General features: G+C 35.9%; 70 protein-coding genes (1 of these 70 running past the window's edge). 61 read left to right on the forward strand and 9 right to left on the reverse strand.

From position 1 onward, the window contains the following. From AC1RNS_RS16325 to AC1RNS_RS16505, 37 genes are all read left to right on the forward strand, one after another. On the forward strand, positions 1 to 246 hold a 246-nt coding region (locus AC1RNS_RS16325; RefSeq protein ID WP_492994162.1), incomplete at its 5' end, for a LuxR C-terminal-related transcriptional regulator. A 659-nt stretch (positions 247 to 905) separates the two neighbouring features. Beyond that, on the forward strand, positions 906 to 1787 hold the full coding sequence (locus tag AC1RNS_RS16330) for a terminase small subunit (protein WP_492994164.1): 882 nt from the start codon (positions 906 to 908) through the stop codon (positions 1785 to 1787). After that, positions 1780 to 3048: a PBSX family phage terminase large subunit gene (locus AC1RNS_RS16335; protein ID WP_492994166.1), complete on the forward strand. Its 1269-nt coding sequence runs from the start codon at positions 1780 to 1782 to the stop codon at positions 3046 to 3048. The genes AC1RNS_RS16330 and AC1RNS_RS16335 overlap by 8 nt, the downstream gene beginning before the upstream one ends. A 14-nt stretch (positions 3049 to 3062) precedes the next feature. Beyond that, positions 3063 to 4556, forward strand: a complete 1494-nt coding sequence (locus AC1RNS_RS16340; protein WP_492994167.1) for a phage portal protein — start codon at positions 3063 to 3065, stop codon at positions 4554 to 4556. A gap of 26 nt (positions 4557 to 4582) precedes the next feature. Then, positions 4583 to 4780, forward strand: coding sequence for a hypothetical protein (locus AC1RNS_RS16345; RefSeq protein WP_492994169.1), 198 nt, complete (start codon positions 4583 to 4585; stop codon positions 4778 to 4780). A gap of 430 nt (positions 4781 to 5210) precedes the next feature. After that, positions 5211 to 6242: a minor capsid protein gene (locus AC1RNS_RS16350; protein ID WP_492994171.1), complete on the forward strand. Its 1032-nt coding sequence runs from the start codon at positions 5211 to 5213 to the stop codon at positions 6240 to 6242. Between the two features lie 43 nt (positions 6243 to 6285). Then, entirely contained in the window at positions 6286 to 6417 is a 132-nt protein-coding gene (locus AC1RNS_RS16355) for a hypothetical protein (RefSeq protein ID WP_492994173.1), read from the forward strand. Between the two features lie 663 nt (positions 6418 to 7080). Next, a complete protein-coding gene (locus AC1RNS_RS16360; protein WP_492994174.1) occupies positions 7081 to 7431 on the forward strand; it encodes a hypothetical protein in 351 nt (116 codons plus the stop codon). Positions 7432 to 7533: 102 nt separating this feature from the next. Then, positions 7534 to 8124 carry a phage scaffolding protein gene (locus AC1RNS_RS16365; protein ID WP_492994176.1) on the forward strand — a complete coding sequence of 197 codons (591 nt, stop codon included), beginning with the start codon at positions 7534 to 7536 and terminating at the stop codon, positions 8122 to 8124. An 18-nt stretch (positions 8125 to 8142) separates the two neighbouring features. Next, positions 8143 to 8457: a hypothetical protein gene (locus AC1RNS_RS16370; protein ID WP_492994178.1), complete on the forward strand. Its 315-nt coding sequence runs from the start codon at positions 8143 to 8145 to the stop codon at positions 8455 to 8457. Between the two features lie 16 nt (positions 8458 to 8473). After that, a complete protein-coding gene (locus AC1RNS_RS16375; RefSeq protein ID WP_492994180.1) occupies positions 8474 to 9523 on the forward strand; it encodes a major capsid protein in 1050 nt (349 codons plus the stop codon). 14 nt (positions 9524 to 9537) lie between these two features. Then, the gene (locus tag AC1RNS_RS16380) at positions 9538 to 9714 is read left to right on the forward strand and encodes a hypothetical protein (protein WP_339260967.1); all 177 of its coding nucleotides are present in this window, start codon (positions 9538 to 9540) and stop codon (positions 9712 to 9714) included. A 5-nt stretch (positions 9715 to 9719) separates the two neighbouring features. Then, entirely contained in the window at positions 9720 to 10115 is a 396-nt protein-coding gene (locus AC1RNS_RS16385) for a hypothetical protein (RefSeq protein WP_492994182.1), read from the forward strand. Between the two features lie 47 nt (positions 10116 to 10162). Beyond that, positions 10163 to 10471: a hypothetical protein gene (locus AC1RNS_RS16390; protein ID WP_492994184.1), complete on the forward strand. Its 309-nt coding sequence runs from the start codon at positions 10163 to 10165 to the stop codon at positions 10469 to 10471. Continuing rightward, positions 10471 to 10878: an HK97 gp10 family phage protein gene (locus AC1RNS_RS16395; protein ID WP_492994186.1), complete on the forward strand. Its 408-nt coding sequence runs from the start codon at positions 10471 to 10473 to the stop codon at positions 10876 to 10878. Before AC1RNS_RS16390 ends, AC1RNS_RS16395 begins: the two co-directional genes overlap by 1 nt. Next, complete coding sequence (locus AC1RNS_RS16400; RefSeq protein ID WP_492994188.1) at positions 10868 to 11311, forward strand: phage tail terminator family protein; 444 nt, start codon at positions 10868 to 10870, stop codon at positions 11309 to 11311. The genes AC1RNS_RS16395 and AC1RNS_RS16400 overlap by 11 nt, the downstream gene beginning before the upstream one ends. Next, positions 11298 to 11522: a hypothetical protein gene (locus AC1RNS_RS16405; protein ID WP_492994190.1), complete on the forward strand. Its 225-nt coding sequence runs from the start codon at positions 11298 to 11300 to the stop codon at positions 11520 to 11522. Before AC1RNS_RS16400 ends, AC1RNS_RS16405 begins: the two co-directional genes overlap by 14 nt. A 1-nt stretch (position 11523) precedes the next feature. Next, complete coding sequence (locus AC1RNS_RS16410) at positions 11524 to 12846, forward strand: phage tail sheath family protein (RefSeq protein WP_492994192.1); 1323 nt, start codon at positions 11524 to 11526, stop codon at positions 12844 to 12846. Positions 12847 to 12859: 13 nt separating this feature from the next. Further along, a complete protein-coding gene (locus AC1RNS_RS16415; protein ID WP_492994194.1) occupies positions 12860 to 13375 on the forward strand; it encodes a phage tail tube protein in 516 nt (171 codons plus the stop codon). Between the two features lie 65 nt (positions 13376 to 13440). Beyond that, on the forward strand, positions 13441 to 13875 hold the full coding sequence (locus AC1RNS_RS16420) for a phage tail assembly chaperone (protein ID WP_492994196.1): 435 nt from the start codon (positions 13441 to 13443) through the stop codon (positions 13873 to 13875). A gap of 29 nt (positions 13876 to 13904) precedes the next feature. Further along, positions 13905 to 14075 carry a hypothetical protein gene (locus tag AC1RNS_RS16425; protein ID WP_492994198.1) on the forward strand — a complete coding sequence of 57 codons (171 nt, stop codon included), beginning with the start codon at positions 13905 to 13907 and terminating at the stop codon, positions 14073 to 14075. Between the two features lie 84 nt (positions 14076 to 14159). Then, the gene (locus tag AC1RNS_RS16430) at positions 14160 to 15155 is read left to right on the forward strand and encodes a hypothetical protein (RefSeq protein WP_492994200.1); all 996 of its coding nucleotides are present in this window, start codon (positions 14160 to 14162) and stop codon (positions 15153 to 15155) included. Between the two features lie 79 nt (positions 15156 to 15234). Beyond that, positions 15235 to 17502, forward strand: coding sequence for a tape measure protein (locus AC1RNS_RS16435; protein ID WP_492994202.1), 2268 nt, complete (start codon positions 15235 to 15237; stop codon positions 17500 to 17502). Further along, the gene (locus tag AC1RNS_RS16440; protein WP_492994204.1) at positions 17495 to 18184 is read left to right on the forward strand and encodes a LysM peptidoglycan-binding domain-containing protein; all 690 of its coding nucleotides are present in this window, start codon (positions 17495 to 17497) and stop codon (positions 18182 to 18184) included. Before AC1RNS_RS16435 ends, AC1RNS_RS16440 begins: the two co-directional genes overlap by 8 nt. Beyond that, entirely contained in the window at positions 18177 to 19139 is a 963-nt protein-coding gene (locus tag AC1RNS_RS16445) for an XkdQ/YqbQ family protein (RefSeq protein ID WP_492994206.1), read from the forward strand. Before AC1RNS_RS16440 ends, AC1RNS_RS16445 begins: the two co-directional genes overlap by 8 nt. Before the next feature lies 1 nt (position 19140). Then, a complete protein-coding gene (locus AC1RNS_RS16450; protein WP_492994315.1) occupies positions 19141 to 19518 on the forward strand; it encodes a DUF2577 domain-containing protein in 378 nt (125 codons plus the stop codon). Then, positions 19518 to 19934, forward strand: coding sequence for a DUF2634 domain-containing protein (locus AC1RNS_RS16455; protein WP_492994208.1), 417 nt, complete (start codon positions 19518 to 19520; stop codon positions 19932 to 19934). The genes AC1RNS_RS16450 and AC1RNS_RS16455 overlap by 1 nt, the downstream gene beginning before the upstream one ends. Further along, positions 19931 to 21028 (forward strand): baseplate J/gp47 family protein, encoded by a 1098-nt coding sequence (locus AC1RNS_RS16460; protein ID WP_492994210.1) that lies wholly within the window; start codon positions 19931 to 19933, stop codon positions 21026 to 21028. The genes AC1RNS_RS16455 and AC1RNS_RS16460 overlap by 4 nt, the downstream gene beginning before the upstream one ends. Beyond that, positions 21021 to 21659, forward strand: coding sequence for a putative phage tail protein (locus AC1RNS_RS16465; RefSeq protein WP_492994212.1), 639 nt, complete (start codon positions 21021 to 21023; stop codon positions 21657 to 21659). The genes AC1RNS_RS16460 and AC1RNS_RS16465 overlap by 8 nt, the downstream gene beginning before the upstream one ends. After that, the gene (locus AC1RNS_RS16470) at positions 21659 to 22159 is read left to right on the forward strand and encodes a hypothetical protein (RefSeq protein ID WP_492994214.1); all 501 of its coding nucleotides are present in this window, start codon (positions 21659 to 21661) and stop codon (positions 22157 to 22159) included. Before AC1RNS_RS16465 ends, AC1RNS_RS16470 begins: the two co-directional genes overlap by 1 nt. 2 nt (positions 22160 to 22161) lie before the next feature. Then, the gene (locus AC1RNS_RS16475; RefSeq protein WP_492994215.1) at positions 22162 to 22413 is read left to right on the forward strand and encodes a hypothetical protein; all 252 of its coding nucleotides are present in this window, start codon (positions 22162 to 22164) and stop codon (positions 22411 to 22413) included. Further along, positions 22406 to 22540, forward strand: coding sequence for a hypothetical protein (locus AC1RNS_RS16480; protein ID WP_492994217.1), 135 nt, complete (start codon positions 22406 to 22408; stop codon positions 22538 to 22540). Before AC1RNS_RS16475 ends, AC1RNS_RS16480 begins: the two co-directional genes overlap by 8 nt. A gap of 62 nt (positions 22541 to 22602) precedes the next feature. Continuing rightward, positions 22603 to 23673, forward strand: a complete 1071-nt coding sequence (locus tag AC1RNS_RS16485) for an acyltransferase (protein ID WP_492994219.1) — start codon at positions 22603 to 22605, stop codon at positions 23671 to 23673. 65 nt (positions 23674 to 23738) lie between these two features. Beyond that, positions 23739 to 24521, forward strand: coding sequence for a hypothetical protein (locus tag AC1RNS_RS16490; RefSeq protein ID WP_492994221.1), 783 nt, complete (start codon positions 23739 to 23741; stop codon positions 24519 to 24521). Between the two features lie 155 nt (positions 24522 to 24676). Beyond that, on the forward strand, positions 24677 to 25072 hold the full coding sequence (locus AC1RNS_RS16495; RefSeq protein ID WP_492994222.1) for a hypothetical protein: 396 nt from the start codon (positions 24677 to 24679) through the stop codon (positions 25070 to 25072). 17 nt (positions 25073 to 25089) lie between these two features. Then, positions 25090 to 25356: a holin gene (locus AC1RNS_RS16500; protein ID WP_492993044.1), complete on the forward strand. Its 267-nt coding sequence runs from the start codon at positions 25090 to 25092 to the stop codon at positions 25354 to 25356. After that, the gene (locus AC1RNS_RS16505; protein WP_492994223.1) at positions 25356 to 26039 is read left to right on the forward strand and encodes a peptidoglycan recognition protein family protein; all 684 of its coding nucleotides are present in this window, start codon (positions 25356 to 25358) and stop codon (positions 26037 to 26039) included. The genes AC1RNS_RS16500 and AC1RNS_RS16505 overlap by 1 nt, the downstream gene beginning before the upstream one ends. A gap of 42 nt (positions 26040 to 26081) precedes the next feature. On the opposite strand, the gene AC1RNS_RS16510 is transcribed toward AC1RNS_RS16505, so the two are convergent. The 3 genes from AC1RNS_RS16510 to AC1RNS_RS16520 are packed head-to-tail and all read right to left on the reverse strand — an operon-like array spanning position 26082 to position 27460. After that, the gene (locus AC1RNS_RS16510; RefSeq protein WP_492994224.1) at positions 26082 to 26582 is read right to left on the reverse strand and encodes an AP2 domain-containing protein; all 501 of its coding nucleotides are present in this window, start codon (positions 26580 to 26582) and stop codon (positions 26082 to 26084) included. Positions 26583 to 26628: 46 nt separating this feature from the next. Next, positions 26629 to 27045 carry a helix-turn-helix domain-containing protein gene (locus AC1RNS_RS16515; protein ID WP_492994226.1) on the reverse strand — a complete coding sequence of 139 codons (417 nt, stop codon included), beginning with the start codon at positions 27043 to 27045 and terminating at the stop codon, positions 26629 to 26631. 10 nt (positions 27046 to 27055) lie between these two features. Further along, a complete protein-coding gene (locus tag AC1RNS_RS16520) occupies positions 27056 to 27460 on the reverse strand; it encodes a hypothetical protein (protein WP_492994228.1) in 405 nt (134 codons plus the stop codon). 223 nt (positions 27461 to 27683) lie between these two features. On the opposite strand from AC1RNS_RS16520, the gene AC1RNS_RS16525 reads away from it, so the two are divergent. The 4 genes from AC1RNS_RS16525 to AC1RNS_RS16540 all read left to right on the forward strand — a co-directional run bounded on the left by AC1RNS_RS16525 (position 27684) and on the right by AC1RNS_RS16540 (position 29609). Beyond that, positions 27684 to 27956, forward strand: a complete 273-nt coding sequence (locus tag AC1RNS_RS16525; RefSeq protein ID WP_492994230.1) for a YolD-like family protein — start codon at positions 27684 to 27686, stop codon at positions 27954 to 27956. Positions 27957 to 27971: 15 nt separating this feature from the next. Beyond that, the gene (locus AC1RNS_RS16530; RefSeq protein ID WP_492994232.1) at positions 27972 to 28310 is read left to right on the forward strand and encodes a YolD-like family protein; all 339 of its coding nucleotides are present in this window, start codon (positions 27972 to 27974) and stop codon (positions 28308 to 28310) included. Further along, complete coding sequence (locus tag AC1RNS_RS16535; RefSeq protein WP_492994234.1) at positions 28303 to 28644, forward strand: YhjD family protein; 342 nt, start codon at positions 28303 to 28305, stop codon at positions 28642 to 28644. Before AC1RNS_RS16530 ends, AC1RNS_RS16535 begins: the two co-directional genes overlap by 8 nt. A gap of 641 nt (positions 28645 to 29285) precedes the next feature. Next, positions 29286 to 29609 (forward strand): hypothetical protein, encoded by a 324-nt coding sequence (locus AC1RNS_RS16540; protein WP_492994235.1) that lies wholly within the window; start codon positions 29286 to 29288, stop codon positions 29607 to 29609. 665 nt (positions 29610 to 30274) lie between these two features. Here the strand turns inward: AC1RNS_RS16540 and AC1RNS_RS16545 are convergent. Next, entirely contained in the window at positions 30275 to 32014 is a 1740-nt protein-coding gene (locus AC1RNS_RS16545) for a B12-binding domain-containing radical SAM protein (protein ID WP_492994237.1), read from the reverse strand. Positions 32015 to 32324: 310 nt separating this feature from the next. Between AC1RNS_RS16545 and AC1RNS_RS16550 the strand changes: the two genes are divergently transcribed. Further along, positions 32325 to 33689 carry an ATP-binding protein gene (locus tag AC1RNS_RS16550; protein ID WP_492994239.1) on the forward strand — a complete coding sequence of 455 codons (1365 nt, stop codon included), beginning with the start codon at positions 32325 to 32327 and terminating at the stop codon, positions 33687 to 33689. A 120-nt stretch (positions 33690 to 33809) separates the two neighbouring features. Continuing rightward, on the forward strand, positions 33810 to 34256 hold the full coding sequence (locus tag AC1RNS_RS16555; protein WP_492994241.1) for a MarR family winged helix-turn-helix transcriptional regulator: 447 nt from the start codon (positions 33810 to 33812) through the stop codon (positions 34254 to 34256). 123 nt (positions 34257 to 34379) lie between these two features. Here the strand turns inward: AC1RNS_RS16555 and AC1RNS_RS16560 are convergent, their stop codons facing one another. The 3 genes from AC1RNS_RS16560 to AC1RNS_RS16570 all read right to left on the reverse strand — a co-directional run bounded on the left by AC1RNS_RS16560 (position 34380) and on the right by AC1RNS_RS16570 (position 36002). After that, positions 34380 to 35054, reverse strand: a complete 675-nt coding sequence (locus AC1RNS_RS16560) for a DUF8580 domain-containing lipoprotein (RefSeq protein ID WP_492994242.1) — start codon at positions 35052 to 35054, stop codon at positions 34380 to 34382. A 61-nt stretch (positions 35055 to 35115) separates the two neighbouring features. Beyond that, positions 35116 to 35733 (reverse strand): CPBP family intramembrane glutamic endopeptidase, encoded by a 618-nt coding sequence (locus tag AC1RNS_RS16565; RefSeq protein ID WP_492994244.1) that lies wholly within the window; start codon positions 35731 to 35733, stop codon positions 35116 to 35118. An 80-nt stretch (positions 35734 to 35813) separates the two neighbouring features. Beyond that, positions 35814 to 36002 (reverse strand): YkvS family protein, encoded by a 189-nt coding sequence (locus tag AC1RNS_RS16570; protein WP_427544989.1) that lies wholly within the window; start codon positions 36000 to 36002, stop codon positions 35814 to 35816. Between the two features lie 125 nt (positions 36003 to 36127). On the opposite strand from AC1RNS_RS16570, the gene ykzS reads away from it, so the two are divergent. From ykzS to AC1RNS_RS16585, 3 genes are all read left to right on the forward strand, one after another. Then, positions 36128 to 36316 carry a protein YkzS gene (ykzS, locus tag AC1RNS_RS16575; protein ID WP_427544987.1) on the forward strand — a complete coding sequence of 63 codons (189 nt, stop codon included), beginning with the start codon at positions 36128 to 36130 and terminating at the stop codon, positions 36314 to 36316. A gap of 92 nt (positions 36317 to 36408) precedes the next feature. Beyond that, a complete protein-coding gene (locus tag AC1RNS_RS16580; protein ID WP_427544985.1) occupies positions 36409 to 36585 on the forward strand; it encodes an aspartyl-phosphate phosphatase Spo0E family protein in 177 nt (58 codons plus the stop codon). Positions 36586 to 37001: 416 nt separating this feature from the next. Beyond that, the gene (locus AC1RNS_RS16585) at positions 37002 to 37868 is read left to right on the forward strand and encodes an NAD(P)-dependent oxidoreductase (RefSeq protein ID WP_492994246.1); all 867 of its coding nucleotides are present in this window, start codon (positions 37002 to 37004) and stop codon (positions 37866 to 37868) included. 105 nt (positions 37869 to 37973) lie between these two features. Here the strand turns inward: AC1RNS_RS16585 and AC1RNS_RS16590 are convergent, their stop codons facing one another. Then, a complete protein-coding gene (locus tag AC1RNS_RS16590) occupies positions 37974 to 38366 on the reverse strand; it encodes a DoxX family protein (RefSeq protein ID WP_492447321.1) in 393 nt (130 codons plus the stop codon). A gap of 151 nt (positions 38367 to 38517) precedes the next feature. Between AC1RNS_RS16590 and AC1RNS_RS16595 the strand changes: the two genes are divergently transcribed. The 7 genes from AC1RNS_RS16595 (at position 38518) to AC1RNS_RS16625 (ending at position 48013) form a co-directional block, all read left to right on the forward strand. Further along, the gene (locus AC1RNS_RS16595; protein ID WP_427544979.1) at positions 38518 to 38835 is read left to right on the forward strand and encodes a winged helix-turn-helix transcriptional regulator; all 318 of its coding nucleotides are present in this window, start codon (positions 38518 to 38520) and stop codon (positions 38833 to 38835) included. A 681-nt stretch (positions 38836 to 39516) separates the two neighbouring features. Beyond that, positions 39517 to 40839: an MFS transporter gene (locus AC1RNS_RS16600; protein ID WP_492994248.1), complete on the forward strand. Its 1323-nt coding sequence runs from the start codon at positions 39517 to 39519 to the stop codon at positions 40837 to 40839. 68 nt (positions 40840 to 40907) lie between these two features. Next, positions 40908 to 41810 (forward strand): chemotaxis protein, encoded by a 903-nt coding sequence (locus AC1RNS_RS16605; RefSeq protein ID WP_492994249.1) that lies wholly within the window; start codon positions 40908 to 40910, stop codon positions 41808 to 41810. Between the two features lie 191 nt (positions 41811 to 42001). Then, positions 42002 to 43555 (forward strand): Ppx/GppA phosphatase family protein, encoded by a 1554-nt coding sequence (locus AC1RNS_RS16610; protein WP_492994251.1) that lies wholly within the window; start codon positions 42002 to 42004, stop codon positions 43553 to 43555. After that, entirely contained in the window at positions 43545 to 45698 is a 2154-nt protein-coding gene (locus AC1RNS_RS16615; protein WP_492994316.1) for an RNA degradosome polyphosphate kinase, read from the forward strand. Before AC1RNS_RS16610 ends, AC1RNS_RS16615 begins: the two co-directional genes overlap by 11 nt. 29 nt (positions 45699 to 45727) lie before the next feature. After that, entirely contained in the window at positions 45728 to 47734 is a 2007-nt protein-coding gene (locus AC1RNS_RS16620) for a putative bifunctional diguanylate cyclase/phosphodiesterase (protein WP_492994253.1), read from the forward strand. Between the two features lie 147 nt (positions 47735 to 47881). Then, positions 47882 to 48013: a hypothetical protein gene (locus tag AC1RNS_RS16625; protein ID WP_492994254.1), complete on the forward strand. Its 132-nt coding sequence runs from the start codon at positions 47882 to 47884 to the stop codon at positions 48011 to 48013. A gap of 164 nt (positions 48014 to 48177) precedes the next feature. On the opposite strand, the gene AC1RNS_RS16630 is transcribed toward AC1RNS_RS16625, so the two are convergent. After that, a complete protein-coding gene (locus AC1RNS_RS16630) occupies positions 48178 to 48792 on the reverse strand; it encodes a TetR/AcrR family transcriptional regulator (protein ID WP_492994255.1) in 615 nt (204 codons plus the stop codon). A 438-nt stretch (positions 48793 to 49230) separates the two neighbouring features. Between AC1RNS_RS16630 and AC1RNS_RS16635 the strand changes: the two genes are divergently transcribed. From AC1RNS_RS16635 to AC1RNS_RS16670, 8 genes are all read left to right on the forward strand, one after another. Continuing rightward, on the forward strand, positions 49231 to 50751 hold the full coding sequence (locus AC1RNS_RS16635) for a CoA-acylating methylmalonate-semialdehyde dehydrogenase (protein ID WP_492994257.1): 1521 nt from the start codon (positions 49231 to 49233) through the stop codon (positions 50749 to 50751). A gap of 23 nt (positions 50752 to 50774) precedes the next feature. Next, positions 50775 to 51536, forward strand: a complete 762-nt coding sequence (locus AC1RNS_RS16640) for a 3-hydroxybutyrate dehydrogenase (RefSeq protein WP_492994259.1) — start codon at positions 50775 to 50777, stop codon at positions 51534 to 51536. 16 nt (positions 51537 to 51552) lie between these two features. Beyond that, positions 51553 to 52737, forward strand: a complete 1185-nt coding sequence (locus tag AC1RNS_RS16645) for an iron-containing alcohol dehydrogenase (RefSeq protein ID WP_492994261.1) — start codon at positions 51553 to 51555, stop codon at positions 52735 to 52737. Positions 52738 to 52951: 214 nt separating this feature from the next. Next, entirely contained in the window at positions 52952 to 53719 is a 768-nt protein-coding gene (fadH, locus tag AC1RNS_RS16650) for a 2,4-dienoyl-CoA reductase (RefSeq protein ID WP_492994262.1), read from the forward strand. A gap of 67 nt (positions 53720 to 53786) precedes the next feature. Then, complete coding sequence (locus tag AC1RNS_RS16655) at positions 53787 to 54026, forward strand: short-chain dehydrogenase (protein ID WP_492447330.1); 240 nt, start codon at positions 53787 to 53789, stop codon at positions 54024 to 54026. Positions 54027 to 54244: 218 nt separating this feature from the next. Next, positions 54245 to 54685 (forward strand): cyclic-di-AMP-binding protein CbpB, encoded by a 441-nt coding sequence (gene cbpB, locus AC1RNS_RS16660; RefSeq protein ID WP_492994263.1) that lies wholly within the window; start codon positions 54245 to 54247, stop codon positions 54683 to 54685. Positions 54686 to 54754: 69 nt separating this feature from the next. Further along, entirely contained in the window at positions 54755 to 55642 is an 888-nt protein-coding gene (gene ccpC, locus AC1RNS_RS16665) for a transcriptional regulator CcpC (protein WP_492994317.1), read from the forward strand. Positions 55643 to 55812: 170 nt separating this feature from the next. Beyond that, a protein-coding gene (locus AC1RNS_RS16670) for a DUF8725 domain-containing protein (RefSeq protein ID WP_492994264.1) crosses the window boundary here: on the forward strand, positions 55813 to 56813 show its beginning. Its footprint extends 1387 nt past the window's final position; 1001 of the gene's 2388 nt are visible here — the first part of the coding sequence; its start codon is at positions 55813 to 55815; the stop codon falls past the right edge of the window.

The following is a 56813-nucleotide window of genomic DNA, read 5'->3' on the forward strand; positions in this document are numbered from 1 at the left end:
TATGAAGCAACAAGACGTTCGCAATTTTATGTGAAAAGAGTTTTGCGTTATGAATGGAAGGTTAGGGAAATCCAAAAAAGAGCAAGCAACGTAACAGGAGAGCGTGAGATATTCGTGCTCAATTGTATCTTAGATGGATTTTCATTGCGTAAAATAGGGAAAACGATGGGGCTATCAGAAACAACAATTAGACGACTGAAAGAAAATGTATTAGAAATGATGTCGGAAGTGGAATGTCGCATATGACGCAAAAAACGCATATGACGAATTGTTGAAAGACTATTATTTCATAAATTAAACTTGGAGGTAGGACGGTGCGGTAAAGGTTTCCTCTCTTGGTATTTTCCAAAACCTAAATATTAGGGAAAGACAGACCGACGACCGACCAGCGCCTCATAAACTTGTTCGGAGCGTGACATACATGGCCGGCCCATATTTTTTAAGGGAATAGGTATCTTAATTAATATAAAAGGCTAAAAATCAGGAAAAAGGAGTGGTTTTTATGTGAACTTCGTCCACTTTCCATAATTCAGTCTAACTAACTAACTACAGTAACAAAGTGCACGGAAATGCACTATAAATCTAAAACACTTTTCTGCCTACACAATAAACACGTCCAGCTCAACGTGTGTGAGAAATGAGCTAACTCGACAATTAAATATTTTACCGCAGTAGACGAGCCTTATCCCTAGCACGGTAAGGCTTTTTATTATGTCTAGTATATGATGTACCAGACTGTAAACGATAGTTCAATGTGAACCATTGACATTTTATTTTGAAAAGTGAGTATCGAACAGAGTTTCCTCCTCCCTGACTATTCGGTACTTGCTTTTGAGAGTGAAATACATAAATAGGTCAGGTTCATCGTGAACCAGACATGATTCTGGAGGTGGTGTTTATGAGATATGGCTAATTGGGATGAAATTAAAAATGAGTGGGAAACCACAAAGATTACACTTGCTGATCTTGCTGAAAAGCATGGGATAAAGCTTGGTACATTAAAGAGCCGAAAGAGCCGTGAGAAATGGTCGAGGGATGCAACTGAAAAGGATGCAACCAAAATAGCGAAGGTTGCAACCATGAAAGAGGATGCACCCAAGGATGAAAATCCAGATGATATTATTTATTTCGATGCAGAGGGTGAGGACGGTTTAACCGATAGGCAAAGGCTTTTCTGCATGTATTACATCAAGACATATAATCAGACAATGGCAGCTATTAAAGCTGGATATGCGAGAGACAGTGCTCATGTAGAGGGAAGTCGTTTGCTAAGGAATGCTAAGGTCGTGACAGAAGTTAAGCGCCTAAAAGGTGAGCTTCGAAAAGGACTATTTATAGATGCAACGGACGTACTAGAAAAGTATGTACAGATTGCATTTGCTGATGTTACTGATTATGTTGAATTCGGTAGAGAGCGCGTACAACTCATTGGTGCGTTTGGTCCTGTTACTGATAAAGATGATAAACCGGTTATGGTTGATCAAGATTTTGTCAGATTCAAAGAACATGACGAAGTGGATGGCACTATTGTTACTGAAATTAAAATGGGTAAAGATGGCGCCTCAATTAAATTAGCAGACAAAATGAGAGCTTTGGATTTCCTAGCAAAACATTTCGACTTACTGAATGAGCGTGAACGCAAACAGCTTGAAATAGAAAAAGCCAAGGCATCACTAGAACTATCAAAAATAGCTATTCGTAAAGAAAATGGTGATGACGATGATGAATATGAGGACGATGGCTTCTTAGAGGCGATAGAAGGTAAGGAAGTGAATTGGAATGAGTAAACGAAAGAAACCAGCTCTATTCACGTTTAAACCTTTTAGTCAGAAACAACTCAAGGTACTCAAGTGGTGGCAATCAAATTCCCCTCATAAGGACAAGGACGGTCTTATTTGCGATGGTTCTGTTCGTGCTGGTAAAACTGTTGTTATGTCTCTATCGTTCGTTATGTGGGCAACGGAGACGTTTGAGGACGAGAACCTGGGAATGGCTGGTAAAACTATCGGCTCATTCCGCCGTAACGTATTCAAACCATTAAAACGAATGCTTATGTCCAGAGGCTACAAAGTAAAAGAATATCGTTCCGAAAACATGTTCACTGTCACTCGAAATGGCAAGGTGAACTATTTTTATATATTCGGTGGAAAAGACGAAGCTTCACAAGACCTTATCCAAGGTATTACACTCGCTGGTATGTTCTTCGATGAAGTGGCACTTATGCCTCAATCATTCGTTAACCAAGCAACGGCTCGATGTTCTGTAGATGGTGCCAAGTTTTGGTTTAACTGTAACCCTGCTGGTCCTTATCATTGGTTCAAACTCGAGTATTTAGATCAACTAGAAGATAAGAACATGCTGCATCTACACTTTACGATGGATGACAATTTATCACTGTCAGAGCGTATCAAAGAACGTTATAAACGCATGTATAAAGGCGTGTTCTATCAACGCTTTATCCTTGGTTTATGGGTACTGGCAGAAGGTATTATCTACGATATGTTTGATAAGAAATTACATTCAGTTGAGACGATACCACGCAACTACACAAAGTACTATGTCAGTGTCGATTACGGCACTCAGAACCCTACGACATTCGGTCTGTGGGGTTTTTGTGATGGTGTTTGGTACAAGGTTAAGGAATACCATTATGATGGTCGCAAAGCCAGTAAACAGAAAACAGATGAAGAATATTGCCAAGACATGAAGGAGTTTGTTGGTGACTTAAATATCTCAAAGATAATCGTTGACCCTTCGGCAGCTTCTTTCATTACAGCGCTTGAAAGATATAAGTTTCCTGTTAAAGAAGCCAATAATGCAGTGCTTGATGGCATCAGGAATGTAGCGAATGCATTAGTAAATGGCTTAATTAAATACAACGATTGCTGTGTAGAAACATTCCGTGAATATAGTTCATACATTTGGGATGAAAAAGCAGCTAATCGTGGTGAAGATGTTCCAATTAAGCAAAACGACCATCAGCTTGATGCTGATCGTTATTTTGTAAATACAGTAATTATGCAACAACCGTTATTCAGTTTTGAATAGGAAGAGGTGAGAATATGGAGTTTTTCCCGTTCCAAGGTGCCATTACAGATACCGATATCATCAATGAAAATATAACAGCTGGCGCAAAGGATGTTATAACGGACATCAAATGGCTTGAAAATGAGGTTAATAAATTTAAAAAGTCCGAGAAGCGAAAGTGGATGCTTATAGGCGAGGCTTATTATAAAGGTGAGCAAGATATCTTAAAGCGAAAACGTTGGGTTATTGGTAAAGGTGGGAATTTAGAGGTAAATGATAACCTTCCAAACAACAAAATACTCGATAACCAGTATGCGAAGCTTGTTGACCAAAAAGTAAACTATCAACTTGGTAAGCCAATAACAATTGAAACTGAAAGTGAAGAGTACTCAAAGAAATTACAAGATATTTTCAACAAACGATTCCATCGGACAATACGAAGTGTTGGTCAAGACGCCTTGAATGGTGGAATTGGTTGGTTGTATCCGTATTATGATGAAAATGGTCAATTTTCTATCAAACGCTTTCCACCACATGAAATTATTCCGTTTTGGAAGGATTCAGACCAAACTATTCTTGATTTTGCAATTCGTATATATTTTGTAAAGGAATATGAAGGTGATAGAGATGTTGTAGTTGAAAAGGTAGAGGTTTATAGCGCTAATGGAGTGGAACATTATGAGTGGTTCTCAGGACATCTTGTACAAGGCGTAACAAAGGAACCAACATCCTATATCACTATAAATGATTATGAAAATGAATTAAATTTGAATTGGCAAAGAACTCCTTTAATACCATTTAAATTCAATAATAAAGAAGTGCCACTTATTAAACGCGTGAAGTCACTACAAGATGGAATCAATATCATGTTAAGTGATTTTGAAAACAACATGCAGGAAGATGCTCGGAATACTATTTTAGTGTTAAAAAATTACGATGGTACTGATCCAGGGGAATTCAGGCGTAACTTATCGATTTACGGAGTTGTAAAAACGCGTTCTGAACAGGGTGTTGAAGGTGGCGTTGAAACATTAACCATTGAAGTAAATGCTGACAACTACAAGTCTATCTTATCGCTGTTTAAAAAGGCGCTGATTGAAAATGGGCGTGGCTATGATGCAAAAGACGAACGCATGGCTAATAATCCAAACCAATTAAATATTAGAGCTATGTACAGCGAGATTGATCTTGATGCAGATGGTATCGAAACGGAGTTCCAAGCTTCATTTGAGGAATTGTTGTGGTTTATCAATGTTCATATAGCTAATACAGGACAAGGCGATTATGAAGGGGAATATGTAAATATCATTTTTAATCGTGACATCCTTATCAATGAGATGGAAGTAGTTGAGGTATTAAATAAATCACCTTACTTGTCTGAAGAAACGAAGATAGCACAGCATCCTTATGTAAAAGATGTATCGTTAGAGCTAGAACGAAACAAGAAAGAACGTCAGGAACGTATGAATGAGTTTGATAATTACGATGAAACATTTAAACAGAAGCAAACTGATAATGGTACAATTTAGGTAACAATATTAGGGGGTGCGCAAGATTGAAAGTTTATATTATGGCTACAAAAGAAATAGAATATGATGAAATAAGCGATGCAGTAGTACTAGCAGAAAGCGAAGCTCAAGCACTTGAAATAATGAAAAAAACGCGTGAAGTAGTTTGGGAGGTAATTGAGGTTAAGGATTTGAAAGAACCTAAGTTATTGTTCTCTATGATCCATAGTTATTGTTCTTTTTAATAAATTAAGTTTATTAAGTCACTTAGATGAGTGGCTTTTTATTATGCCTTAAAGTAGGTGATCAAATGAAATCTAAAATTAATAAACTTTATCGAACGTGGACAGGCGATCAAATGGTTGTATTCACTATTAATGATTTAATAAACGAACAAGTAAAGTTACCCAGTTGTTCCAGTAAAGAAATGAGAGCTATTGCAATATCTATCGATGGTGAGCTGATTTTTGAAAAGGATATTGTAGAGGGAACTGTAATGAATGTTTTGGGTAACAGATTTAAAGTACGCGGTGTAATAGTTTATTGTCATAATAATGGTGGTTATGGTGTGTTGCCTTTGAATTTAAGTGACCCTAATAAAAGTTACCCTTTGTTATCACATCAATTAAAAGTCGTTAGTAATATTTATGAGTTTAAGAATTCAGGTGATATGTTATGGCAAACAAACAAAGAGACTACTGGCGTAAACGATTCGAAATGCTTGAGCAAGCACAGCATGAGAAGAATGCGAGTTATTATAAGGGTCTTGAGAAGGCATATATCCAGACTATGCAAGAAATCGAAAAAGATATTGCTAGATGGTATCAGCGCTTTGCTAAAAACAATGAAATCACATTAGATGAAGCGAAGCAGCTCCTTAAAAGTGATGAATTACGAGAGTTCCGTTGGACTGTTGATGAATACATTGAATACGGGAAAAAGAATGCTATCAATCAAAAATGGATGAAACAACTCGAAAATGCCTCCTCTCGTGTCCATATAAGCCGTTTGGAGAGTTTGCAGTTACAATTACAGCAACATGTAGAAAAGCTGTATGGCGGGCAAATTGATGGCTTTGAGCGATTGATGAAAGAGGCATATCAAACTCAGTACTATCACACAGCATTCGAGGTACAAAAAGCTTTTGAAATAGGGTTTACATTACAAGCATTAGATGAAACGAAGTTAACAAAGGTGATTAGTAAGCCTTGGACTGCCGATAATCAAACATTCTCGTCAAAGATATGGCGTGACCGAAACTTATTGCTAGATACACTGCATACTGAACTAATTCAATCAATGGCTCGTGGTGAGGCACCTGACAGAACGATTACTGTTGTTGCTAAAAAAATGAAAACTTCACGAGATAATGCTGCTCGTTTAGTCATGACGGAATCTGCATTCTTTTCGGCTGCTGCTCAAAAAGATGCTTTTAATGAGTTAGATGTTGAGCGATACGAGATCATTGCAACGCTTGATGGTAAGACGAGTGATATTTGTAAATCGATGGATGGGAAAATATTTAAAATGACTGACTTTGAACCAGGTGTTACCGCTAATCCATTTCATCCATGGTGCAGGTCCACGACGGCACCGTACTTCGAAGATGATTACAGCCAACGTATTGCTCGTGGTAAGGACGGTAAAGTGTATTACATTGATTCGAAAATCAAATATCCAGAGTGGGAAGCGAGGTTTGTGGCCTAAAAGTGATATAATTTAGTTATATAAAATACACGGAGGTCCTAGAATGAAAATTTATGTACTAGAAGTAAATTATGAACGTTTTTTCGAGGTTGATGAAGTAAACGATGTAGTAGTACTTGCAGAAAATTTAGATGAAGCTATTCGTATAGCTAAGGGCGTACGTGATGTAGAATAGGAACTTGAAGAAGAACATGATATCAAGGAAAGTAAACTTATTAAATCAATAATTCATCATGGATGAAAAACAAACAAAAGTCACTCAATGAGTGGCTTTTTATTATGAAAATAGGTTTGTGACGTGAAAATAATTGGTGTTATCAGCATATTATTACTTTTTTTATTGCTATATCTAGTGGTTGCTAAAAAAGAAAAATTAAGTGAATTTACTATTGTCTGTCTCTTGATCACGCTTATAAATTATACTTTTTGGTTTTTGCGTTACTGGTGAATAGCTATTCGTAGAAATAAAGAAGAAAAAAGAGGAGGTTTGTTGGGTAATGAATTTTGATGAATTTAAAGAACAATACCGAAAAATAGCTAACATTAATGGAATTGCTGTAACTGATGATGAATTATCTAAATTATTCATTGCTTAATTTGTTGTAGCTAATTATCAACAAAAGGCAATGGAAAAGAAGAAAACACGGAGGTCTGTAAAATGAAGAATTTGAAAGTAAAACTCGTTTTATTATTCCTAGCTATATGGTCCGTAAATCTTTTAACTCAATGGATATTAGGTACTATCAACGATTGGATTTATGTAGATTTAATTCTTTGTGTGTTAACAGCAAATTATTTGTTTTGGTTTTATAAATGCATTTCTTCGGAGGTGAATTGATTGATTTCGAAATATCGAAAAAAGCCTGTAGTGATTGAAGCAACGCAAGTAGTATTTGGAAAAACAGAAGTTCAAGAGATTATTGATTTTGTAGGTGTAAATAATTTAAAGGATGCTCAGACAAATGAACCAAAAATAATTACGCTAGAAGGTGATATGGCTATTTCTGATGGTGACTATATCATTAAAGGTGTTCAAGGTGAATTTTACCCATGCAAGCCAGAGATTTTCGAAGCAACTTACGAAAAAGCAGAAGGGCTTTCAACAACTGTAGTCACATTAAATGTAGATGAAGTAGTAAAAAGATTATCTGAAAAGTTAGAAGAGGGTGTAAAGGAATTATCTCAATAATATTCAGGTATCCCCGTCTTTTTAGCACTTTATGACGTTAATCAAAAAGGGGCATATCCTAACAGGTCGTTACCTGTCAAAACGAATTAGGAGGAAATACAAATGAAAAAAGAAGATTTAATTGCAATGGGATTAAGTGAGGAACAAGCTGATGCTGTTGTTGGTAAATATGGAACAATGATTCCAAAAGAACGCTTTGACGAGGTCAACAAGGCAAAGAAAACGCTTGAAGAACAAGTAAAAAATCACGAAACTCAGTTGAAGGATTTACAAGACAAGGCCAAAGGTAATGAGGAGCTACAAAAGACGATAACTGATTTGCAGCAGGCTAATGAAACGGCCAAAACGGAGTATGAGCAGCAATTGAAAGATGAACGTATGAATGCAGCACTTAAATTATCATTACACAAAAAAGTACACGATATTGATTTAGTAACAGGCCTCATTGACAAATCTACAATTGAATTAAGTGAGGATGGTAAAGTCACTAAAGGACTTGATGAGCAACTTAAATCGTTGCAAGAATCAAAGTCCTTTTTATTTGTGCCAGAAAAGCAACAACCCACATTTAGAGGGTGGAATCCTGCTGGAGGTGCAGACAATGGTGCAGGCACAAGTGATGTAGGTACTAACTTCGCAAAAATAGCGAATGAAAAAGGCTCAAGTGGTTCAGATAACACCCCTTGGGGCTAATTAAAAGGAGGGCTATACATGCCATATGTAAAACCAATTGAAAAATTCCGACAAGTAAATTTTTTAGCATCATCAAAAGTACAGGCATTTACGTATTTAGTGAGTGATGTAGGTGTAACAGCCGATGCTAATGGAAAGAAAATCGTAAAAGCAGGTACTATCTTACCTAAAAATGACGCTACCGCAGAAGGTATCTTATATACCGATGTCGATGTAACAAACGGGCCACAACCAGGTTCTTTGATTGTAGAGGCTTATATCTTAGAAGATCGTCTACCTGTAGCACCAGATGCAGCTGCAAAAACAGCGTTAAAAGAAATTAAATTCCGATAATTGGAGGGAAATCAATATGCCAGACATTTTAGAGTTATTTAGTCAAAAAACAGTATTAGATTACATGAAAGAGCGAAAGTACCAAACATATGGTATTGGTGAAGCTCTTTTCCCAGAAGTTAAACATGATACGCTTGAATTTGAGTATCTTGTAGGTGCGAATGAATTACCTGTTATTGCAAAGGTACACTCTTTCGATACAGAAGCAGAAATTGGTTCGGTTGAGGCTGCTAAACAAGCACTTGAAGCTGCATATGTAAAAAAGAGATATCAAATTAAAGAAAAGGATTTAATCGCTCTTAAATTCCCTCGTACAGCACAAGAACAACAATATTTAACGCAACGTGTATTTAATTTAATCGACAAGGCTGTTAATGATGTGCGTGCAACATTTGAATTAATGCGTATGCAAGTGTTATCTACAGGGAAGTTGTCTTTAGATTTAAACGAAGCAAAGAGCACGCCATCAAAGTTAACGCTTGATTATCATGTGCCAAATGATCACAAAGAAGCATTATCAGGTACAGACATTTGGGGCACAGGAACAGAGAATATTTTGGGTGATATTGAACGTTGGTCTGATGCATTAGATATTACGCCAACTCGTGTGTTAACATCTAAAAAGATTGCTGCTCTTATCCTACGTAATCCAAAGATTATCGGTTATTTATATGGGGCAAATTCGGCACGTGTAGCAAATTTAGCTGATTTAAATGCATTCTTCACACAACAAGGATTACCGACGATTGCTGTTTACGAATCAACAGCTAATACGAAATACCGTGAACAAAGTGCTGATGGTACTTATACAACTAAAACATACTTCCCGGATAACAAATTTATTATGTTTGGTGATGGTCCATTAGGTGAAACACTATACGGCCCAACACCAGAAGAAAGTCGTATGGTTTTAGGTAATGAGGATGTTACAAGTGTGGGTAATATCATTGCTATGATCTATGAAGAAGGTTTAGATCCTATTTCAACATGGGCAAAAGCAGCAGCAACAGCAATTCCTTCGTTCCCTGAAGCTCAAAACGTATTCCAAGCACAACCGATTGCCTAAGGAGGTTGAGGGTAGTGGCAAACATTAAAGTAAAAGTTAAAGACGGCGCTTTCCCTATACGTTATAAGGGTGAGCGCTTTTTAGTTGGTGACGAATTGACGATTGATGAAAAACATCTCAATGAATCCATAATGGAACGTTTAGAGGAACCAAAAAAGGCTCCTAGGTCAAAAACGTCTGAAAGCGAGTGATTCGCATGTATCAAGATGTAATAATGCGATTATCTGCACTTGGAGTAACTTTATCTAATGCTCCAAGTAGTTCAGATGATATGTTGCTAAAATATGCTATTGATAAAGTGACCAATCATATTAACAATCAAACGAATTTAACAGCTATTCCGACAGGATTAAAAGAAATTGCTATTGATATGGTAGTAGGAGAATTTTTGCTTAATAAAAAGGCTATGGGATTGTTAGATGTAGAAAGCCTTAACTTCGAAGTTGTTGCTAAACAGGTGCAGGATGGAGACACCAATGTAGTATTTGCTATTGAAGCGAATAGGACTCCAGAAGCTCAATTTGATGCATTTATCTTGTATCTACAACATGGCAATGCAGACTTTATAAAGTATAGGGTACTCACATGGTAAGCGCGCGCAGAAAGGCGTTAGAAATGCTTTGGAGAGGTAATTGTACAGTGAAGGCATGGCAAGAAGTAGAAGACCCTATTACGCATGTTTCAACCCCAAAGGAAATGACGCTATACCAGAGTTTAAAATGTAAATTATCTCATGAAAAGTTAACAAGCGCTTCTTCAACTGGTGGTCCAACTAAAATCGCTGAACAAATCAAATTATCTTTAGGTAATGAATACCAAATACCTGCTGGATGTAAAATTATCGTCACTCAAGATAATGTAACTGAAGAATACACTCGATCAGGCAAACCTGGTATCTTTATGGATCACCAAGAAATTGTCTTAGAGTTATTTAAGGAGTATGCATAATGGGAGTTAATTTTCAGCAATTGAAAGCATTCGAACGAAAGTTAGCTAAATTAGCAAATGCTGATTTTGATAAGTTTTGTGAAGCAGCAGCCAAGGAGTTAGCAGCTAGAATGTTAGGTAAGGTAATTAGACGCACTCCAGTAGCGAAAGTAAACGGAGGAACTTTACGACGTGGGTGGACTATTGGGCAAGTAAAAAAGAGTGGTGCTACCTATGAAGTAGAGGTTATCAATAGTGTAGATTATGCCCAGTACGTTGAATTCGGGCATCGTACTTCCAATCATCAAGGATGGGTAAATGGTCGATTCATGATGACTATAAGTGCTGATCAAGTGGAACAACAGGCGCCAGCAATACTGGAGAGAAAACTATACACACTTTTAAGGGAGGCTTTCGATGGAGATTAATGATATTCAAAATGCTATATCCGTTAAGCTTCATCAGGCTTTCGGAGACGACTACAAAAAGTATATTGATGAAGTACCGCAGGGGTTTAAAACTCCTGCTTTTTTAATTCAATTTTTGAACCTAGAACACATTCGACAAATCGGTAAACGTTGGAAGGTAACTACATTTTTTGATGTACAGTATTTCCCTAAATACGGCTTGTCTGAGGCGTCTAATATGACTTTGAAGGTACAACAAGCACTGAAAGAAATAACGCTGTTAAACGGCTCGCTGATGCTTGTAACAGGAGCGAATAGTGAGGTAGTAGATGGCATAGGTCATAATTTCATTCATTTTAATTTCTTCTTACAAGAGATTGAAGAGAAAGTTTTTATGGGGTCTTTAGAACAATACATCAATAAGCAAAGGGTGATTCCTAATGACAGCAACTAAAATACAGGAAAAAGTTGATCCAGTGAAAAGTGGAGATGTAAAAAAGGCTGTAGAAGCTTCTTTGCAAACATTCACAAAAGATCAATTAATCAAAAGTAAAAAGTATGTTCATCGTCGCGATGCTTTAAATGCATTGTTAGAGGACAACAAAACATACTCATTCGCTAATGTGGATGGGATTCTAAAGAAATTCGATAAAGGAGGTAAATAACGTGGCATTAGGTGGAGGACCGTTTTTAACACAAAATAAGACGTTACCGGGTACGTATCATAACTTTATCAGCAAACTTCGTGCATTTGTAAATCTAAGTGATCGTGGTTATGTTGGTCTACCAATTGCACTTGATTGGGGTGTAGATGGCGATGTATTTGCTGTCACACAAGAGGATTTACAAAAAGATTCTCGTAAAATCTTTGGCTATGAATATACGGACCCTAAATTAAAAGGCATCCGGGATGTATTCAAAAATGCAATCACGGTTTATTTTTACAAACTTGCTGTAGATGCAGTGGCAGCAACAAATGACTATGCTACAGCCAAATACAAAGGTGTCCGAGGTAATGACATCACGATTGTGATTCAAACAAATGTGGATGAACCAACAAAATTTGATGTTCAAACACTTTTGAAGAATGTATTAGTTGATGAACAAATAGCTGTTGCTACTGCTGCAGATTTAGTAGCAAATGATTATGTGGTATTTAAAACAAATGCAACATTATCCGTTACCGCTGGTACACCATTAGCTGGAGGCTCGAATGGTTCGGCTATCACAGGAGGGGCTCATCAAGAAGCATTGGATGCTTTGGAGGCATACGGTTTTAATACATTAGGATGCTTATCATCTGAAAGCTCAATTAAATCGCTATATGTAGAGTATACGAAGCGCATTCGAGATCAAGTAGGTGGTAAGTTCCAATTGGTTGGGCACAAGCTTGGAGCTGCTGACCACGAGGGTGTTATTGATGTTCAAAACGATGCAAATGGAATTGATGAAGAAGTATTTGGGGCAATTTATTGGGCAACAGGTGCACAAGCTGGTGTAGCAGTAAATAAATCGAATACCAATAAAAAATATGATGGTGAATTTACATTAGATATGTCTGAAACAAAGACACAAACGCAATTATCAACGCTTTTAAAAAATGGCAAATATGTATTCCATCGTGTTGGTGATGATATACGTGTTCTTGAAGATGTGAATACATTTACATCCTTCACAGGTGAAAAGAATGATGATTTCAGTTTGAATCAAGTTATACGTGTTCTAGATCAAATTGCAATCGATACAGCACAATTGTTTAACACTCGTTATCTTGGACAAGTACCAAATGACCAAGATGGCCGTATCTCGTTGTGGAATGATATTGGTACTCACCGAACAGAAATGCAACGTATTCGAGCAATACAAAATTACAATAAAGATGAACTAACAGTTGCACAAGGTGAAACAAAGAAAGCTGTTGTGGTAAATGAAGTCGTGACTCCTACGGTAGCTATGTCACAACTTTATATCACAACGACAGTAGCGTAGGGAGGAAATCAATTTGAAACCAAACAAATTATTAATGCCATTGGATCTTCAATATTTTGGTGAAACTACTATGCATGCTCGAGATGCTATTCATGGGGCACAGGGTGTAGCATGGGTGACAATTGAAGGTGAACGACTAAAATTCGCTCAACTAATAAACCTTGAAGCTCGTATGGATAAAACCAAAACACAGGTACCTATTATGGGCAGAACAGGTAAAGGTAATAAAGCAACTGGTTGGGAAGGTACTGGATCGGCAACATTCCACTATAATACCTCAGTTTTCCGAAAGCTTTTGAAGCGATACAAAGATACTGGTGAAGATATATACTTTGAGATTCAAATTACAAATGAAGATGGTTCTGCTAAAGTCGGCCGTCAAACAACAATCCTACAAGACTGTAACTTAGATGGGGGCATCATTGCATCATTAGACGCAGACGCAGATTACTTAGAGGATTCTGTAGACTTTACTTTCGAAGATTGGGATATGCCAGAAGAGTTCACTGTATTACCAGAAATGCAATAAGAGTTTGCTATGGCAGACTCTTTTTTATATCAATTACAACTACAAAAAGGATAAGGTGAAAATAAATGTCAAACTTAACTGCATTTTTTGCACACAACAAAAAGCAAAACGAAAATATTAAACGTCCTATTTCAAAAAGTTTCGTAGATGAACAGGGTAATCCTATTGAATGGGAGTTTGCGTCAGTGTCACCAGAGCGTGATACTGAATTAAAGTCTGAATGTACAAAGCGATCTATGATTACACAAGGAAAGCGTAAAGGACAATTTAACACAGATTTTGATCACTTTAAATATCAACGATTATTAACGGTTGAATCAATTGTATTTCCTAACTTAAATAATAAAGAACTACAGGATTCATACAAAGCATTAGGCGCAGATTCATTACTTGGCAAGATGCTAACAATTGGTGAAATTGCAGATGCTTCAGCAGCAGCACAAGAAGTTAACGGTTATGAAGCCGAGCTTGAGGATATGGTTGAAGAAGTAAAAAACTAATTGAGGACGGTGATGGTGACGCTAATATAATGCATTGGTGGGTGCAAAAGCAGCGTCGCCTACCGTCTGAGTATATGACATTATCTCTTTTTGATAAAGCGTGTATCATCGCATCTATCCAAGTCAAGATTGATGAAGATAAAAAAGCAGATCGTGAGGCAAAACGAGGAGCAAAAGGCAGAAGTAAAGGGAAGCGATGATGGTTATGTAAAGGTATGAAAATAGTATTAGAATTCCCTCTATTATCCATGTATAGTGTTATTAGTACATAAGGAGGGGATAAGGTGGCTAAAAATAAAGTTATTGCAGGCGATTATTTAAATTGTTCAGTATTAAAAATTTCAGAATTAATTAGTATTAATTCAGGGTTTAAAAAGATTTTAGAATTAAATCAAACTACAGTGGAAAATTATGAGTTGATTACGGAGGAACATAGGAAGAGTGCTATATCAGGAGTTTCTCGTGGATTAGTAGGTGGAGTGTTGTTGGGTCCTGTTGGTTTACTTGCTGGACTGAGTGCTAAAAACAAAGGCACACACTTTGTCGCTATTGAATTTAAAGATGGTAAAAAAAGCTTACTAGAAATCGATGACAAGATATATAAAACATTAATTCAAAAAATGTTTAAAACATCGAATAATACTACTACAGAGCAAGGAATTAGTAGTCCGACAGATATCAATACAAGCAAGAATAATAATGATTATAATAATTACAATGCCCAACCTAAAAAGAAAGGGTGTTTACCTATTGGTTGTTTGACAGTTATTATACTTTCTATCATTGTTACTATAATAATAGGTACTAATCAAAATTCAGAAAAAAAAGACGCGAAAAGTTCAGTTGAAGTGATCACGGATGCTACAAAATTCAGTAAAATTAGTAGTACACAATTGATCGAAATTATGGGTGAACCAGAAAGTGTTGAAGATTTTGAGTGGTCAATGCCAAAAAACAATCAAAGCATTGTAGGTAAATTATATATATATGAAAAGAACAAATATGAATTTATATTATTTGATGATGTAGTAGTAAGATTAAACGTCTATTCTGGTCAATATATGGGATATGACAATTCTACAATGAATTTTGATAAAGAGGAAGATATCTTCCCTATGTTCGGAATTGTACCACAGTCAACAATGCAGGAGGAAGCTGATACTAACTATGCTTTAAGATATGAAAAAGTATCTGATAAAGTGGAGGGTGTATGGATTTTAGAAATTAAAAATAATACATTTGGAATAGCAAGATTCACGTATGATTCGAAATATTTTTAATATGTGTAAATAAGTTATTCAGTAAAGTCACTAATTTTTTTGTAGTGGCTTTTTATTATGCTTAAAAAGAGGTGAGGTCATGGCAACTATTCGAACAGCAATTCAAATCCAAGATCGTTTAACTCAACCAATGAAAGCTATGCATAATGCTGTTTCAATGATGGTTAACCAAATGGAAGCGATGAATGCTGCATCTGGTCATATGATGGATACATCAAGCATCGAAATCGCTAGACGAGAGTTAGCAAGAGCTGCTGATCAATTTAATCGAATTGAAAATGAAGTTCGTGATGCTGACAATGCCCAACAAGGATTCACAAATCATATAAGGGATGGTACAAATGCTGCTGACAAGCTGTTAGGCAAAATTATGGGCATTGTCGCGGCATACTTAACTCTACAATCGATAAGTGATGTAGTTAAATTATCGGATGAAATGACTAATATTGACGCCCGATTAAATCTAGCTGTCGAAAGTATGCCGAAAGTAGACCCTATTTCCACAAACCTAGAATTTGATGCAAGTGGTTTAACTGAAGTGCAACAATTACAACAACAAATTTTTGATGCTGCACAACGTTCATTTGCTCCATATACTCAAACCGCAGATTTAGTTGGTAAGTTGAGTATGAATGCTAAAGATGCCTTTGGTAATACCACAGAGGTAGTTGCGTTTGCCGAATTACTTAACAAACAATTTGGTATTGCTGGAACAAATGCAGAAGGGGTAGCATCTGCTACATTACAATTAACCCAAGCACTAGGTTCTGGAGTGCTACGTGGTGAAGAGTTAAATTCTGTATTTGAATCAGCACCAACCATTATTCAAAACATTGCTGACCATTTAGGTGTTTCCATTGGTGCAATTCGTAAAATGGCGGCAGATGGGGAATTGACAGCTAGTGTTGTTAAAAATGCGATGTTTGCAGCAGCAGATGACATCAATCAAAAATTTAATTCAATGCCTCTTACTTTTGAGCAAATATGGACTGCATTCAAAAATGAAGCGCTATGGGCGTTTAAAGATGTGTTACAAAGTATTAACAATATATTTAACAGTGATCGATTTGCAGCATTTAGAGAAAGTGCAGGTCAATCATTGCAATTAGTTGCTACACTCGCTAGTTATGCGCTTAATACTATCGCATCTGTAGGTGCCTTTGTTTATGATAATTGGTCATTTATTGCTCCAGTCGTTGGAGGGGTTACAGCAGCACTTATTATTAATGCAGCAGCATGGGCATGGACTAACAGGCAAATTGCGATTAATGCATTCATGACTGCAACTGCATCATTACGCAATTTGTGGTATGTTGCAACAACTGTTTTGTCAACTTGGGCAACGTATGGTTTTACTGCTGCAATGGCCGCCTTGAGCATCGCAATAGCTGCAAACCCTATTGGTTGGTTAATTGGTGCAATAGTGGTTTTGATCAGTTTGTTTTATCTTGGCGTGGCTGCATTAAATCACTTTGCAGGTACTTCTATTAGTGCCACTGGAATTATTGCTGGTGCATTTATGGTGTTGGGTTCAGCGATTTACAATGTAGTGGCATATTTATGGAATATGTGGGCTTCTTATGTCGAATTTTTTGTAAATGTGTGGAAACACCCGATGTATTCAGTAAAAAGATTGTTTTATAACTTAGCTACCAACGTGATAGATGTAATTATTTCGATGACAAGTGGATGGGATAGTTTTGCTACAAACTTTGTTAATGCCATTGTTGATGCGGTAAACTTGGCTATCCAAGCTTGGAATTGGTTTATAAATTTATTGCCAGAAAGCGTTGCTTCTAATATAGGTTTAAAAGTAGGTACAGAATTCGGTCATAGTAAGTCTATTACCAGTGATCTAAAAGGTCTCAAAGGTACATTAGGTGATTGGGTAGGTGAGGCTCCTACTGACTACTGGGAAGCTCCTAAAATGGAAATGAAATCTTTAGGTGCTGCTTGGGATACAGGCTACAATTGGGGTGCTAACCTATTCAAAAAGGATGAAAATAAAAATAATACTGATGATCTAATAAATAAAGCTATTGATGATGCCCTAGCAATAGGTGACAAACTTGATAAGGGTAACGATGCTGGAAAGAAAACTGCCGATAATACAAAAAAAGCAGCAGACGGTATAAAAATGTTAAATGAGGACTTAAAATATCTTCGAGATATTGCTGATCGTGAAGCCATTAATCGTTATACTACAGCAGAAATCAATATAGATGCTCGAAGTAAAAATACAATTAATAACGAAATGGACATTGATGGTGTTATTGATCGTTTCACTGAGAAAGCAGAAGAAGCCGCAGAAATGTTAGCAGAAGGAGGGCCAACGGAAGATGTATAACTTTTTTATGGATGGTGTACAGTTTCCTGTTGCGCCTCCTGAGTTAAGTACACGAATCAACGGAAGAAATGAAACTATCATCTTAATGAACGATGGAGAAGTAAATGTAATTAAAAAGCCAGGGCTAACGGATATTGAGTTTGAGGTATTACTTCCAAACGTCAAATATCCGTTTGCTGTTTATACGAACGGTTTTCAGCCAGCTACTTTTTATCTTGAAAAGCTTGAGAAATTAAAGGTTGATGACAAGCCTTTTCAATTCATTGTAAATCGTATGATGCCGAACGGTAATCTACTTTTTGACACCAATATGACAGTAGCAATAGAAGATTACGAGATAATGGAATCAGCTGAGAATGGTTTTGATGTAACGGTTAGAATTTCATTGAAACAGTATAAGGCTTATGGTAACAAACGAATTGTAACAAAGCCTGCTACAGCATCTAGCAATACGTCAAACACGTCCAATGCAACAACTACCCAAAAGGCTGTCGTAGAACAAAAACGCCCAACAACAGGCAAGGAGACACCTAAAACACATACAGTAGTGTCAGGTGATACTCTTTGGGCTATCGCTAAAAAATATTTAGGGGATGGTTCCAAATACACCGAACTAGCAAAATTAAATAAAATCAGTAATCCAAATGTTATAAAGGTTGGGCAGGTGATTAAACTTGGCTAAATCACAACTTTTTATCATAAGTAAGGGGCGTATTTTTGAGTGCGCTGTTGAGGAAGGAATAGAGTGGGAAACCCATCGTAAGGGTACACCAGGAAAACTTACATTCAATATCATAAAAGACGAGTTGCTTGGCTTTCACGAAGGGGATGCAGTTCGCTTTGATTATGATGGTCATAAAATATTTTTTGGTTTTGTCTTTACCAAAAAACGTACAAATAACCGCATGATTACTGTTACTTGTTACGATCAACTACGCTACTTTAAAAATAAAGACACTTATGTTTATGCCAACAAAACGGCTGCTCAAGTGCTTCAGATGATTGCTAAGGACTTTAAACTAAATACAGGTGTAGTAGCCAATACAAAACATGTCATAGCCTCTAGGGTTGAGGATAATCAAGAGTTATTTACCATTATGGACAATGCCTTATCAGATACAACTCTCAACACAGGAAATTTATATGTGTTATACGATGATTACGGCTCATTGAATCTACGTGACATTAAGATGCTTAAATCAGACTTGTTAATAGACGAAGAATCAGGAGAATCGTTTGAATATACGACATCCATCGATGAAAATACGTATAACAAAATAAAATTAGTTCGCGAGAATAAGGAGACAGGAAAACGCGAAATTTTTATAGCTCAAGATAGTTCTAAGATGAATGACTGGGGCGTCTTACAAATGACAGATAAGCTCAACGAGAAAGAAAATGGTAAGGCAAAAGCTGATGGAATGCTAAAGCTTTATAATCGTAAATCGAGAAAGCTTCACATCAATAAAGTCTTTGGTGATCCAAAGATTCGTGGGGGTAGCCAAGTTGGTGTCCAAATGTATTTAGGAGACTTAACAGTTGCGAATTTTATGATGGTGGAAACGGTCAAACATACATTTTATGATTCAGACCATCGAATGGATTTAAAGTTGATTGGTGGTGATTTCATTGCGTAGTATGGGTGATTTTTTAACTGAGATACAACGCATTGTCCTAGGAGTACTCAATGCTCAGAAGCTTTCTACAGTCGTTTATGGTACCGTGACAAGTATAAGCCCTTTAAAAGTACAAGTTGACCAAAAACTTTTGTTAGAACAAGAACAATTGAAATTGACTCGAGCTGTCATGGATTATGAGGTTGAAATGACAGTGGATCATAAAACTGAAAATCGAGCTGGTGGTTCTGGTGATGCTGAATTTGCTTCACACAATCACGATTATAAAGGGCGTAAGAAATTCTTAGTCCATAATGGTCTTGTTGTAGGTGATAAAGTCACGATGATTCGTGCTCATGGTGGCCAACAATATTTAATTATAGATAAAGAGGTGACGTGATGTTACCACAAGTAGTAGATATAGAGAATGATGGTCTAGTTCCTGATTTTGAAGAGGTAGTTGAACCATCTAAAGCTCATAAATTATATATTGATAAAAATCGCTGCGTTGGCTTTGTAGATGAACTAGAAGCCATGAAACAAGCGATTTTTTTAATGCTCTCAATTGAGCGTTATGACCATATTATTTACAGCTGGAATAATTTCGTTGAGTTAAAAGACTTATTCGGGATGCCTACATCATATGTAGCTAGTGAAGTTCCTCGACGTATCCGTGAATGTTTATTACAAGATGACCGAATTAATGAAGTGGATTCATTTGTTGTGACAACTCACAAAAATAAAGTACATGTCCAGTACACAGCTCACACAATCTTTGGTGATATTACTGGTGAGAAAGAGGTGATATATATATGACAACACCATTTAGCTTAAATGCTACATTCGAGGATTTACAAGCAATGAAACGTGCAAACGTGGCATCCTTGGACCCGAATTTAGATATGCGAGAGACATCACCACTCTTTAACGCTACTGTTGTAAATTCGTTAGAAACTGTTCAAATGCTAATGACTATGAAATATCTCATTGATTTAGTGTATGCTGACACGGCCCCGCGAGAATATTTAATCCGTCGTGCTGCAGAGCGTGGTTTGAAACCTTATTTAGCGACTAAAGCAAAGCTAAAGGGCGAATTTAACATTGATGTACCAATCGGCAGTAGATTTAGTTTGGATGAATTGAATTATGTTGTAATTGAAAAAATTACAATTGGTCAATTTATTTTGGAGTGTGAAACTCCTGGTGCTTTAGGAAATATGTTTCTGGGACCAATTGTGCCTATCGAATATATTAATAATTTACAATGGGCTAGATTAACAGCTGTGCTTATTCCAGGGGAAGATGAGGAAGGAACAGAGGCGTTCCGCCAACGTTATTTCAACTCCTTTGAATCACAAGAGTTTGGTGGTAACAGGGCTGACTACAAAGAAAAAGTAGGGAAGATGGAAGGTGTAGGCGGTGTACGAGTTTATCGCGCTAAATATGGTCCTGGTACTGTCGGGCTAACTATCATCGATGCACAATATCGAAAGCCTACTCAATTATTGATTGATAAAGTTCAAGAGTTAGTGGATCCATTGGACTTACAAGGCGAAGGGGTTGGTACTGCTCCGATTGATCATGTTGTCACTGTGTCTGGAGTAAATGAAACAACTATTAACGTCACCTTGAATATCACCTATCAAAGTGGCTATTCATGGCCTGATATCGAAACAGATGTATTAATGATCATAGATACCTATTTTAAAGAACTGGCTGAACAATGGGCGAAGTCAGTGACATATGAAGAAGATCATAGTGGTGTTATTGTACGTATTTCTCAAATTGAAACGCGATTACTTGCATTGCCAGGCATCGTAGATATTGTCGATACACAACTAAATGGTGATACATCGAATATTGAATTGAATATGGAAGCTATTCCGAAACGTGGTGTTGTGAGTGGTTAAACAAGTTGATGTCATGAGTTATTTGCCACCTATACTGCAGGATTATAAAGAATTAAAAGAAATAGCAGCTATGGAAAATCCAATATTAAGCTACTTGTGGCAAATCATTGAGGATGAAACAAACAATCAATTCATTGCTACGATCAATCGAAATGGCGCTGATAGATATGAACGTATGTTGAAAATCGCAAGTTCATCCTTGGACACTATTGAAACGCGCCGTTTTAGAATTTTAGCGAAATATAATGACCAAGCACCATATACACGCATCACTCTTAAACGCATTCTGGATAGCGTGTTAGGTGAAGATGAATACGAACTTACTGTTAGTCCATCTGAAAAGTATATAAAAATCCGTATTGCATTAACGCTTTCGAGTATGGTCAAGGCAGTAACAGACTTGCTAGAACGTATCACGCCGCAAAACATGGTACTAGATATATCTCCTATGTATTATCTGTACAAGGATATAGAGCATGTACCATACAAAGCGTTGAAAAAGTATCGATATCACGAATTATTAACAATACCAGTTACATTCACAGGAACAAAATACAGTGATTTAACAACGCATACACATCAACAACTAAGTGCCTATAAACATATCACAATAGACGAGGAGGGAGTTTAATGGCAGAGCAAACACCTAACTACAATTTAACTAAGCCGGATTTAGAAGAATTTTATGATGTAGAAGTGCAAAACAATAACATGGATATTATTGATACTGCACTTAAAGATTCGGAACAAAAACTTACTGAACATTTGGGTCAAAAAACATCTTTTCTAGTGTCTGTTTCTCGTGATTTGTCAATATCAGGTGAACAAATAATAGAACTATTACCCGAAAGGACACCTAAATTTATTGTAATAAACGCAGGTGTTTATGGGACACCTGCAATGTCATTTGGAATGTGTGACAGCGCAAAAATGTTTGCTATGGCTCAACAACATACAGGATTTACTACTTATACAAGTAGAATTGTTTATTTAGTAGTAGCAAATTCAACAATATCAGAAGCAACTATAGTGTTTGAAAAAGGGCGAATAATATTGAATTGGGCAATTACAGGAAATCCAACAGGAATATGCAATTTGCATATTAAAGCTGATTATCATGGGGAGGTTTAAAAATGAGATACTGTGTAGTAAAAGGAACAACGATAGTTATCGATGGTTCTTTGAATGATGATAAGAATATGCTACAAAATGTTAAAAATGCTGGATATACAGAATTAGAAGTTGAAATATTAACAGAGGCAGAATTTGAATCACGAAAAACATTAGAACCTCAACCACCTGTCCTACCATCACAAGAAGAACGGTTAAAATCACTTGAAGATGCATTATTAGAATTAACATTAGGAGGAAAATTTAATGTGTAATTTTATTTTAAATATGTGGATTATGAATCGTTTAACTAAAGAGCAAGTGCAAGAGTATGTACTTAAAGGGTATATTAATCAAAAAGATGCAAACGCAATTCTTACAACCCAACAAATGACACTCTAATAAAAAAATAATACTAGAACTCTTTTATTAGGTATAATACCTAGAAAGAGGGGTGTGTTTTTGTGATAAGAAATGAGAACATTGATGTAGCTAAGTTTTTTGCAATATTCTTGGTTGTATACATTCATTCACAACCATTGAATATTGTTTATAACAATATAGACTTTACTAACATAAATTTTATTATATTAACTATTGCTAGATTTGCAGTGCCACTTTTCTTTATAATATCTGGATATTTATTAGCAGAAAAAATAAAAGCTACTCAATTAACTACACGAACATTTAAAAAACAAATCATTAAAAATATAAAATTATATATTAGTTGGTTTTTGTTCTATCTATTATATGACACAATAATTACTATTCTTAATGTGTATATCTATGGTGGAAATGTGTTGGAAGCTCTTGAAAATCGACTAAACTTCTACACAATATTTAGGTTTATTTACTATGGAACAGAAACTACGGCCTATCATTTATGGTTTCTGCAAGCGTTAATATGGTCAATGATTATATTATTTATTTTTCATAAATTTAATAAAATAGGTATGTTATTGGTAATTAGTTTATTGCTAAATATTATTGGACAATTTGGACAAGCATATTATGAGATATTTCCTTTATTAGGAGAATTTAGAACAAGAGATGCTATATTTTTTGGGTTATTTTATACAACTGTTGGATTTTATATATCTTCAAATTGTAACCTAGTAGAAACTAAAATTAGTGTATTTAGGAAATATTTTTCTGTGTTTTTTGTTTTCTTTTTAATTGTACAATTAATAGAAAGTTCATTATTAACGTATTTCGTTGGTAGTGGAAATGCAAATTACTATATTTCAACAATACCATTAACTATTAGTTTATTTTTATTTATTCTAAGTTTAAATAACAAAGGTCGTAACAAAGTATTAGTTAATGTTGGATCACATGCTGTAGGAATATACGTTGCACATACATTTATTATGAGCTTTATTAATTGGGTTTTTAATGTCTATGATATCCAATATATAAATGAAAATTTATATTGGAGAATATTATATGTGCCTATGATATTTGTAATATCTTATGAATTTTATAAATTTATTCAGTTATTAAAATCAAAACTAAAATCACCGAAAATACATTAGTTCCATATTGTTCGTAACGTCACTCGAAAATGAGTGGCGTATTTTTATTAAAAGGAAGTGAAAATATGCCAACACCAAATTTAAATTTACCACTGATTGACCGCAACATGTTTGCGGATGTACCAAGAGACATGAATGCACTGGCTAATGCAATAGATAACGCGGTAGGACCAGATGGAACTATTGCTTTAAGACAAGATGTACAATCATTACAACAAGTTTTAAATAACCATATTAATGATAATGCAAAGCATCCAACACCAGTAGAACGTGCTGGTTGGAATAAAGCTGTGGTAGACATCGGCAACAAAGATGTACTACTAACCCAAAATAAATTAAATTTAGTATTAGCGATAAATGAGGTTTTTCAATCTGGCAGTGATTTTAAAACGAAAATTGCGTCGGCAATCACTGACCAAAACGTACCAACAAGTCCGACAGCTACTGGTGACCAAATGGCTGCAAACATAAGAGCTATTGAAACAGGGGTGCCATATTGGTCAGGAACAGCAACCCCATCAACAACAGGAATACCTTTTACTTTTGTTAATGGGACAATTGAGAATAGTATATATATACAATTTACTTTGCCGTTCGATCCTAAAGTAGTTACTGCTATGGGTAATATAGGTAATAACTATTCTACTAATAGCATATACGACACAACGTTTGACGGAAGCTACACTGGAACTATTAAAATGTCCTCTTTTAATACTGGTAAAAAAATTGAGGATATAGAAACTCGTAATGTCAGAGGTCGTATTGATAATAACGGTAATGGAACATACACAATGTACATGCCAGTGTTGAATTCCGGGATTGTTTATACTATTCGAGCATTTGGTTAAATAATGTATTGAAAAATACAATTCGTAAACGCAGTCAAAGACTAGCGTTATTTTTTATGCAATTTTAGCGCTATGAGAGCAACCGAGATGGGCAATGGTACATGTTACTGAACCTCGATGCTTCTCATAGCTTTTTATTTTAGGGCAAAGGATTGGTGATGTTATTGGAACACGTAGCAACTGTAGAGCACCGCCTAGCGGACCACGAAAAAAGACTCCAGCACTTGGAGAAGCAAGACATCAAGAAAGACAAACGACTAGAAAACATTGAACAAAGCTTTACGAAATTAGAAAATACAATACTTAAAGAAAATCAAGAAACACGAAATCTATTTAAAGAAATAACAGATCGCCAATGGCAGTTAATAGAAGGTCGTGAGAAGGCAGAAGAAGCGAAAGAAATACGTGAATATGAATTAAATGCTTCTGAAAGAAAGGATGCCATTGAATTTAAGAAACAAAGATTTAACGCTACAGTCGAGTTATTTATTAAATTACTAACTGCTGGTGGATTAATTTACTTACTTATTGAGTCATTATTTAAAAACTAAAATTGGAGGGGTTTTATATGGATTTAACAAACATTTTTATGATTGCAATGGTGATGGTAGCGATTGTCTTAGCAGTTGCGGAGGTACTTAAAAAGACTTTTAATCTTAATACGCAATACATGCCAATTACATCTGTTGTGATTGGTATTTTTATTGGTTTGGTATTGTGGCCGTTATCTGAGTATCCAGTGTATGTCATGTTGATGGCTGGATTTATTGCAGGACTAACAGCTTCTGGAACGTTTGATTTGCTAAAAGCAGCTAAAAAAGAGGGTGAGCAGTAATGGCTTACACATTCAAACAAACCTTGTTACCAGCAAGTAAGTATCCAATCAAGGCGCCGTACATAATGGTGCCTCAATACATCACAGTACACAACACAACCAACGATGCATCTGCAGCCAATGAAATTAAATATATGACAACTAACGATAATCAAGTATCATATCACATTGCTGTAGACGATATAGAGGTTATCCAAGCCATTCCTTTTAACCGTAACGCATGGCATTGTGGTGATGGAAAAGGTAACGGCAATATGAAATCAATTGGTGTAGAAATTTGTTATAGCAAGAATGGTGGAGCTCGTTATGCTGCAGCTGAAGAGAATGCAGTACAGTACATTGCTAAGTTATTAAAAGAGTATGGTTGGGGCATTGATCGAGTGAAAAAACATCAGGATTGGAACGGAAAATACTGTCCACATCGAATTTTGAGTGAAGGGCGATGGAACAGCTTCCTAAAACGAATTGAACAGGCTATGAAACCAATAGCAACTATTAAACAGAAGGAGGAACCACAAGTGACAAACACACTAACATCAACAGCTAAACAGGATTTAAAGGATTTGTTAAAAGAAACGAAGAAACGCGGAATTTTGAAGGTTGACCATAGTGATCGAGTGGATTGTATGTCGGACGGTGAAGCATTAGGATTACTTATTTCTGTTGTGAAACGAACGTTATAAAACATTTAATGACCAGGTAATCACAAAAAAATGTGAGCCTGGTCATTTTTTATTACGATTTTTTAATTCCTCAATGTAAGGTTGGTGGTATTTATCTTCTAATTCTTTACGTTTTTTTATAGCTTTTTCTAAATTCGTAAATCTACCACCATAGTAACTTTTACCTTTAACCCGTATTCTAACAACATAAACTTCCTCGCCTTTTCTGTTATAATCGACAGTTATTCCTTTTGCTCCGGATTTTCCAATCTTAGATTTTCTCGTTAACAAAGGTACTTTTACGCCATCAATAGACAATTCATCTTTTAGAGTTTTACGCATATTCGCACTAAATTTTTCATAATCGGCATTACAACCACAAGATGTTGTATTTCCTTTTTTTAAATTATCCCCAAGAACTTCTGTTTCTCTACCACAGTCGCATACACACAAATAAACTAAACCTTGATGATGACCAGTAGAGCTTCTTTTTGCTCCTCTTTTTTCTTTTACAACTAATTTTTCAAAACGATCATCAATTTCTATCTTCGTCCTTTTTTGCATATATTCACCTACTTTCGTATAAGGAAAGGGTAAAGATTATCTACACCTAATCCTCTATATAATTGATTTCATTTCCGTTTTTATCACACTCAACTAAATCATTATAAAAGTGCCCACGCTGTTCAGCCCGCTTTAAATATTCTTGAACATTTTTAAAATCCTCTTGAAGTGACTCATCCTCATTATATATCTCTGTAAATTCACTAACTACAATTTCTGTCCATTCAGCCATTGTTTTAACTGCACCAGTGTCTACATGTTTTAAATACATCTTTTTATCCTCCAGTCCTTCTAAGCGATATTTTTTCGGATTTGGTTGAGTAGCATCAATTGCCCAGCTGTTGCCTATTTTTTTAGCTATTACTTCACCAGACTTACACATGCGTTTGATGTGATCTTGTGAAAGGTCCCATAACTCAGATGCCTCTTTTGTATCTATTATATTGTCTAAAATGTTCATCACAATTATCCTCCTATACTACATATTTAGTGATGATTTCATTTCTGTGTGCTTCAACAATTTTTGCTACTTTATCGCCAAGACCTTGAAAAGTAGCGTTGCGTCCTTGTGAACCAACCTTGCCGTCCTTTAGAGAGATGAATATAGTATTTAGAGAACGCCCTTTATTCGTTTCAATATTGATATATAAACGATGTAAGTTAGTATTACGTTTCCATTCCTTAAATGTGATTTGTAAAAGGTCTACTTCATACCCGAATGCATAAACATCTTTCATTTGCTCAACGTATGTTTTAGTGGCTTCTTTCGTTTCAGCCCAAGCTATTTTTAAAGAAGTCGAGAAGTAAGATTTTACTGATCCACCGAATTTAGCTGCACCTTCTTTAGCAATTTTCCAAGCTCTTTTCATAACATTCATCATACTTCCTCCTCTTTAAATGTCCGTTGTCGGTTATTTGTTAATATAAATATATCACACCTTAAAAAGTCCGTCAACGGATAATATGGAAGTTATCAAAAAAAGAAATGACCAGATAATCGTAAAAACTTATGAGCGTTATCATTTTTTTATTGCTAATTACAGAACATTTGTTCTATAATATAAACAAACAAATGTTCTGTTTAAAGGAGGAGTGATGAAAATGGCCAAAAAGGAATCTAAGGCAAAAAGAAAAGAACCAAAGCATCTAGACAGGGATGAATTGGACCTTGAAGAAATCGCTTATGCTTTAACTGAAGCATTAGAGGAATCTATGTACAAAGCTTTTACAATCTATAAAAAGGACGCGCCACTTCTAGGTATAGTCAGCAAAATGGATGCAAACACTAGATTAATTCACATTAAAGATAAGTACAGAATTGTCCATAAAGTACATTTCTTAGATATATTAAGTGTTTCTAATGTTGAGGATTAATGGAGAGTGATTGTGATGTTAAGAGATCGTGGAAATATTAAATGGTCTGGAATGCTACTATCTGAGCATCTTGTCAAAATAAGAGAATGGAAACAAGAACAATATTATGATCAAAAACGCGATTTAACCGAGTGGGAACTAGAAGAGATAGAACTAACAATTCAACGTGCTTTTAAGATGCGACAACTTGTTACACTCACTCTATGGGACGACAATAAGTTACGCAATGAAACTGGACAGATTACTGGAACAGATACGATTAAAAAGGAATTGCTACTGGATACAGATATGGCGATTAAACGTATATCATTTGAGGAAATCCAAGATGCAAAGCTGGTAGATGCTGATGATTAATCATGAAGATCGTAGCTTGTTGTACGAGTATATAAAATTAGACATGGCAATAAAGTCATTGCAGCAAGACTATTCATCACTCGAAAAATTAAAAATGTCAAAGGTCTACATTAATATTGTAGAGGACTTATTAAAAAGTATTAGAAACGATTTTTACAATAAAAAGAGGGTCCTGGCTAAGAAAAATATTGCTGTTGTGAAGTGGATTCAAATTGATGAATATTTCAGTGATGTGACTGTTAAAACAGCTGGAGAAGATGAAGTACTGCGTTATGCCAAGCAAGCATTAAAAACTCAGGTGGAAGAATTGATAAGTAAATACCTGAATAATTAATCCGACATATAGTCACTCATTTTATATTAGTGAGTGGCTTATTTTTATAGTTAGACAAGATTAGATTCAATAAAATACACGAATACTAAAGCATGGACATCGAGACATTACACATTATAGCGATTCGTTGTTTTGAACGTATTCGAACGAAATGTATATTTTTAAGAATTTACACTTATGGAGAAGAGGATGGCAATTTAGCATTTTATGGTTTGTACAAATGCAAGCGTAGATTTGTGGTAAGAAAAGTAATTTTAACATTTAATGGCGAATTTATTGCCATTATCACACTATAAATAAGAGAATTTTGTCGTATTTTGACGAAAAGTAACATTTATTTTTAGAATGGGTGTGAAACCCATTTAAAAATAATGTTGACAATGCTACCATAAAAGTAACAGGAAATAAGGGGAACCTTTGTTCTGAAATCTGTAATGGAGATGATTGAAATAAAATGTGAAAAAACAAAAAAACACACCTCAAGTTGCACCTTGAGATGTGGAAAAATTCGAGTGACATCCACTCAATAAACCAATACTAATTATAACCGATAATGGTTATTAATCAATATTATAGCCAAAAACGATTGTAATTAAAAGTAAATAAAAGTGGATGTCCTTCAAAAATGAGGGGGATAAATCATGCAAAATCAAACTATTGTCCAACAAGCATTCATTAAAATCATGGAAGAACGAATTTTCCAAGTAGCATGGGAGAAAGCTAAAAAAGATGAAAAATATATTGAATCAGAGAATAAAAGAATTATTGCATTTGATTTATTAAGTAAATCTTTAAACACTGATAAACAAAAACGCCTCTTACTTGAATTAGAAGCTATTTGGGAGTTAACGGAACGTTTTATGCAAGAGTATGTATATCGTCAAGGGATACAGGATAGCCAAATGATTCATAAAGAGTTGCACTCTTTTGGCATTGATGTTACGAAAGAAAGTTTAAATGTTTAAAAAAGAAAAGTTACTCATATAAACTAAATGAGTAACTTTTTTATTTGTAAGTATAGTGAAAATGACTTTCTTCTATTATATAGCTAAAAATGCGGTTAAATGTCGAATCATAATAATGATAGACGGTTGACGCCCCCTGATTTGCCCCCTATACTAAATCTACTTATAAACCTTTAAGTATTATAGTTTAGTATATTGGTTGATTCGAAAAGCTCAAACACATTAAAAAATACATAAAAATTCTACACTAATAAACGTGTAATTATAGGGTAATAAAAGAGCTTCAGCATTTTTATCATAAACTGAGTATACGTTAAATCAGGTTTTAACGTGTATTCAGGTTTCTTTCAACTAGGCAAAGACAATAGGAAAAACCTTTTTCGTTAAAATGTCGAAAAATTTAAAATTATTTATCCCGAATGTAATATCATTGAAATGGGCATTATTTACAAGGTGGAGATGTTCTTCAGTTAAGAATTTAGCACTAAGAATTTTTGGATTATTTGTGCTACGATTACTAAGAGGTAAATAACAGCTGTGAATTTCCTGTTTGACGCTAACTATGTATACTTTTGAAGAGCTAAAAAATTTGGGGAATTTAAGAATTCTTTAAGAACAGAAAAACGCTAATCCTATTTTTGATTTTATAGGATTAGCGTTTTCAATTATATGGAATGGATTGACGCAAAGTACGGGGCTTGTCCATGACGGAAATATGTGAATAGATACCCGTTTTTTTGTACAATTTTGCCTTTTGTGAAATTTTGGAAATCTATATAGTGTGGAACAACAAGTGTATGCTTAAACAATTCTTTTTCAGATAAATTGAAACTAGCAAATGCTTCTCCCGCTATTGAAGGGTTTTCACGTAAAGCATTGTAAATTGCTTTTAGCTGTTCTTCTGTAGGACGTTCCTTCCACCATAGTTTGCGAGGTTGGAATTGCTGTACCATTAAATAATCTAGCTGCATTAAGCTTTTAACAATATTTATATTAACACCCTCAATTGTTTCTAAAAACATTAATAAACGAAGGAATAAATCCTCAAGTTGATGGCCAATTCTGGACCACCCCTTTGTTTCCCAATAAGTTCCGAAATTTTGGAAGAAATCAAAAGGTGTTTCAAAAACTTCTGTCACCAGATATTCAACTGTATGATCCATACGGTGATCATTCCAATATTTTTCAAGTACATCCTCTGCGTGTTTGATACGGACAATATCATCGAAATTTAAGACATTATTAGAGAAAATCTCATAGGGGGCTAAATCCACATAAGTATAGCCGAATTTTTCAGCTTCAAGGCGAAGCCCAGTCCCGCGCAACAACTTAAGGAATCCAAGCTGTAATTCCTCAGGTCTCATTGCAAAAACATCATTAAAAGTTTGTCTGAAGCTGCCATAATCCTCTTCGGGTAAGCCAGCAATTAAATCTAAATGCTGATCAATTTTCCCCCCATCTTTAACCATCGTCACTGTACGCTTTAGCTTCTCAAAATTTTGACGACGCTGAACGAGTGTATTTGTTAGATCGTTTGTGGATTGTACGCCTATCTCAAACCGGAATAAACCTTTTGGTGCGTTATCATTTAAAAATTGGATGACCTCAGGACGCATAATATCTGCGGTAATCTCAAATTGAAATACAACACCTGACTTATGCTCATCAATTAAAAATTGAAACATTTCCATAGCATAGCTACGACTAATATTAAAAGTACGGTCAACAAATTTTATCGTACGTGCACCATTATTCATAAGGAATCGAATGTCTTCTTTTATTTTTTCTCGGTTAAAGTAACGGACCCCTACTTCAATAGAAGATAAGCAAAATTGACAGCTAAACGGACATCCTCTGCTTGTTTCAATATACTGAATTCGTTTGCTTAGGTGTGGAATATCCTCCTCAAAACGAAATGGGCTAGGTAATTCTCGTAAGTCTATTTTTGGAGGTTGAGCATGAATTCTTACTTTACCGTCCTCTAGATAACATATCCCTGGCACATCCTCTAACGAAATTTCTCCATGTAAATAGTGCAATAATTGTTTGAAAGATGTCTCGCCTTCGCCCATAATAATAAAATCAATTTCCTCAACTCTACGTAACCAATAGTGGGAATCATAAGAAACTTCAGGCCCTCCGAGCAAAATTTTAACATCGGGACAGACAGTTTTTAACATTTTAATAACGTGAATAGTTTCTTCAATATTCCAGATGTAGCAACTAAATCCTACAATATCAGGTTTTTTTTGAAATAAATCTGATACAATATTAAAAGCGGGATCTTTAATTGTGTATTCTGCAATAATTGGATTAAACTCTGGTAAAGCAGCTCCTTTTAAATAACGCAATGCTAAATTTGTGTGAATATACTTTGCGTTTAAAGTAGTTAAAATAGTATTCATACAATAATCTTCCTTTCAACATCTAATTGTAACAGTCAAGTTGCTATCATACAATATAATCCTTTTTACCTATTTATTTTGTGAACGGTTCGTGAAATAATTTTAAATACTTAAATTTACTAAATTTTGTAATAATAGAATCGTACAGTCATAAAGTATAGTAAAGGCTCAAAATTCAATTTAGAGGTTTTTTACTCTTTTGAAAGGTTCGGTGAGAAAGTTGAAGCAAAATGATATTAATCAATGTTTTGGAAATCTTATGAAAAGTACTTCGTCACCAACACTTATTCTGAATAAAGCAGGAAAAATTTTGAACGTTAATGAAGCTGCTATAAAACTTTTTAACCTGAATTTAACGTATATTGGCTATTTAGCAATGGACGAGCCATCCAATCTAAAATGGGCGAAGTTTGTCAAACAATTGCAAAACGACCTGCGATCCGAAGAAATCTTTAATATTCGTATTGTTGGTAACGAATTTGAGATGATGTCCTTCAAATGTTTTTATGATTCAAATACGGAGGAAATCGTTGCCAAAATTTCAACATTAAATAATGATATTGCTCATAAGTTATATGTTAGTCAGGAGCAGGAAAGATCACAGTCTTTCAATGCGTACGATCACTTACCATATGCTGTCATAGTAAGTGATGCTAGCGGGATAATTCTTGGGCTCAATAAGTATGCAGAAATGTATTTAAAAATAGAAAAAACGCAGCTTCTTCATAAAGCACATCAGCATATTTTTGACTCATTTACAATGAAAAAAGGACAAATTACATCCTATCTTTCAAAATTGATGGGTGAGAAACATGCAAGTATTCATGTAGTTGATGAAACGCAGGTAAGCAGAACTTGTTATTATGAAATCTCTAGCGTTTTTGATGAATACAACAATATTATTATCACAGTTATTAATGATGAAACAGAAAAGAAACAGCTACAACATAAAGTTGAGCATCAGCAGGCATTAAATGTTGTTGGTCAAATGGCAGCAAGTATTGCCCATGAAATTCGTAATCCATTAACTTCACTCAAGGGCTTTACGGAATTATTAAAGCTGAATGCTGATGAAGAATCGCGAATGTATTTATCTGTCATTGATAGTGAGCTACAACGTATGGAGCAAATTTTATCTGAGCTTTTAGTATTGTCCAAGCCAACGAGTATGAAGGTAGAATTATTAGATTTAGACAATATTGTAAAGCAAGTGATTGAATCTATGCTTCCAGATGCATTGATGAAAAATATTATGATTCAATATATTTCTTCTTCTAATCAAGCATTTATTGGAGGCAATGAAAATCGTTTAAAGCAAGTTTTTATGAATCTCATCAAAAATGCGATGGAGTCCATGAATAATGGTGGAACAATCACAATAGAAATGAATGTCATTGACTGTACGATTGAACTAATGATTAAAGATGAAGGCGTTGGTATGGATAATAGTACCCTTCAAAGCTTATTCCAGCCTTTTTACACGACCAAATCAACAGGGACAGGACTAGGCCTTGCTTTCGTGAAAAAAGTGATAGAAGAGCATGAAGGGCTAATAGGTGTGAATAGTGAATTACAGAAGGGGACATGCTTCCACCTGCAATTCCCAGTTTACACATTTAATCAAATGGATGCAGTGGATGTATCGGTGAAGGACTCTGCTTATTTAGTAACATAGGGAAAGTAAAAATGGTTGCATAAATGTTTTAAATGCACGAATATAGATATTGCTTTTGACAATGCTTTTCTAAAATCGCTATAATGGCATGTATAAAGAGCGAATTGAGAGGAAAAGGATATGACGTCAGAAGATTTAAAGCAATCTTTAAAATTATATATTGTATTATCACGTGCACATAAAGCGATAAATGAGACAACCCATTCATTTTTTCAAGAGAATGGATTAAATCCTACTGAATTTGCTGTATTAGAGCTTCTTTATCATAAAGGAAGACAACCTTTACAGCAAATTGGCAATAAAATTTTGCTAGCCAGTGGGTCTATTACGTATGTCATTGACAAACTTGAAAAAAGAGGATATTTATTGCGTGTCTCTTGTCCAGCAGATCGCCGTGTTACCTATGCAGAAATTACTGAGAAGGGTGAGGCGTTTATGAGTGAGTTATTTCCAAAGCATGAGCGTCATTTGCATGAGCTAGTGAGTGTGTTATCTGCAGAGGAAAAAGATCAAGCCATCAATTTGTTGAAAAAGTTAGGGTTGTCCATTAAAGATTTGTCTTATTAAAAAGAGAAACAAGCTGCACCCCCTAAAGTTAGAGTCAATAATCTAACTTTAGGGGTGTTTTTTATAGACAAAAAAGACTGTAGGCAAACTTTTTAGTTCGACTACAGTCTTTTTTGTTAGTATTTATTGTTTTGAAATTGTTGCTGCCATATTAAGCATAGCATCTGTTAAGTCTAATTCATCATTATCATGGATTATTAGTTTTGTAATTAAGCCATCTTTTTCAAAAACAACCCCAACTACTTTTTCTGTATCGAAATCAACCACATAGCCTTCGATGTTTGTTACATTCTTAAATGCAGCAAGCTCCTCAGACGTTAATGCTACTGGTTCTCCAACAGCATTCATATGATCTTGCAGAGAAGTTTTAACATCAGTATAGTTTGCTTGAGAAGCATCTACTGTTTCAATACGCATAAATACTTCATCATTTTCATTTGAGACTAACATGTCTTTACCTGGTTCTTCTTGAGTAAGTGTGAATCCAGATAGCTGTTGCATTTTATAGCCCTGTTCAGCACTTTTAGATTCACTTGCCTTTTCGGTTTTATCTTCACCTTTTTGAACGTATTTAACCTCTTGCTGTGGACTAGTAGAAGTATCTGTGTTTGAATCATTTGATGGCGTTTCTTGCACTTCACCTGCAGTGTTATCCTCAGATGGTTTTTGTTCATTGGAAGTATTTGATGGCTCATTATTTTGAGCATCCGAACTCTCTGATTTGTCAGTAGTATTACATCCTACAACTAAAACGGCTGTTAGTAATAATGCAAGTAATGAAAATAATTTTTTTTGCATGAAAAGCCCTCCTTTTCTAAATTAAACGTTGGTAAAGATAAAATGTTTCCAATTTTTAATGTTATGATGTTAAAGGTAACACTAAAAATAATAATAGTACAAAAACTACATGGGCTACAATAACAAGTGGCATACTTTTACGCCATTCATATAAAAAGCCCCAAATCAGGCTCGCTATGAGTGCAGCAACCATACCAAGCATAAAGCCGCTTAATGCAATGGAGATGGCGCATAAAATAGCTGTTACAATAACAGCAACAGCAGGGCGCATAAAGCGTTTTAACTGTTGTTGAATATATCCACGCCAAAATAGTTCTTCACCAATAGCTATAATGAATACAAGTAAAATATAGTGCCAAATATTTTGTGGTCCATAGTTTGTTAAAAATTTTTGAACAGATTGTACTAACGAATCACTAACGTATGGTGCAAGCCAATAGCCAAAGCGAATGATACCATATGTTATTGTACCGTATCCAATACCAAAGAGTAGAAATTGCCATGTAGGTAATTGATCTTCGATTTTACCAGCCAAGATAGAGATAGCAATACATACAAGCAAAATAAATGCATACAAGTACCAAAATACAGCTTGATTAGCAAAGGTAAAAGCTAGCATGCCATAAACGAATAATAAAGAAAGGAGAAATAATATTGTTTGTTTCGAATTTGTAAGCATAATTCGACCTCCATGCTTTAATTTTATCAAAAAAAAAGTCCCGTATCATCTATAAAGACAAATAGGGACTATTCAGACTATTAAGCTTCATTAGTATATAAAATTTTGTATCGTTTATGATTGACAACTGTTTTCTCTTCAATCTCTAAAGTATCGAAGTTCTCCATGTATGTTAAATCTACAATTACCGAATTTTCATTAACCTTTTCAACAATACCTTGCAGACCATTTTTAAACTCGATAATATTTCCAACTTCAGCTATTTTCACAGACAGTCAGCTCCTTCATCGACTAATAATATACAGTTTGCAATAAAAAAAGGGAAACGTAAAGCTTTTTTTGAATAATTCATAATTTAATACACAAAATGATTAAGAAGAAAGGAATGTAATAAATGGAAAAATACGAAAATATGCTTAAACAATTACAAAATGGGGAAATTAACAGTATAGAAATTGATAAGGAACAATTTTATGAATTTAGAGAAGTACTGGTAAAACATCCTTTATTTAAACACTTTCGTGGTGAGGCCAAACAAAATGGGCTAGTGATTTACACTTATCAGGAAATTCCTAGAAGTTAATTTGTCGAACATTGTCGGAAGTTAATGCTGTAAGAAATGAAATATAAATGTATAATAATGGTATGATTATTTGTATGTGGAGGGTTGTATGAATGGTCAATCTACTCTTGAAACAAATGGAACAAACTCGTGAGATGATGATTCGCTCAGGTGTAGAAAACGGGTTACAAAATGCAAAAACCATTCAACTGAGTCGCAGATTAGATCAGTTAATGAACACTTATTATAGACAGACAGTATTTGAGGAAGAAGAAGATCAAGAAGAATAAAAGAATGTTCCAGTATTCAGAGTATAAACTTTAAAAATGATGTTTAAAAAACATTTAATGGGGAATACTTAAATTGAACACAGCAACATTCTCATTTCCCCCTTTAGAGCAGTGATACCCCAATCACTTGCTCTCTTTTTTATCTTCATTCAGCAGAAGACTTTCACCTCTATAGGTGGTGAGATGAATGAGGTTTTGGTTCCTTTTCAGTCAAACACCTACTGAATGAAGATAAAGCCTCGCCAAGGCGAAATTGATTTATTCGTATATATGCTCAACCATGATTTTTTAGAACAAGTCATATAAGAAGAGTTTGAATTATTGCACTTATTCCACTACACTGAAAACATAATAATAAGTGCTAATCATTGGTTTTCAATTGGTGGCTAGCATAGATAATGAAGGAGTCGCTACATATGGGAAAAGAACGTATTGCATTTATTGGTACAGGCGTTATGGGCGCTAGTATTGTTAAGCATTTATTACACAATGGTCATGAAGTAACGGTTTACACTAGAACTAAAGAAAAAGCTGAACCACTTGTGGCATTAGGTGCAACTTGGGCTAGCTCACCAGCAGAGGCATTTAAAAATAAGGATATAGCTTTCACAATGGTTGGATATCCTTCAGATGTAGAGGAAGTATATTTTGGAGACAATGGATTATTTCAATCTGCTGAAACAGGCAATATTTTGATTGATATGACTACTTCAGAGCCGACATTAGCAAAGAAAATTTTTAACCATGCTCAAGAGCTTGAGGTAGAAGCGTTAGATGCACCTGTTTCTGGAGGAGATATTGGTGCTCAAAATGGTACATTATCCATTATGGTTGGTGGTAGCAAGGCTACATTCGATAAAGTATTAGTAGTCATGAAGCATTTTGGTGAGAATATTGTTTATCAAGGTGAAGCCGGTGCAGGACAGCATGCTAAAATGTGTAATCAGATCGTTATTGCTTCTGGGATGATTGGTGTATGTGAATCATTGGCTTACGGTTTAAAGGCCGGACTTGATTTATCAACAGTATTACAATCGATTGTGTCTGGTGCTGCTGGATCCTGGTCTTTAAGTAATTTAGCACCTCGTATGATTAAAGATGACTACGCACCTGGTTTTTATATTAAACATTTTGTCAAGGACATGAAAATTGCTTTAGATGAATCTAAAAAAATGGGGATATCGTTACCAGGTTTAACACTTGCCTATGAAATGTATGAGAAGCTTATTGAAGAGGGCTATGGCGAGAATGGTACGCAGGCGCTTTTAAAAGCTTATCTATAATATAATACTGAACCCGAAGTATAACCTTATAGTAAGGGATACTTCGGGTTTTCTTCTTATAATGCTGCTCACTACCACACAGAAAATAGAAAGCTGCGGATAACATTACTCTTTTTCAAAAAGCTTTGCATCTAAAGAGAAGCTAGAAGCCCCAGCAAGCGCAAAGTATAAAGCAATGGCACCTAAAGCTAGGTCTAATTCATAGCCTGCCAATCCATTCTCTCCGATAAAACCAACACTAAGCTTCGCTGTAAAAATAGCCACTACCATTGTTGCAGTTAATAAAGCACCAAAAAGTCTTGTACCTAGGCCTAAAATAATCGCAGCTCCACCCACTAATTCGATGATAGCTACAACATAAGCCATAAAGCCAGGAATTCCTAGGGAACTAAAATAATCAGCTGTAAAGCTAATACCACCCTGAAATTTTTGATATCCATGAACTGCAAAAATAATGCCGAGTACGACACGTAAAATAGTTGATCCAATATTTTGCATTTTTTAACTATCTCCTTTCACTTACATTTCGTAACTTAGTTTATTTTTAAAAACAACTTTTGTCAAGTAACTAAGTTTTATTTTTTAAAACTGATTTTTGAAAAAATGATATACTGTTAAATAAGAAAAGATGACGATGGAGGCAAGTAGATTGGAGCAAAAAAAAATTTGTCCACGCTTTGAAAAGGCGCTAACCATATTGAATCATCGCTGGAACACCCTGCTTATTTATCAGTTATTAGAAGGACCTAAAAGGTACTCAGCTATCAAAAATCAGCTAGGAATTAGCAGCAGGGTGTTAACGGAACGATTAAAAGAATTAGAGATTGAGCAAATTGTGACACGGACAGTTATTCCTTCAACACCAGTAGTGATTGAATATGAGCTAACAGAAAAAGGACATGCACTTGCGCCTGTTCTTCAGGCAATTGAGCAATGGTCTTCCATGTGGGTAAATATCGAAGAATAGTGGAATGAATATCCAAGCGAGGGGCTTGGGTATTCTTTTTGCTAGCAGATAGGGTTTTGCATGTGTCACGGATTTTTAAAGGAATGAATAAAAGGATGTTAGCCTAAAACCTTCGCATCCTGCGAAAATGGCTAACTGACCTGCCTCGTGCAGGCCTGGGCACAATTCAAAATCCGGACGCAATTACGCCAAGGCGAAATTGATGGAATGTTAACCTACTTCATTTATGGATGACCCTTATTAGAATCGCAATGCCACGGTGACCAAATATGCTAGAATTGGTATATACGCATAGTGCAAGTGTTATAGCTAACCTTATCATAGCATGGCTTTTTAGTGTTTTTTGGCATCACACATGGCGCTTAAATATAGTTTGTGTTATCGTGAACTTAGCGTTTATTATCATTTACAGTGTCGTAATTTTGAATATATATTATAGTTAAAAAAGTCACTTGGATGGGAATTGCACCGAGTTTCGACTCCCAACCCTTATGGAAGTCCTTACAGATGTTGTGCTGCTTTCTAGCTTTACATGAAAAGAAGTCATCTCAAAAAGCTTATGAGGTGACTTCTTTTTTGTAAATAGCATGTAAAGACGTGTTATTTTTCTTTAAATAAAAGGTATTTTTTATCGCAAAGGGGAATTAATTTACTAATATAAGAGAGAAGAGGAGGGGTTTTATGAGACAAAGCCAACATGGTGAAACACAGCATCGAAATCAATTGGCATTGTACCTATCACTACCCATTTTATCTTGGGCATTTTATGACTTTGCTAATACGATTTTTTCCTCCAATATAAACACTGTATTTTTTCCATTCTACATGGATGAAGTCTTAGGAACCAATGAAGTGAGGCAGCAAGTGGCGAGTACTTTTATTTCATATGCCAATGCCGTCGCCAGTTTTTTCCTTGTTGTCTTTTCGCCATTATTCGGTGTATGGATTGATCAAACAGGATATAAAAAACGATTTATCGTTTGGTTTGCATCTATATCAATTTTCTTTACTTTTATGATGGGCATTTTTGCGGATTTGCAAACAACAACCACATTTTCAGGTGTACCTTTGAGCTTGTTCTTAGTGGTGGTCAGCTTTGTTATAGCTAAATTCTTCTTTAATTCAAGTCTTGTATTTTATGATTCTATGATGGGTGATTTAGGGACAAAAGAGGAAATGCCCCTTATTTCTGGATATGGTGTAGCGATTGGCTATTTAGGTACCATTTTTGGCTTACTGGTTTATTTATATGTTGGAAATTCAGATTTTCATCGCGCATTTATACCAACAGCTATTTTATACTTACTGTTTTCATTGCCATTATTTTTTATTAATAAAGATACACCAATTCCTAAGGCGCAGCGTAAATCAATAAAATTCTTAGATGGCTATAAAGAAATTGCTCAAACATTTAAGGATATGAAGCAATACAAAGCCATTTTTACTTTTATGATTGCGTATTTCTTTTTAAATGATGCTATTGCTACAACTATTGCGATGATGGCGGTTTATGCCAAAACAATTGTAGGATTTACATCAGGTCAATTTATTGTCCTTTATTTAGTATCTACTGTGTCGACAATTATTGGCTCACTTGCATTTGGCTACATTACAAAAGCAGTTGGTGCTAAGCGAGCAATTACATTAGTGGCATTATTAATGATTATTGCTCTAACATTCGCTGTATTTGCGACAGAGCAGTGGATGTTCTGGATTGCAGGAAGCATGTTTGGCATTTCACTAGGGTCGATGTGGGTAACTTCAAGAACCTATATTATTGAACTTTCACCAGATGAAAAACGTGGGCAATTTTTTGGGTTGTTTGCATTTTCAGGTAAAGTATCCTCCATCATTGGACCAGTAGTCTATGGGACAGTTACATTATGGATGAAAGATTATGGCACTCTAGCAAGTAGAGTAGCACTCTCCACATTAATTGTAATGACGGTGATCGGTCTATTTGTACATTTAAAAGTTCATGATAAAAATGGAAATAGCAAGTAGGAGAAATGTATTGCCTATGATACAATTGAATTATAAAAAGAAGTTGAACAGAAAGGAGCGGGGTTGCTTTGGAACAAAAAGGTATATTATTAGAAAGTGGCACAAATGAGCTAGAAATCGTTGAATTTGAAGTGGCTACCAATAAATTCGGTATAAACGTTATTAAAGTAAAAGAAATTATTCAACCGATTCCAGTAACATTTATTCCACACGCGCACCCGCATGTAGAGGGGATTATTCAATTACGAGGTGAGGTATTACCAGTAGTTGATATGCTTCGTGTTTTAGGTATTCAACATTCAGAGCGCAATCCTCAACAAAAATATATTGTTGCAGAATTTAATAAACAACGTGTTGTATTCCATGTCGATAATGTTACACAGATTCATCGAATTTCATGGAATCAAATTGAGAAGCCATCAGATATGTATCAAGGTGGTACCTCACAAGTAATTGGTGTTATTAAACAAAATGAGCAAATGATTCTGCTGCTAGATTTCGAAAAAATTATGGTGGACATTAATCCAGATTCAGGTATTAGTGTAGAATCTGTTAAAAAGCTTGGTCAACGTGAGCGCTCTGAAAAACGTATTTTGATTGCTGAAGACTCACCGTTATTACGTAAATTATTATTTGATACGATGAACGAAGCAGGCTATGTTAATGTCGAATTTTTCGAAAATGGCCGTGATGCCTATGAGTACTTAGAATCCATTGTTAAAGGTGGAGGCGATGTATCCGAGCATGTTCAATTAGTGGTGACTGATATTGAAATGCCACAAATGGATGGGCATCATTTAACAAGAAAAATCAAGGAACATCCAGATCTTCAAAAGCTCCCTGTCATTATCTTCTCAAGCTTAATTACAGACGATCTTCGCCATAAAGGTGATAAAGTAGGAGCAGAGGATCAAATCAGTAAACCAGAAATTGCTGAGCTTATTTTACGCGTAGACCAGCTGATTTTATAGATTTACTGTCAATATTGGATAGAGTTGAAAAGGTACTTCACAATATTAATAATGGGTATCCTGAACGTATCATTAATAACTGAAAGAAAGTCGGATGCCTAGCAAGGGAGTCCGACTTTTTTGTATAGATAAATGTGCCAAGAACAAAATAAGACTGTGCATTTGCATGTAGGCATTAAGGAAGTGATTATTTGAATGAGTTAAAAACGGCGATTATCGATATTGGTTCTAACACCATTCGATTAGTATTGTATCTATACGATAAAGAAGAGGGACTTCGTGAACTTGGAAATATTAAAACAGTTGCACGTTTACGTACATTCTTACAACCCTCTGGAGAAATGTCTGAGGAAGGCATACAAGTATTGACTGAAACATTACTAACATTTAAAGCAATGCTAGACGATTTTGAAGTGACTGATGTTAAAGCTGCCGCAACAGCGGCCATACGTCAAGCAACTAACAGAGCTGAAATTATTGATCGAATGAAGGCAGTCACAGGCATACAAATAGACCTTTTATCTGAGGAAGAAGAGGCTTACTTTGGCTTTGTTGCAGTAGCTCATTCAATGGGGACTAAATCTGCTGTAACCATTGACATTGGCGGTGGGAGTACTGAAATTACACTATTTGAAAACAAAGAACTTCAGAAGTCTTTCAGTTTTCCATTCGGTACAGTGTCTTTAAAGCAGCGCTTTGTTAAAGGTGACATCATTAATAGCAGTGAAAAAAAAGAGCTCATTGCATTTATCAAAGGGCAATTTAAAACACTTTCATGGATTCAAAACGTCGGATTACCGATTATCGCTATTGGTGGAAGTGCACGAAATATTGCTCAAATTCATCAACAAAAGTGCGACTATCCGATTGCAAGTGTCCATGGCTATGAAATGTCGAAGGGAAATTTAGATGACCTTAGTGTATTTTTAGGAGATTTGAGTTTTAATGATCTGAAACAATTAGACGGACTTTCTGCAGATCGAGCCGATATCATTGTCCCTGCTTTAGAAGTTTTTCGCGTTCTAATGGAGGTTGTTGGAAGTGATGTGTTCCAACTAACGAAAAAGGGCTTACGTGAGGGGCTTATTATCCAACGCATATTACAGACGGATCCGAGTGCCTACGATAAATACAATGTATTTGAGGGAAACGCTAGAAGATTAGCACGTCAGTATGGTCGAACTGAAGACGAGGTCGACTATTTAATGCATTTAGGTGATCAATTATATCGTGAGTGCTGTCATTTGAAATATTTACAATATAATCCAAATGATTTGCAATTATTGACGAAAGCGGCGAAAGTATTCAATATTGGCGAATATATTGAGTTAAGCTCTGCAAGTCAGCATACTTTTTATTTACTAGCAAACCAATCTATAGATGGATTAAATCACAAGGAACGCGTGAAATTAGCACTGCTGGCTTCTTATAAAAATCGAGATTATTACCAGCGATTTGCAGCTCCATTTGAAGACTGGCTAGGGCGTGAAGAATACCGGAAAATACGAGACTTCGGAGCACTATTAAAATTTATTTATGCTTTAAATGTCTCTAAAAGAAAAATAGTACATGCTATTGAAATGCACAATGAAGAGGATTATGTACAGCTCGGTATATACGTGAAAAATCATGCTGCTGCTGAAAAATATCAAGCAAATCGGCATAAGAAGCATCTTGAACGTGCATTAAAGATACCGATAAAAATAAACTTTATTGAAGAAGGGTTGATTAATGATGACAACTGAATTGACGAATAATCAGCTAGACGAGGAAGTTTCAGAAACACAAAGTCGATTATTAGAGGAAATTGCCAAGCCTCAATATTATAATAATCGTGAATTAAGCTGGCTTGCCTTCAATGAACGAGTTTTAGAAGAAGCAGAGGATGTTAATAATCCTCTGCTAGAACGTCTAAAGTTTTTAGCAATTTTTAGCTCGAATTTAGATGAGTTTTTCATGGTTCGCGTAGCAGGTTTACAGGATCAGGTACGTGCAGGTTTCCATAAGGCAGAAAATAAGTCTGGTTTAACACCAAAAGAGCAGCTTGCCAAAATTGCAGAGCGTACTCAGGCATTAGTGCGTCGCCAAACAGAAGTATACAGACATTTAATCTATGATTTATTACCCCAACATAATGTACATATAGCAGACATCAAAGATTTAAATAGTACACAAAAAGCATTTATCAATGAAATGTTTACAGAAACAATCTTCCCTGTGCTGACACCTGTTGCAGTAGATGCCTATCGTCCTTTCCCGACATTGCTCGGTAAAACATTAAATTTACTTGTATTATTAGAGCAGGATGAGACAGACCTAGAAAGTCGTGAAAGAGTAGCGATTGTACAGGTACCATCTGTATTAGATCGTTATATTAAAGTTCCTTCTGCAGAAGGAGAATCAGTCGTTGTCCTTCTAGAAGACGTGATAGTAGCCCATATAGAAAAGCTCTTTTATGGCTATAGTGTTAAATCAGCACAAGCTTTCCGATTAACACGTAATGCCGATTTAACCATTCATGAAGAAGGAGCAAGGGATTTACTGGTTGAAATTGAGAAAGAGCTGAAAAAGCGTAAATGGGGCGTTGGAAGTCGTCTTGAAGTACGTGAAGGTGAAATGAATGAGGAAGTTCTCAATTATCTACTAGATGAATTTGAAATTGAGGAATCAGATGTCTTTCATATTGACGGACCATTAGATTTAACATTTATGTTCTCTTTTGTAAAGGGCATATCAGTTGGTAGAGAGCATTTAGAATATGAGAGCTTTATTCCGCAGCCTCCTTTAGATTTACAATCTGATGAAAATATTTTTGAAAAGGCACTGCAGCAGGATATCTTTTTCCACCATCCATATGAGTCCTTTGCTCCTATTGTCGATTTTATCTCAGAAGCGGCACTAAATCCGAATGTATTGGCTATTAAACAAACATTGTATCGAGTAAGTGGGAATTCCCCGATTATACAGGCATTAAAGCTGGCAGCTGAAAATGGCAAGCAAGTAACGGTTTTAGTTGAATTAAAGGCTCGCTTTGATGAGGAAAATAATGTGCATTGGGCAAAGCAACTTGAACAGGCTGGTTGTCTTGTTATATATGGTATGAACAATTTAAAAACACACTCTAAAATAACGCTTGTTGTAAGTCGGAGTAACGGAAAAATTGAACGCTTCGTACATCTAGGTACAGGAAATTATAATGATGCCACTGCAAAAATCTATACAGATATGGGCATAATAACGTCAGATAAGGAATTTGGTATTGACGCCACTAACTTCTTTAACTATTTAAGCGGTTATACAGAGAAGCCTACTTTTAATCATTTAGTTGTGGCACCGTTCGATATTCGAGATGAATTTATTCGTTTGATGGACGAGGAAATAGCGTGTCATAAGAAGTATGGGAATGGTTTTATTCGTGCAAAAATGAATTCACTAACAGATAAAGATTTAATGATGAAGCTATATGAGGCATCCATTGCAGGTGTCAAAGTAGAGCTGATTATTCGTGGCATTTGTTGTATTAGACCAGGTATTCCTGGCATTAGTGACAATATCACTGTAACTAGTATTGTTGGCCGTTTCCTTGAACATTCTCGTATTTATTGGTTCCATCATAATGGGGAAAACAAAGTCTATTTATCTTCAGCGGACATGATGACACGCAATATGATTAAACGTGTAGAAATTTTATTCCCTGTATATGCAAGTGAAGCAAAAGCTCGTATTATTAACATCATGAATGCACAACTTGAAGATACAGCCAAAGCTCGTATTCAAGATTCTAATGGCAAATATCATTACAAAGAGTTTGATCGAAGTGAAGATCCTATTAATAGTCAAGAAATGTTCTTAAAGGATGCACTAAAGCCTACGCTAGACGAAGAATAAAGCAAACACGCTACTTAGTGAGGGATATAATGGAAAAATATAAAGAGAGTGTAGCGCCATTTGCAGACTATCAACAAGTCATACAGCTTAATCCTTTTGATGCAGTTGTATGTTTGAGAAAAGTTGATACAAAAGCGTTTGAAGTCGTTAATTTTAACGATAAACTACCATCATTTATTGAGCTACAGGATGTGAATGCCACCAATGCCGAGCAATTTTTTCCAGAGCAATGCTGGCTGCAAATATCGGAAATATTACAGCAGGAACTAAACATGGATCTAAAACTAGAGATTTGTACAGGGAGCAAAGTAAAAACATTTATTGTCAATGTACAGCATCTAGAAAAATCAGTTGTGGCAGTTATTTTACGTGAGACACATAATGATGTGGCGCCTTATTTGCAATTTGTGGAACAATATGTGAGTCCTGTGTTAACAACTGATGTTCAAGGTCGTATTGTACATCAGAACTTTGCTGCCACTACTCTCTTATCAAGTGGACATCACAACCTGGTAGGACGAAATATTTTTTCATTATTAGAAAGTAAGTATATCGATGAATTCAAATTATTATTTGCAAAAACTGTTGAGGGTTCTGCTTTTGGTATGCCTAAATGCTTGCTTAAAGACCAATTGCTAAGTAATGAACCTTTTTATTTAAAGACTCATCCAACCTACTTTAATGGTGAAATTATTGGTGTACATTTATTTGTAAAAGATGCCAATAGCTTTATGAATGATCAAGAATCTTTTTATTACCTAGCATTAATGGATGAGTTAACGGGTATTTGGAACCGTAAAGCATTTAAAGAGCATTGGCTGCATCATTTAAATGATAAAAAGCATGAAAATAAACAAGCTGCACTTATTTTAGTAGATATTGATCGCTTTAAAAAATTTAATGAATCCCTTGGTGAAAGTAAGGGAGATGAGCTGATGCGTATGTTTAGTCATAGACTTCGTGAACTGTGCTACTCAAAGTGCTCTCTTTATCGCTATAACAGTGATGAATTTATTTTTGTTCTAAAAGATGCAACCATCAATAAAATAGAAAAAACAGCAAATGCTATATTAGATGCTCTTAAACAGCCGTTTATGATTGATGGACAGGAATATTTTATTAGTGTATCCATCGGTATTTCCCTTAGCCCAGCGGATGGCAAGGATTTAGAGACTCTAGTCCGTAAAGCAGATAAAGCCTTATTTTCTGTAAAAGAGCATGGACGTTCACACTATCGTTACTACCGAGAAGATATGATAACTGTTTTTCCTAACGAGGCATTAATGGAAGCGCACTTAAGACGTGCTATCGAATTTAATGAGCTAAGTATTCATTTACAGCCACAAATGGATTTAACGAATAATAGTATCAATAGTTTTGAGGCATTGTTACGGTGGAATAATCGTAAATTTGGCTTTGTATCACCTGCACAATTTATACCCATTGCAGAGGCATCAGGCTTAATCATTGAGATTGGCGATTGGATAATTGATGAGGTATGCCGCTATCAAAAGGAGTGGCAAATGAAAGGCTATCGTCCGGTACGAATTGCTGTGAATATCTCACCAAAGCAATTTAGAAAAGAAAATTTTGCTCGAAAGATTGAGGAAGCCTTAAAAAAATACAATGTCCCGCCTAAATTACTCGAAGTAGAAATTACGGAAAGCTCCATGACCAATGTTCATGAAACATTTTCTATTTTAACGGAATTGAAGCAATTAGGTGTCTATGTATCAGTTGATGATTTTGGTACTGGCTATTCCTCTTTAAGTTATTTAAAGCGCTATCCGATTGATATTATAAAAATTGACCAATCATTTATTGCAGACATTGCCAAAGATGATAAGAACGAGGCCATTATCAAGGCCATTATTTCAATGTCTCATAATTTAGGCTTAGAGGTCGTTGCAGAAGGAATCGAGGAACCCTCCCAAGTTGATTTCCTCAAACGCCATCGATGCCAAAAAGGGCAAGGCTACTTATATAACAAGCCTTTACCTGTAGAAACCATAGTTGAACAATATTTTGTAAGTTAATAATGATCATTAAGTAGCACTTCATGAATTGTGAAGTGCTACTATTTTTTTCTAGGATTATGGAAGAAGAGAATTGAATGAAAAAGAATGGGGGTGAGCAGAAAAGCGGGTGAGCTGAGCGAAAAAGAGTGGAGGCGGAGCAGAAAAGTGGGCGAGCCGAGCGAAAAAGAGTGTGGCGGAGCAGAAAAGTGGGTGAGCCGAGCGAAAAAGAGTGTGGCGGAGCAGAAAAGTGGGCGAGCCGAGCGAAAAAGAGTGGAGGCTGAGCAGAAGAGTGGGTGAGCTGAGCGAAAAAAAGAGTGGAGGCGGAGCAGAAAAGAGGGGGAGCCGAGCGAAAAAGAGTGGAGGCTGAGCAGAAAAGTGGGTGAGCCGAGCGAAAAAGTGGGAAGCCCGAGCGAAACTGAAGTCCAGAGACACTCGAACATTAATAAGACAGCTATAGATGATTATTTGTTTTTTAATTTCATTCCATCCAATACGATAGCTGTGAATAGTGCCATCTGGGTAGCTAAATCAAAATCTTCATTATGAATTAACCAATCATAGACATTTGCCCGCATACAGCGCTGAATAATTGTCTGCATTTGTGTTACTTGTAAATCTTGTCGGAATTCCCCTTGCTGAACTCCTTCCACAATATATGAATTGATAATTTGAAAAATTTTTCGTTGTGGACTGATTAAATAATGGTCTTGTTCCACTTGATTTGTCATCGCAGCAGTATATACCGTCCGTAGCAAATCTTTACCTACAACATTTGTTAAATAGTTCATTTGTTCTTGATACAATATTAATATTTTTTCACTTGCTGGTAAGGAGTGGTTAATGGTCTTCTCTACAGTACTATAAAAACTATCGAGTTCTTTAAATTTTTCTAAAATCACATCGTATTTAGAGGGGAAATGCGTGTAAAATGTTCCTTTTGATACATGACATGCCTTTGTTATTTGATCAATGGAGACGTGCTCAAACCCATGTTTATTAAAGAGCTCTAAAGAAGTTTTTAATAGCCTCTCTCTTGTTTCCAATGCTTTTTTTTTTCTATTAGTTAGTGTTTCCATAGCTTCTTGCACATCCTCCGAAAAAAAAATTTCCGTCTAAAATATCAGAAATATTAAATTTATAATTGACGGAATGGGATTTATTTGATTATGATTTAATTGACCGCAGTCAATGACTTTGGTCATCTAATATATCTTGTTATTCATGTTACGATAAATCGCTAGAATTGACTAGTGCCTAGTATATGAACAATAAAATATATTGCAGAAAGAGTGATTATTGTTATGAAAAGTATCCAATTGTGTAGATAGTCTTTCAATCTGCGAATTACTTTTAACTCACAATAGTAGGCGAAAAAAATTTACTTTAAGAAGCAATAGCTATTAAATTTTCAAAATAGTCGGAAAGCATCTGACGAAAAGACCGCTACGAAATAATTGGATAATATCTTGCTATTGAAGCATGTAAAATTAAACGATTTAAAGGAGGACAACAATATGACAACAGTACAAGAGGTTAAAACATTAACGCATTTTATTGGTGGGGAGCTAGTTGATGGGAAAAGTGGTCGTTTTGGTTCAGTATTCAATCCAACAACTGGTGATGTAATTGCTAAGGTACCACTAGCGACAGCTGAGGAAACACGAGGGGCTATTGAAAAGGCACAAGCAGCATTTCCGCAATGGCGAGATATGTCAGTGTCTAAACGTGCTGAGATTGTGCTAAAGTTCCGCAACCTTATTACTGAAAATATTGAGGAGCTGTTGCAAATTATTTGTACAGAGAGCGGTAAAACTTTGGAAGATGCCAAGGGGGAAATTACACGTGGTTTGGAGTCCATTGATTTAGCCATCGGTGCGCCACACCTAATGAAGGGGGAGTATTCCGTAAATGTTGGTGGCGAAATTAATGCTTATTCAGCAAAGTACCCTTTAGGTGTAGTGGCAGCTATTTCACCTTTTAATTTTCCAATTATGGTGCCTTTAGCACAAACAAGTATGGCTGTTGCTGTTGGAAATGCTGTTGTGTTAAAAGCATCTGAACGTGTTCCAATGACTTCCTTATATGTAAGTAAACTGTGGAAAAAAGCTGGATTACCTGACGGGATATGGACTGTGGTAAATGGCGATAAAGATGCGGTTAATGAACTATTAGAAAATCCGGCTGTACAGGCAATCTCTTTTGTTGGATCAACACCAGTTGCTAAGTACATCTATGAAATGGGTGCCAAATACGGAAAAAGAGTGACCGCACTAGGTGGTGGTAAAAATAATATGGTTGTTATGCCAGATGCTGATCTTGAGCAGGTTGCTAACGCCTTTATTGGCGCAGCATATGGAGCGGCTTCTCAACGTTGTATGGCTATCTCAACGATTATGCCTGTTGGAAAGGATACGGCAGATAAACTTGTCGGAATTTTAAAGGAAAAAATCGCCAACTTAAAAGTTGGATCCTATACAAACGCAGAAACAGATTTCGGTCCAGTTATTTCACAGCAATCGAAAGAAGCAATAATTGCTGCGATTAATCGAGGAGAAGCTGAGGGTGCGACAGTTGTTTGTGATGGCCGAGATCTTGATATTGTAAAAGAATCGAAAGGTTTTTTTGTTGGCCCAACATTGTTCGATAATGTAAAACCAGGGATGGAAATTTATGAACAAGAAATATTCGGCCCAGCTCGTAATGTTGTACGTGTTGATTCTTTAGAGGAAGCTATCCAACTTATTAATCAACATGAGCTTGGGAACGGTGTAACAATTTTTACCAATGATGGACTTGCAGCACGTAAGTTTACAACAGAAATAGATGTTGGAATGGTTGGTGTAAATGTACCTATTCCAATCCCAGTTGGATATCATAATTTTGCTGGATTTAAAGGTTCTCGTTTTGGTGAAGGACATATGTTTGGACCAGATCAGGCACGCTTCTTTACAAAAACAAAAACAATTTCAGAGCGTTGGATGACTGGTCATACTACATCAGCTTCTACATTTGCGTTTCCAAGCAATAATGACTAGTACAAGAATGGGAGGGGCTATGTTTGAAAGAAAAAACTGTATTTATTACAGGTGCAGCTCGTGGCATTGGTCTTGCCATTGCTCAAGCATTTGCTGTACAAGGTGCGCATGTGGTCATTACTGATAAGAATAAAGATCTTTTACAAGAGGCAATCCAACAAAATCCTCAACTAACAGCCTACACATGTGATGTAACAGATGAACAGGCAATTTGCGATGCGATTGCTTTTACTGTTAAGAAATTTGAGACTATAGATATTTTAGTAAATAATGCTGGGTTTCAACATGTTTCTCTAATTGAGGATTTCGCAACAGAAATCTTCGAATCCATGCAGAAGGTAATGCTAGTTGCACCTTTTGTAGCCATGAAGTACGCATTACCACATATGAAAAAGAATAATTATGGACGTATTATTAATATGGCCTCTATTAATGGTGTTATTGGTTTTGCAGGTAAGGCTGGATATAATGCAGCAAAGCATGGTGTTATTGGTCTAACAAAAGTGGCAGCGCTAGAGGTTGCCACTAACGGAATAACAGTGAATGCGATTTGCCCAGGATATGTGGATACAGATTTAGTACGTCAACAATTTTCAGATTTAGCTAAAACGAGGGGGATAGAAGTAGCCGAAGTATTGGAGCAAGTGCTTTATCCCCTCGTTCCTCAAAAACGTCTGCTCGATGTAACTGAAATTACGGGTCTTGCCCTTTATTTAGCGAGTGATATGGCAAAGGGTGTCACTGGGCAAGCACTAATTTTAGATGGTGGATATACAGCACAATAGCTTAGGAGGGAGCACCATGATTCAAACAAAAACAATCTTTACCGTTCATTCGCCAGCAACTATTGTCTATGGCAGAGACGCATTTGAGGAAGTTGGGGTGTATGCAAAAAAGTTGGGGAACAAGGCACTTATAATAAGCGATCCAATTATGGACAGTTTAGGCTTTGTCAACCAATGCCGAACTTATTTAAAGGCACAAGGATTGGAAGCGGTATCATTCATTGGTGTAACAACAGAGCCAGTGGATACGTATGTTGCTGAAGGACTGGATGTTTTACAAGCTGAAGGCTGTGATGTCATCATTTCGGTTGGTGGTGGGAGCTGTATCGACACAGGGAAAGCGATTGCTGTGGTGGCAACAAATGGTGGCTATATAGGGGATTATATGAAAATGCTAAAAATCGCAGAGCAGGCACCTATTCCTCATATTGCAATTCCGACAACAGCAGGCACTGGCTCTGAGGCGACAGATGCAACAGTTATAACTAACACACAGAATGATGTGAAAATGATGATTAAGCAACCTGCTTTTATGCCAACCATTGCTATTGTTGATCCCGTATTAACGGTTACCTCTCCTCCTGCTATTACAGCAGCGACAGGTATTGATGCATTGAGCCATGCGATTGAGAGCTATTTATCTCGCTTAGCTCATCCCTATTCGAATGTCCTGGCATTATCAGCTATGGAATTAATCGTCAATAATATACTCAAGGTTTATGAACATGGTGATGATCTTGATGCACGAGAAGCCATGTCACTCGGTTCCCTGCAGGCGGGCCTGTCATTCTCTAATGCATCCGTTGCTTTAGTGCATGGTATGTCCCGTCCAATTGGGGCTTTATTCCATGTGCCACACGGAATATCAAATGCTATGCTTTTACCAGTAGTTTTGGAGTTTTCTAAGGATGCCTGCATTAATCAGCTCGCAGACCTCGGTGAATTTTTTAATAAAGATAAGAAATTACTAACGAAGGAAGAGCTCGCTGATTTAGCGATTATTTCTATTAAAGAGATGTGTAAAAAAATGAATATTGGTAATTTAAAACATTGGGGAATTGAGGAAGATGCCTTTTATGCGGCTATCCCCAAAATGACCATTGATGCAATTGCTAGTGGAAGCCCAGGAAATAATCCTAAAATACCTACAGAAGAAGAGCTAAGAGAGCTTTATAAAAAGGCCTATTATTATAAGTTTTAGTTAATCAAGTGATTGAGGGAGCTTTAAATAGATAAATGGTAAATTTTGAACTGCCGAAAGAACTATTCAAGAGTCTTGAATGGTTCTTTTTTATGTAGAAGATAAAAAAGGTATATTGATTTTTTGAATCTTTGCAGAATTAATATGACATATACGAGCAAATATAGTAATATTAATATGAATCATCATTCATTTTTGTGAAGGGGGAAATGGTATGTTGCAGGGGAAAACAATTATTATTACGGGTGGATCAAGTGGAATGGGACTTTATATGGCTAAGACCTTTGTAGCCGAAGGAGCGAATGTTGTTATTACAGGACGGAATGAAGAACGCTTAGCAGAGGCAAAGAACTTTATTTTAGAGGCTGGCACTTCAATTGAGACCTTCCAAATGGATGTACGAGTGCCAGAGCATGCAGAGGCGATGCTAGCATTTGCTATTGAAAAATTTGGACAGGTTGATGGACTTGTGAATAATGCTGCTGGCAATTTTATCGTACGCGCGGAAGACTTATCACCGAATGGCTGGAGGGCTGTTGTTGATATTGTGTTAAATGGTACATTCTTCTGTTCTTCTGTTGTTGGTAAGTATTGGATTCAACATAATATTAAAGGAGCCATTTTGAATATGGTTGCAACTTATGCGTGGAATGCTGGTGCTGGCGTTATTCATTCAGCAGCTGCTAAAGCGGGTGTATTATCATTAACGAGAACACTAGCTGTTGAATGGGGGAAACAGTACGGGATTCGAGTGAATGCAATTGCGCCAGGTCCAATTGAGCGTACAGGGGGTGCAGAAAGGCTTTGGGAATCTGAGGCAGCAGCTTCTCGTACATTAGATTCTGTACCATTAGGGCGTACAGGAACCCCTGAGGAAATTGCTGACTTGGCAACATTCATGCTTTCTGATAAAGCTAGCTATATGAATGGTGAATGTGTGACGCTTGATGGTGGACAATGGCTTAATCAATATCCATTCTAAACAAAATAAGTTGCATAATGAAGAGTCGGATTGACGCATACTAAGGGTAAAGAAAGGAGTTTTGCCAATGGGTATGTGGTTAATACCGGCTCTTATTGCCATTACAATCATTTCCGTTATTTCTTTTGTGTCAACACTAAAGATTGCGAAAATGACCTCTGAACGGAAGTCTGAAAACGATACACCGATTTCAGAAACGGTTGAAGAGTATGCAACAATGCTAAACCCCATTGTATGGGTCTATATCATTTTTTTACTTTTCTTAGGGATCATGATTTTTTATTACTGGAGTCAGGCCGGCTATTAAAACTGTTATCTTCATTCAGATGTATGTCTGAATGAAGGTCCTTTTTATGATTTTTTCTTTTCAACTTACGTCTTAGTTTAGTTCAAAGCAATAAAATCATTCGTGGTTCTTTAAAAACTCTTCTCTACCTTGTCGTGGTCATATAAGGAAAAGTTATGATATGATAAAAAGGAAGCACCCTGTTCTGCATAGTAAGGACAGAAAAGGAGAAGAAGTTCATGATTTCAACTAACAGCAAAGACTTATTAGCAATGCCAATTAGTGATTTTATTATTTCATCTGAAAAGGTTGCACATGTACAAAGTGGGAATAGTGCGGAGCATGCACTCCTTGTACTTACACGTACAGGGTATTCGTCAATACCTGTTTTAGATTTGAAATACCGGCTTCAAGGGTTACTAAGCATGAAGATGATTACAGAATCCATACTTGGACTCGAACATATTGAATATGAGAAGCTGCCTGATATTAAAGTGGATACAATTATGGACAAAGATATTGCTGTATTAAAGTTAACAGATACTTTTCAGCGAGCTCTCGATTTAGTGATTAATCATGCCTTTTTATGTGTTGTGGATGAAGAAGGTACATTTGCAGGGATTTTAACGAGACGTGTGATTTTAAAGCAATTGAAAAAATATATTTATCTAAAAGAGTAGTAGGTTAAGAGGGGGACTCAGATGAAAATCATGAGACCCTCTTTGCTTGTATTGGAGGTTTACTGATTGATGGCGACAGAAGCTGAAATCTTAAAAGTATTAGCTGAGGAACGCAATATGCGAAAGGCAGCAGAACGTCTATTTTTATCCCAACCAGCGCTTTCTCAACGCTTGCAAACGATTGAAAAGGATTGGGGGGCGCAGCTATTTATTCGTTCACAAAAAGGATTAACGGCAACACCTGCTGGAGAAATGGTGATTGGCTATGCTACAGAAATGCTAAGTAAAAAAGAAGAGATTTTAGAAACAATCCAATCATTGACAACAAAAGTTAATGGGACATTGAAAATTGCCTGTGCTTCGATTGTAGGCCAAAACTGGCTCCCTAAAATATTGAAGGATTTTGTAGAGAAATATCCTGAGGCCAAAATCTCGCTTATGACTGGTTGGAGCTCTGAAATTGTGAAAGCACTCTATGAAGGAGAAGCTCATGTAGGGATTGTTCGTGGACAGGTTGATTGGAGGGGGGAAAAAATTCATCTTTTTCGAGACACCCTTTATTTAGTTGATAAGGAATTAAAAACAATTGAAGATGTACTGTCTACAGAGCGACCTTTTATTCAATTTAAAAGTGATTCCAATTATTATCAGGAAATTCAACAATGGTGGCAGCAGCATTTTGCTTCAAATCCAAGAAGACAGATTTTGGTTGATCAAATCGAAATCTGTAAACAAATGGCATTAGATGGAATAGGATATGCCATCTTACCTTCCATTACTTTAAATGATCATGATGGTATTAATAAAATAGCCCTTACAAATAATGAAAAAGAGTTCGGCTTAACGCGCGATACATGGTTAATAGGGTATGAATCCTCATTCGAATTAAGGCAAGTAGAGGCTTTCGTCGAAGTGATACAGGATCATGCACGATGCTTGTTTGATTACTTGAAATAGAAAATATGGAGGCAGTCCAGAGTAATAGCGGAATTACTTCTGGACTGCCTTTTAATTCTTAAGAGTTTATGAATATTCATGAAGATGTCATAAGAAATGGAACAAAATTCAATTTTAAACGTATAATTATGTAACCATTGATATTTACAGACAAAAAAGGGGTTGAGCTTTTGAAAAAAACGAATATCACGGCACTCATATTTATATTTATGCTTGTTATCAGCTTTCTCCTACCTATGGAGCAGGCAAGAGCAGCTGCAACTTTAGAGGTACAAGCTAAGGTAGGAATTACAGGGAAAGCAAAATATCAATCACTAGTGCCACTTCAAGTAACAGTAAAAAATAATGGTGCAGATTTTTCGGGAGATATGGTCATTAATGCCTCTAGCTCGTATGTAACTGCATCCGCACTAGTACTGCCGATTGATATTGCAGCAGGAGAAGAAAAAACATTTGATTTTAATTTAGATGGTTTAGGGGATTATTCTGATGCAGAATTATTTGCCTTTTATGAGGGAAGCATTGAAAAGGGTAAAAAGGTTGCTTATAAAGGAACAAAACGACTACAAGGTAACTTTTTAGATCCCTCTTCTGTATTTATCTATACGCTAACAGATAAAAGTGATCGCCTATCCGCATTTTTACGTCTTTCTCAATTTTCTGCTCAAAACAATGTTGAGGTTTTTAATTTAAAGCAAATAAAAGATTTTACATTGCCTGAAGATGCGCAAGGCTTAGCGATGGCGAACATCATTGTCATTGATGAGATTGCCATAGCCGATTTATCGGAAAAACAACAACAGGCTTTATTTAAATGGGTACAGGATGGCGGTACATTGTTAGTGGGAGCTGGTGATCAAGTAAATGCAACAGCTGGCATTTTTAAGGATGATTTACCGCTTACATTATCACAGCAATTGACAACTGTTTCCGCAGATAGCTTATCAAAAATATCAGGTGGGGGTATTTTTTCACAACCGATATCTGTTTTTGAAGCAACTGGAAGTAAAGGGAGTATACCTGTATTAACAGACAATAATACCCTTCTAGCATCCAAGAAAAAGGTTGGCAGTGGAGAAATTATTCAAACCGCCTTTTCATTAGGAGATCAGCCGCTTGCATCTATGGATGGCTATGCAACATTAGCAGCAAAATTATTGGATATTCAAAG

Source organism: Lysinibacillus sp. GW821-FHT14F06 (assembly GCF_058803665.1).

What these genes read in the sequence shown, in the direction of transcription:
- AC1RNS_RS16330 (WP_492994164.1), top strand. Translation starts at nt 906, where the DNA reads ATGGCTAATTGGGATGAAATTAAAAATGAGTGGGAAACCACAAAGATT.
- AC1RNS_RS16335 (WP_492994166.1), top strand. Translation starts at nt 1,780, where the DNA reads ATGAGTAAACGAAAGAAACCAGCTCTATTCACGTTTAAACCTTTTAGT.
- AC1RNS_RS16340 (WP_492994167.1), top strand. Translation starts at nt 3,063, where the DNA reads ATGGAGTTTTTCCCGTTCCAAGGTGCCATTACAGATACCGATATCATC.
- AC1RNS_RS16350 (WP_492994171.1), top strand. Translation starts at nt 5,211, where the DNA reads ATGGCAAACAAACAAAGAGACTACTGGCGTAAACGATTCGAAATGCTT.
- AC1RNS_RS16355 (WP_492994173.1), top strand. Translation starts at nt 6,286, where the DNA reads ATGAAAATTTATGTACTAGAAGTAAATTATGAACGTTTTTTCGAGGTT.
- AC1RNS_RS16365 (WP_492994176.1), top strand. Translation starts at nt 7,534, where the DNA reads ATGAAAAAAGAAGATTTAATTGCAATGGGATTAAGTGAGGAACAAGCT.
- AC1RNS_RS16370 (WP_492994178.1), top strand. Translation starts at nt 8,143, where the DNA reads ATGCCATATGTAAAACCAATTGAAAAATTCCGACAAGTAAATTTTTTA.
- AC1RNS_RS16375 (WP_492994180.1), top strand. Translation starts at nt 8,474, where the DNA reads ATGCCAGACATTTTAGAGTTATTTAGTCAAAAAACAGTATTAGATTAC.
- AC1RNS_RS16385 (WP_492994182.1), top strand. Translation starts at nt 9,720, where the DNA reads ATGTATCAAGATGTAATAATGCGATTATCTGCACTTGGAGTAACTTTA.
- AC1RNS_RS16395 (WP_492994186.1), top strand. Translation starts at nt 10,471, where the DNA reads ATGGGAGTTAATTTTCAGCAATTGAAAGCATTCGAACGAAAGTTAGCT.
- AC1RNS_RS16400 (WP_492994188.1), top strand. Translation starts at nt 10,868, where the DNA reads ATGGAGATTAATGATATTCAAAATGCTATATCCGTTAAGCTTCATCAG.
- AC1RNS_RS16405 (WP_492994190.1), top strand. Translation starts at nt 11,298, where the DNA reads ATGACAGCAACTAAAATACAGGAAAAAGTTGATCCAGTGAAAAGTGGA.
- AC1RNS_RS16420 (WP_492994196.1), top strand. Translation starts at nt 13,441, where the DNA reads ATGTCAAACTTAACTGCATTTTTTGCACACAACAAAAAGCAAAACGAA.
- AC1RNS_RS16425 (WP_492994198.1), top strand. Translation starts at nt 13,905, where the DNA reads ATGCATTGGTGGGTGCAAAAGCAGCGTCGCCTACCGTCTGAGTATATG.
- AC1RNS_RS16435 (WP_492994202.1), top strand. Translation starts at nt 15,235, where the DNA reads ATGGCAACTATTCGAACAGCAATTCAAATCCAAGATCGTTTAACTCAA.
- AC1RNS_RS16440 (WP_492994204.1), top strand. Translation starts at nt 17,495, where the DNA reads ATGTATAACTTTTTTATGGATGGTGTACAGTTTCCTGTTGCGCCTCCT.
- AC1RNS_RS16450 (WP_492994315.1), top strand. Translation starts at nt 19,141, where the DNA reads ATGGGTGATTTTTTAACTGAGATACAACGCATTGTCCTAGGAGTACTC.
- AC1RNS_RS16455 (WP_492994208.1), top strand. Translation starts at nt 19,518, where the DNA reads ATGTTACCACAAGTAGTAGATATAGAGAATGATGGTCTAGTTCCTGAT.
- AC1RNS_RS16460 (WP_492994210.1), top strand. Translation starts at nt 19,931, where the DNA reads ATGACAACACCATTTAGCTTAAATGCTACATTCGAGGATTTACAAGCA.
- AC1RNS_RS16470 (WP_492994214.1), top strand. Translation starts at nt 21,659, where the DNA reads ATGGCAGAGCAAACACCTAACTACAATTTAACTAAGCCGGATTTAGAA.
- AC1RNS_RS16475 (WP_492994215.1), top strand. Translation starts at nt 22,162, where the DNA reads ATGAGATACTGTGTAGTAAAAGGAACAACGATAGTTATCGATGGTTCT.
- AC1RNS_RS16480 (WP_492994217.1), top strand. Translation starts at nt 22,406, where the DNA reads ATGTGTAATTTTATTTTAAATATGTGGATTATGAATCGTTTAACTAAA.
- AC1RNS_RS16490 (WP_492994221.1), top strand. Translation starts at nt 23,739, where the DNA reads ATGCCAACACCAAATTTAAATTTACCACTGATTGACCGCAACATGTTT.
- AC1RNS_RS16500 (WP_492993044.1), top strand. Translation starts at nt 25,090, where the DNA reads ATGGATTTAACAAACATTTTTATGATTGCAATGGTGATGGTAGCGATT.
- AC1RNS_RS16505 (WP_492994223.1), top strand. Translation starts at nt 25,356, where the DNA reads ATGGCTTACACATTCAAACAAACCTTGTTACCAGCAAGTAAGTATCCA.
- AC1RNS_RS16510 (WP_492994224.1), bottom strand. Translation starts at nt 26,582, where the DNA reads ATGCAAAAAAGGACGAAGATAGAAATTGATGATCGTTTTGAAAAATTA.
- AC1RNS_RS16520 (WP_492994228.1), bottom strand. Translation starts at nt 27,460, where the DNA reads ATGAATGTTATGAAAAGAGCTTGGAAAATTGCTAAAGAAGGTGCAGCT.
- AC1RNS_RS16525 (WP_492994230.1), top strand. Translation starts at nt 27,684, where the DNA reads ATGGCCAAAAAGGAATCTAAGGCAAAAAGAAAAGAACCAAAGCATCTA.
- AC1RNS_RS16530 (WP_492994232.1), top strand. Translation starts at nt 27,972, where the DNA reads ATGTTAAGAGATCGTGGAAATATTAAATGGTCTGGAATGCTACTATCT.
- AC1RNS_RS16535 (WP_492994234.1), top strand. Translation starts at nt 28,303, where the DNA reads ATGATTAATCATGAAGATCGTAGCTTGTTGTACGAGTATATAAAATTA.
- AC1RNS_RS16540 (WP_492994235.1), top strand. Translation starts at nt 29,286, where the DNA reads ATGCAAAATCAAACTATTGTCCAACAAGCATTCATTAAAATCATGGAA.
- AC1RNS_RS16545 (WP_492994237.1), bottom strand. Translation starts at nt 32,014, where the DNA reads ATGAATACTATTTTAACTACTTTAAACGCAAAGTATATTCACACAAAT.
- AC1RNS_RS16555 (WP_492994241.1), top strand. Translation starts at nt 33,810, where the DNA reads ATGACGTCAGAAGATTTAAAGCAATCTTTAAAATTATATATTGTATTA.
- AC1RNS_RS16560 (WP_492994242.1), bottom strand. Translation starts at nt 35,054, where the DNA reads ATGCAAAAAAAATTATTTTCATTACTTGCATTATTACTAACAGCCGTT.
- AC1RNS_RS16565 (WP_492994244.1), bottom strand. Translation starts at nt 35,733, where the DNA reads ATGCTTACAAATTCGAAACAAACAATATTATTTCTCCTTTCTTTATTA.
- ykzS (WP_427544987.1), top strand. Translation starts at nt 36,128, where the DNA reads ATGGAAAAATACGAAAATATGCTTAAACAATTACAAAATGGGGAAATT.
- AC1RNS_RS16580 (WP_427544985.1), top strand. Translation starts at nt 36,409, where the DNA reads ATGGTCAATCTACTCTTGAAACAAATGGAACAAACTCGTGAGATGATG.
- AC1RNS_RS16585 (WP_492994246.1), top strand. Translation starts at nt 37,002, where the DNA reads ATGGGAAAAGAACGTATTGCATTTATTGGTACAGGCGTTATGGGCGCT.
- AC1RNS_RS16590 (WP_492447321.1), bottom strand. Translation starts at nt 38,366, where the DNA reads ATGCAAAATATTGGATCAACTATTTTACGTGTCGTACTCGGCATTATT.
- AC1RNS_RS16600 (WP_492994248.1), top strand. Translation starts at nt 39,517, where the DNA reads ATGAGACAAAGCCAACATGGTGAAACACAGCATCGAAATCAATTGGCA.
- AC1RNS_RS16615 (WP_492994316.1), top strand. Translation starts at nt 43,545, where the DNA reads ATGACAACTGAATTGACGAATAATCAGCTAGACGAGGAAGTTTCAGAA.
- AC1RNS_RS16620 (WP_492994253.1), top strand. Translation starts at nt 45,728, where the DNA reads ATGGAAAAATATAAAGAGAGTGTAGCGCCATTTGCAGACTATCAACAA.
- AC1RNS_RS16630 (WP_492994255.1), bottom strand. Translation starts at nt 48,792, where the DNA reads ATGGAAACACTAACTAATAGAAAAAAAAAAGCATTGGAAACAAGAGAG.
- AC1RNS_RS16635 (WP_492994257.1), top strand. Translation starts at nt 49,231, where the DNA reads ATGACAACAGTACAAGAGGTTAAAACATTAACGCATTTTATTGGTGGG.
- AC1RNS_RS16645 (WP_492994261.1), top strand. Translation starts at nt 51,553, where the DNA reads ATGATTCAAACAAAAACAATCTTTACCGTTCATTCGCCAGCAACTATT.
- fadH (WP_492994262.1), top strand. Translation starts at nt 52,952, where the DNA reads ATGTTGCAGGGGAAAACAATTATTATTACGGGTGGATCAAGTGGAATG.
- AC1RNS_RS16655 (WP_492447330.1), top strand. Translation starts at nt 53,787, where the DNA reads ATGGGTATGTGGTTAATACCGGCTCTTATTGCCATTACAATCATTTCC.
- cbpB (WP_492994263.1), top strand. Translation starts at nt 54,245, where the DNA reads ATGATTTCAACTAACAGCAAAGACTTATTAGCAATGCCAATTAGTGAT.
- ccpC (WP_492994317.1), top strand. Translation starts at nt 54,755, where the DNA reads ATGGCGACAGAAGCTGAAATCTTAAAAGTATTAGCTGAGGAACGCAAT.